Here is a 55,984-nt window from a genome sequence, read left to right on the forward strand (position 1 = left end):
AGGGCGCCCCGGCCTAACCAACCGAACCCCTGACCACCCGAACACCCGAACGGAGAACCCCATGACCAGCATCCGTGACCTCGTCGACCAGACCGGCCTGCCCCACGACACGCGCATCCTGCGCGCACTCACCGGCCTGACTTGGCACGTGCTCAACCCGTTGGCTGACGCCGAGATCGCGACCTTGGGTCGTCTCGCGCAGCAGACGGACGACGACCTGCTGGCCCTTCCCGGGCTTGGCAAGCGCCGCCTCGAGGCGCTCCGCACCGAGCTGCAGCGCGTCGCCCGCGAGAGGTGACCCATGATCCCCACCAAGCGTGAGCTCCGCGCCTGCGCCGAGTGCGGCCGGCCGATCCTGTGGACCGTGACCCGGGCGGGTGCGCGCATGGCCGTGGACCCACGGCCGGACGAGCGCGGCAACCAGGCGTGCTACCGGATCGCGCCCCGCACCTGGCAGTCCCGCTCTCTCGACGGCACCGACGCGCTGCCGCCGGCACCCCACGAGCACCGGTTTGTGCCGCACGTCGCCACCTGCAAGGGCCGGAAGGCCGCCCCGCCGGCCACGCTCCCGGAGAACGTGATCCGCCTCGACCCGAGGCGCCGGAGCGCACGGCGACGGTGACCCTCAGATGCCACTGGAGGCCCTCCAGCATCGCCAGACGCAGCCGTACAGCCCCACTCCGCCACCGACCTACCCCAGACCCCGCCCAGGCCATCTCAGAGCCCCACAGTCGATAGGAGACCCGCCCTCATGCCCGAGACCGTCTACCGCAGCACCCACCCCGACGTCCTGACCGTCTGGCGCGCCGCTGAAGAACAGGCGGACAAGGTCATCAGCCAGCGCTCCGCCCTCCTGGAAGAGCTGGGCCTGGCCGGCCACCGGTCGCTCACCCAGGGGCCCCGCATCCTCGGCATCGAGTACCCGCGCGACGTCGACCCCCCGGCCGGGTGGCGGCGCGACCGTGAGATCCCCACCGCGATCGTCCCTCACCGCCGCACCAAGACCGGCGCCGACATCGGCCGGCGCCTCGACCAGCTCACCCTGCCCGACCCCCGCCGCAATCTGCCCGGCGGCATGCCCCACATGGTGTGGCCCGACAACGTCGGCCGCACCTACTGGCCCGGCGTGCGTCTGCTCGGCGACGCGCTGTTCGTCACCTGGGGCTGCGACCCCGAAACCGACGACCACACCGTGACGATCGACCTGGCCGTCTGGGAGCGCGTACGGCTGTCGGCCTACTACCTCGCCATCGAGGCCGCCGAGGACGCGCAGGAGGCGCGGTCGTGACGCCCGACGAGGGCGCGTGGGTCCGCGAGAACGCCTGGACCGGCGCCATGCGCAAGACCCACGCCGACGTGCCCGGCTTCTACACGAAGTGCGCCTGCGAGTGGTCCGGCCCGTGCCTCAACGACCCCCGCCCCGGCGTGCACGAGACGTGCCACATGGGCGTCCCCATGGCCTATTACGAGACGGTCATCGAGGTCCGCGGAGGCCGGACCGTCGCGTCGTTCCCGACGCCGTACCGGCACCCCACCGCGAGCGCGACCGGCTGGCACCCCTCACATCTGGCGATGGTGTGGATCGCCGATCGCCGGTGCCGCTGGCAGTGCACCTGCCCCTGCGGCCACCCGCGGACCGACATCGCCCACGCCCCCGGCCGCAACCCGATGCGGCCCGTCCGCTACGAGCTCATCACCCTGCCCGGCCTCGACCTCCTGCCCGCCTGACCCGTCCAGCACTACCGGAGCGCCCGTGTCCCTGCCCTGCCCCGTCCCGCACTGCACCCGCGTCATGCCCGGCCACGCCACCGTGTGCCGGGCCTGCTCCTCCGGTCTCCTGCGGGACCTGGCCGACGTGCCGTCGCTGGACCTGCACCTGGACATCACCCTGACCCGGCAGGCCCGGCTCGGCACGCGGGGCGCTGGCGGGCAGGACGACGGCGCGCTGCCCTGGGACCAGCGCGCCCGGGAGGCCCGCGACGTGCTGCGGTCCGCCCTTGTCGGCTGGGTGCGGGTGCTCCTGGCCGACGAGGAGCGCCCCGGCCCGGCCTGCCCACGGTGCGAGCATGCGAGCTGCCTGTGGATCGCCGCCGCCCACGCCCCGGCTGACACGCTGCCCGCTCTCGCCCGATGGCTCATCCGGCAGCGCCGCGCGCTCCTCGCGCACCCCGCCGTCGAGGAGGCCGTCGACGAGCTGGTCGCCGCCGTACGGCAGGCCCGCCGCGCGATCGACCGCCCGGCCGGCACCTGGTACGCCGGACCCTGCGGAGTCGAGGACTGTACCGCGGACCTGTACGCCCGCCATGGCGCCCGCACCATCCGCTGCCACACCTGCCAGGCCACCCACGACGCCGACGACCGGGAGACATGGCTGCTCGACCAGGTCGCCGACGTCCTCGGCACCGCCGCCGAGATCGCCCGCGCCCTCAGCGGGTTCACTCCTGGCCTCACATCGGCCAAGGTGCGTGGCCTGGCCCACCGTGGGCGCATCCTGGCGCGCGGGGAGACCGAGCTCGGCCGCCCGCTCTACCGGGTCGGTGACGTGCTGGACATCGTGTCCGCTTCCGCTTGACACTGACCTGCGCGAACGCCATCCTGTGCTCAGCTGATCGCAGAAGGCCCGCCGAGTGCGGGCCTTTCGCATGTCCGGGGTCGGCCACCCCGGGCCAGCAGCTTCCGGGTGGGACCGGAGGGTCGGGAATCGGGTGAAGGGCGGCGGGTCGTTGAGGGATGCCCCGCCGCCCGGCCGAACGCAGTAGGCGGGAGGTGCCATGCCGAGCACCCGCGGAGGAGACGGCCGCTACACCCGCAGCCGACGCACCGCCGCCCGCGACGCCGAAGCCTGCCGCCTCCGCGCTCGTGGCCTCACCTACGAGCAGATCGCCGTCGACCTCGGCATGTCCAGCAAGTCCTCCGCCTACGAGGCCGTCCAGCGCGCTCTGGCTGCCACCGTGCGCGAGCCGGCCGATGAGGTGCGGCAGATGGAGCTGATGCGGCTCGACGAGCTGCACCGCTCCGCCCTGGCCGTGCTGGAGGCCACGCACTACGTGGTGGACAAGGGCGCCGTCGTCCTGTGGGAGGGTGCGCCGCTCGTTGACGACGGCCCGGTCCTGGCCGCCGTGGACCGGCTTCTGAAGGTCCAGGAGCGCCGGGCCCGACTGCTCGGCCTGGACTCCCCGCAACGGGTCAGCATCGACGCCCAGAACCTGGGTGAGGACCTCAAGAGCCTGATCGGCGCGCTGATGGGCGAGGACGACGATGACGACCTCGACGACGAAGACCCCGAAGAGCTCGACGACGACGTCTGACGTCGAGGCGATCCAGGCCAGCATCGACGAGCTCGTGCGCGCCGGGGACACGCGCCGTCTGCGTGCCGCACACCGGCTGCTGAAGTCCGCGGTCGACCGGAAGCGGGTCGCGGCCCGGACCGCGAGGTACCAGCACAACCCGATCGGCTGGGTTCGCCGACGCCTGCGCCAGGTCGTCTGGTCCAAGCAGCAGGAGATCCTCGAGGCGGTCCGCGACCACCGCCGGGTCGCGGTGCGCTCCGGGCACGGCGTCGGCAAGTCCCACACCGCGAGTCTGATCGCGGCCTGGTGGCTGGACACCCACCCGCCCGGCAGCGCGTTCGTTGTGAGCACCGCCCCGACATTCCCCCAGGTGCGAGCGATCCTGTGGCGCTACATCCGCCGCCTGCACAAGGCTGCAGCCCTGCCAGGCCGGGTCAACCAGACCGAATGGCTGATCGACGACGAGCTGGTGGGGTACGGCCGCAAGCCTGCTGATCACGACGAGTCGGCGTTCCAGGGCATCCACGCTGAGTTCGTCTTGGTGGTGATCGACGAGGCGTGCGGGATTCCCGAGCAGCTGTGGATCGCGGCTGATGCGCTGGCCACTGGCCCGGAGTGCCGGATCGTGGCGATCGGCAACCCGGACAACCCGGCGAGCCACTTCAAGCGGGTGTGCACGCCGGGCAGTGGCTGGCACGTGATCGGCATCTCGGCCTTCGACTCGCCGAACCTCACCGGGGAGCCGGTGCCCGAGCCGGTCGCCAAGGCGCTGGTGTCCCGCGAGTGGGTCGAGGAGAAACGCGCCGAGTGGGGCGAGGACAACCCGCTGTACCGCAGCAAGGTCCTCGGGGAGTTCTCGGAGGATTCGCAGTGGCAGGTCGTCCGCACGTCCGATGTGGCCGCGTGCCGCCTGGACCTGGAGACGCCTTACGCCGCCTCCGAGCTATGCCCGGTCGAGCTCGGGGTCGACGTCGGCGGCGGTGGAGACGAGACCGTGGTCCGCGAGCGCCGCGGCCCGGTCGCCGGCCGGGAGTGGCGCGAGCACACCGACCGGCCCGAGCGGATCGCGCCGATGGTGCTGCAGGCGATCCGGGAGACCGGCGCCACCAGCGTCAAGGTCGACTCGAACGGGGTCGGGTTCGGCGTCGTCGGCGAGCTGCGCAACATGGCTGCCCGGGGCCTGCACTCGGCGCGGATCTACGGCGTGAACGTCAGCTCGGCCCCACGCGATCAGACCCGGTTCCTGAACCTGCGCGCCGAGATCTGGTGGTGCATCGGCCGAGAGCTGTCCGAGGCGCGCGAGTGGGACCTGTCGACCATGGACAACGCCGACGCGACCGTCGCCCAGCTCCTCGAGCCGCAGTGGGAGCTGGACCCGAAGGGCCGCATCAAGGTGGAGCCGAAGGAGGACATCATCGAGCGCCTCGGCCGGTCCCCGGACAACGCTGACGCCCTGCTGCTGGCCTACTTCGTGCCGACCGATGCGGCCACCGAGTACATGGAACACCTGATGAGGAGGGCGTAGTGGGTCGTCGTCGGCGCAAGAACGCCCAGATCACCAAGGCTCCGTCTGGGGCGCTGCAGGGCCGTGTCGTGACGTTCACGCCCGAGCAGGTCGCCGCCCTTGTGCAGCAGGGCGCCAGCCGTACGGCCGCACCGCTCGCCCGGCCAGAGGAGTGGTTCCAGACGCCGTTCGGGCCCGGAACACCGCTGATCCCTGCGGCGATCAACGCCCCACGGCCGGACACCGGCCGACCGGAGCCTCGGCTGTGGGATTACCCGGTCTCGTGGAACCTGCAGACCGGCGGCCAGCGCCTGGTCCCGTGGGCAACGCTCCGGAGTGCGGCCGACGCCCCGCTGATCCGCCAGTGCATCCAGGTGAGGAAGCGCGGCATCACCGACCTCGGGTGGGACATCACCATCAGCCAGGGCGCCATCGAGGGCGCCCAGGCCGACGGCACCAGCCGGGCCGACGCCGAGAAGACGCTGCGCGAGCGCCTGGGCTCGCAGATCGACCGCCTCGTGACGTTCTGGAGTTGCCCCGACCCGGGCAACGGGCTGGAGCTCGCCGACTGGCTGTCCTCCTTGCTGGAGGAGCACCTGGTGCTGGACGCGGTGGCCATCTACCCGCGGCTGACATACGGCGGCGACCTGTACTCCGTGGAACTGCTCGACGGGTCCACCATCAAGCCGTTGCTCGACGAACGGGGTGGCCGGCCTCTTCCGCCGTACCCGGCGTTCCAGCAGGTGATCCACGGGTTCCCGCGTGGGGAGTGGATGGCAGACGGGGACGAGGACGGCGAAGTGCCAGGCTTCCCCGCCGACCAGCTCGTCTACCGGCGGTACAACGTGCGCACCTGGACGCCGTACGGCTACAGCCCGGTCGAGCAGGCCCTGGTGGACCTGGACCTGTACCTCAAGCGGCTCGGCTGGATGCGGGATGAGTACACCCCGGGCGTGCAGGAGGAGTCCTTCCTAAAGGTCCCGGAGAACGCACAGTGGAGCGCCACCCAGCTGCGGGAGTACGAGCGGTCGTACAACGACGACGTCAGCACCAACCGGGCGCGGTTCCGGATGCTGCCGCCCGGCGTCGAGCCGATCTTGGGCGGTGACCGCAACGAGCGCTACAAGCCGGACTACGACCTGCACATCATCAAGCTGGTCGCGTCGCACTTCGGAGTGACGCTCCCCGAGCTGGGCTTCTCTGAGGCCAAGGGCCTCGGCTCGAGCGGGTGGAGCGAGGGCCAGGAGGCCGTCCAGCACCGCCAGTCCGTACTGCCGACCGCGCGCTGGCTGGAGGCGCTGCTGACCGGTATCTCGCGCCGTCACCTCGCGATGCCGCCCGAGCTGGAGTTCCGCTTCCTTGGCCTGGAAGACCAGGACGAGGAGGTCGCGGACAAGATCAGCGAGGCACGGGTGAAGTCGGGCCGCATGACCCTCAACGAGGACCGCGACCGGCAAGGCCTGCCCCGCTACGCCCTCCCAGAGGCCGATAAGCCCGCCCTGCACACCGGGACGGGCCTGGTCTTCCTGGAGGGCGCCCTGGCGACGCAGGAGGCGGGACGTCTGGCGGCCGAGCGGATGGCCCGCGAGGGGGGACAACCGGGCGGCCCGTTCGGGCAGAAACCGGGGACTGACCAGGGCGGTCGCGAGGACAAGAAGCAGGACGGCGAGGCGGCCGGCGAGGTCGCGAAGTTCCGCCGCTGGGCTCGCAAGCGCGTCGAGCCGGGCCGGACGTTCGAGTTCGAGGCGCCGCGCGACGTCGTGCTCTCCCTGGCGCCCGACCTGGCCGACGACGACCGGGTGACGTGGAAGGCGGCGGGCCCTGGCCCAAAAGCGCAGGCGTGGGCGGGGTGGGAGCGTGACGAGGCCCTGGCCGCGCACTACGCCCCGCTGATCGCCCAGGCGCTCGGCGAGGCGGTCGACGCCGACCAACTCGCCGCGGCCTGGCTGCAGGCCCGCGGCGCGCTCAAGGCCGCCCGCCGGTGGCTGGATAGCCTCGGCATCGTCGGGCGGCTCGTGAAGGCCCTAGGGCGCTTCCTGCGCCGTCTGTGGACGGAGGCCTGGCACATCGGTACCGTCGCCGCCCAGGCCGCGCTCCAGCGGGCCGAGGCGGTCAGCAGCCCCGTGGACTGGGGGGCGTGGACGCCGGGCGACCCTGAGGCCGCCGCCCGCCTGTACTCCGGCCATCGGGGTCTGCAGGACCTGCTCGACCGCGACGGGATCGACACCATCCGCTCGATCGCCACGACGCGGATGAACGACCTGGCCGCGCTGCTCGCCGACGCGGTCGCCGAGGGTTGGCCGGCCGCTGACCTCGCCGACCGGATCCGCGGACTGCTTCGGCGGCCGGATCGCGCCGAGATGATCGCGACCACCGAGATCGCCCGTGTCGTATCGGCCGCCTCACTGGATCGCTACCGGGACGCGGGCCTGGAGTGGATCGAGTGGGACACCGCCTACGACGAGCGGGTCTGCCCCATCTGCCGGGGCAACGAGGACGCGGGCCCGACGAGGCTCGGCCAGCCGTTCCCTGGTGGCGTGTTCGCCCCGCCTCAACATCCGTGGTGCCGGTGCGCACCGCAGCCTGTCCTTGACCCGCCACTGGCGCTGACCTGAGGAGCATCATGACCATCACGCACGCCTACGCGGCGACCGTCACGAAGGCCGAGCGCGATGCCGCCGGCAGCCTCATCGTGTACGGCAAGGCCACCGGGCCCGATGTCGACCTGGACGCGCAGATCTGCGACCCGGCGTGGCTGAAGACCGCCATGCCGAAGTGGATGACGTGGGGCAACCTGCGGGAGATGCACCAGCCGATCGCGGCCGGGATCGGCATCGAGCTGGCCGCCGAGGGCGACGACTGGATGCTGAAGTCCAAGGTGGTCGACGAGGGCACCGCGAAGAAGATCGAGGCCGGGGCCCTGAAGGGCTACAGCGTGGGGATCAAGAACGCGCAGGTCGTCAAGGACACGGCGGCGCCGGGCGGGCGGATCGTCGGCGGCGAGATCGTCGAGGTGTCCTACGTGGACCGGCCGTGCAACCCCACCGCCACCCTCGCGCTGACGAAGGCCGCCACCTCCGGGGAGCTCGCCCCGGTCGACGCCGAGGGACACGTCCTCGACGTCGAGAAGCGCGAGCAGGAGACCGTCACCATCGCGGACCTGGCCAAGGTCGTCGGTGAGCTGGTGACGGTCGTCAAGAGCTCTCTGCCCGCCCCTGGGCGGGACGGAGGGGTCGAGGGGTCCGGTGAGGGTGGCGGAGCTGGTGCTGGTTCCGCCACCCGACCGGAGGTCGACACGACGGCCGCCCCTGACCTGAGCAAGTCCGAGATCGCTGATCTCGTGAAGGCCGCTGTGGCAGAGGCCACGAAGCCGCTGGAGGAGCGCGCGAAGACGCTCGAGGCGGAGCTGGCGAAGGTCAAGCAGCAGCCCGTCCCGGGCGGACCGGTCATCCGACCGACCACGCCCACCACCGCGCAGCAGGGCGAGCAGAACAAGGGCGCCTACTACCGGGCGATGGCCAACGAAGTGCAGGACCCCGAGGCACGCAGGGGCTACCTGCAGTTGGCCGCCGATGCCGAGCGCGGCAAGTAGACCTTCCACCAGCAGAGGAGCATGACCATGGGGTACGCACCCCCGCAGCCGTCGGAGATGTTCTCCGACGCCGCCTCCGGCGCCGAGGTGGCGCAGCGGTTCGAGACTTACAAGGGCGCCCTGTCCGCCTCGCACTCGAAGGCGGCCGAGGGCACCACGGCGTTCGTGCCTGGTCAGGGCATCGTCGTGGACGGCTCACGTCGGCAGCAGGCTGTCGCCGAGCGGGTCGAGGCCATCACCAAGGGCCTGTCCCCGGATCAGCTCACCGCTGTGCAGGCCGACCTGGACGCGCTCAAGGCCGTCATGGGCGACATCGGCAAGGACCTGACGCTGACCTCGCCGCTGGCGTCCGGCCTGGTGCCCTACGACCTGGAGGCGCCGGCCAAGCTTCTGGTGCCGCGGATGACGCCGCTGCGCAACAGCATCCCGCGGGGCAAGGGGCAGGGCACCGCCCGCCAGTTCAAGCGGATCCTCGGCTGGTCGAACTCGGGGACCGGCGGGGTGGCCGACCAGATGGCGTTCATGGACTCGCAGTCCATCTCCACGGCGTTCGGCCCGATCAGCCTGCGGCGCGGCGCGAAGATCAGCTACGCGGCGGACGAGAAGTCCGTGAAGTACGTCGAGCAGGGTCTGTCGGACATGGTGACCTGGAAGGCGCAGTTCGCTGGTCAGGGCTTCCAGGACATTCGCTCGCTGTCGCAGACGGCGCTGCTGTGGGCCACCATGGGCGCCGAGGAGCGCGCCATGCTGTACGGCCGCGGCGGCTCTGGCTATGCGGGCGCGGTGGCTGCCCCCACCGTCACCGCTGCCGCCTCCGGCACGGGCGCCACGATTCCGTCCGCCACCTACGGCGTGAAGGTCACCAGCGTGGCCGGCGGAGGTGAGTCCCTGCCCGCGGTCGCGTCGGGCGGCCTGGCGGTGACGCTCGGCCAGAACATCGTCATCACGTTCACGGGCGGTGCGGAGCCGACCGGCGCCCTGGCCTACAACGTGTACGTGGGCCCGGCGGGCAGCGAGACCTTCCAGGGGACGTTTTCGCCGATCACCTCGGGCGGCACGGTCACCATCACCCTGTCGTCGTACGCGACGGGCGGCGCAGCGTTCCCGGCCGCGGACACCACCAGCAACAGCCAGGGCTACGACGGCTTCCTGGCGGTGCTCACCGACCCGGCGCAGACCGGCTACCTGAAGAGGGTCAACGGGAAGATCTTCGACTCGGCCACACCCGCCAACTCGCTCGGCGACAAACCATTCCAGGACGCGTTCGTCCGCCTGTACGGCGCGGACGCGGTCGGCACGATGGACAAGCGCCTCGCGGACCCGGACGAGATCTGGCTGGACGGCAACGCGAGACGGGCGCTGGGTGACTACCTGAAGCTCAACGCCACCAGCTCGGCCTACCGGATCGCGCTGACCGAGGGCGACGCGCTGAGCGGCGCCCGCGTCGGCGCCGTGGTCAACGGGGTGGCCAACCAGGTCACGGGCAAGATGGTGGACCTCGGGGTGCACCCGTACATGCCCAAGGGCGCCAGCGTGATCCGGTCCCGGAACCTGCCGGTGCCCGAGTCGGAGGTGTCGGCTACCTCCGAGGTCATCAACGTGCAGGACTACATGGCGGTCGACTGGCCGGTGATCCAGTTCACCTACGACGCCTCGACCTACATGTTCGGCACGCTGGTGCACTACGCGCCCGGCTGGTCCGGCGCCCTGCTCGGCCTCCAGTAAGCCCCTGTCTCCCGCTCGTGAGGCCCCGAGTCGCCCCCGTGCTCGGGGCCTCACCCATCCCTGGAGGTCCGATGAAGGTCGTCGCGCCCGCGCGGGCCGTGACCGAGGTAGACGGCCTATCCGGTCGCCGCTACCGCGCGAAGGACGGCATCTACGAGATGAGCCCCCGCGACGGCCGCGCTCTCGTCCAGGCGGGCGGGTTCCTGCCGTCCCTGGCCGGCGCGACCTCCCGCGCGACCGGCTACCGCTGCACCAGGTGCGGCTTCGGTGCGTTCTTCACCACCTGCGGTCGCTGCGGCGGCCCCTGCGACAAGGAGTAACCATGCCCCCAGCCAAGCGAAAGGCACCGCTGCCGCCCGTCCCCGGCGGCGAAGAGCCGCGCGCCGAGCTCTGCGCGACCTGCTTCCCCGAGGGGCTCGCGGGCACCCCGGAGGGGGCCACCGTCGTCTCCTGCGCGCACGGCGCCTGGCGAGTCAGCGACCTGACCGACGAGACGGACGATCCCACACCTACCGAGGGAGAGGGCGGCGAGCAGCCGCCCGAGGACCCCGGCGACGGTAAGGGCGACGGCAGCAAGTGAGGCTGCTCACCCGGCCGTACGTGACCCCGGCGGAGTTCCGCGCGTCGCCGACATGGCTGGACACGGAGAACCTCGTGGTCGGCGGGGCCGAGTCCGCGCAGGACGCCGAGCTGGCCAATGTGCTGCTCCGCGCGTCCGTGTGGGCCGACTCCCTGGTGGACCAGCCGCTCGGCGCGCACGCCCATACCGAGCAGCTGCGCGTCACCATCGGCCGCGACGGCCAAGTGTCCATCCACGCCGCTCACTCCCCCGTCCGGGCGGTCACGGCCCTGTCGTACGGCTCACTGCCGGACCTCACCCCGCTGACAGACCTGACCGGTGTGTGGGTCGAGGACCAGGTGCAGATCATCGCCGCCCTGGGCGGACTCGGCGGGTGGGCCGGGTTCCTGGAGTTCGGATCACCGCGCGTCGGCTACGAGCTCTACGTGCGCCTCAGCTACGTGGCCGGGGCCACCTCCACCGTCCTCTCAGCGGACGCGACCGCCGCGGTGACCTCTCTCACGGTGGCGGATCCCGTCGGCATCTATCCGGGCGACGTGCTGCGCCTGTGGGACCCGGGCGCGGAGGAGGCGGTCACGGTCGCCGCCGGCTACGTACCCGGGTCCTCCTCTGTCGGCCTGGTGGGCGCCACCCGGGCGGCGCACAGCTCCGGCGCGGGGGTGTCCGCGCTGCCCGCCGACGTCCACCAGGCGGTCATCTGCCGGGCCACGGCGCTGCTGCTGCGCGAGCCGACCGCAGGCGGCGACGACTACGCGGACGCACCGTTCGGCCCGGTCGCGCGGCGGCCGTCGCGCCGGACCCGGGCGGCCGATCTGATCGGCGAGGCCACGGCCCTGCTCGCGCGGTATCGGAGGGTGCGGTGAGCCGGGCGGCGGTGCGCGACGGCATCGCCCGATGGATCGGCGGCACCTACGACCAGGCCGAGCGGTGCTACCGGGGCGGGCCGCTGCAGGCGGACGGCCTGGCCACCGTGCGCAGCTTCTTCGCCAAGCGGGTGCCGGACACCGACTACACCGCGGGCCTGGAACCGGGCCGGGCGATGGGCACGGTCGGCGTGGTCCACCTGGGCGACAGCGTGGAGCGGCGGGTGGCGCTCGGTGGCGCGACCAGCGGGTGGAAGTCGCGCATCTACACGGTGACGCTGCACCTGTACCACCTGGCCACCACCCCGGCCGCCGAGGACGCCCAGGCCGACCTCGACGCGCTCCTGGAGGCCGTCGCCGACCTGATCCACGCCGACCGAACACTCGGCGGCACCGTACTGCAGGCCGGTGAGAGCAGCAGCGGGATCCGGTTCTTCCTCGGCCAGCCGGAGTACACACCGCCTCCGGAGTACATCCGCACCTACGCGAGCGTCACCTTCGACGCCGACACCTACATCCAGGCATAGGAGAGCGCCGTGAGCTGGCGATACACGGGCGATATGCCCGCGACCTACCCCGCCTACATCGACCAGGCGACCGGTCAGACGCTGGTCGCCGAGCCAGGCGGGGTCTACGACATCGCCCGCGCCGAGGGCGTCGAGGGCATCCCGTCGCGCCCTGACGGGCCATGGGAGCGCGTGAAGGCCACCGGCAGCAGCGACAAGGGCAAGGAGTAGATCATGGGAGTCTTCCCCAGCGCACGGCGATGGGTCGGGATCGCCAAGGAGGTCACGCCGGGTACGGCGGTCGCGCCCGCGCTGACGATCCCGGTCGACAAGTTCGACCCGTCCGACGATGTAACGCAGCTGGATGACCAGGCGCTGCGCGGGTCGATGGCCAAGCAGTACGGCCAGTACTCCGGGCCGATCATGAGCTCGTGGGACCTGGGCGGGCCGATGTTCGGCGACGCCCTGGGCTACCTGCTACACAACATCCTGGGCGGGTACGCCGTCACCGGCGCGTCCGCGCCCTACTCACACACGTATTCGCTGCTGAACAGCGGCGACGGGCAGCCGGTCACCCACACCCTGACCGACGCAACCGGAGTGCCGACGACCTCCGGCGCCCGCCAGTACCCCTACAGCTGCCTGTCGGAGCTGACCCTGACGTGGAACGCCGAGCAGCTGTGCACGTGGGAGGCGAAGGCGGTCGGCTGGCCCAGCGTGGTGCCCGGGGTGGCGCCAACCAACACGTTGTCGACGGTGCCGCCGATCCCCTCCTGGCGCGGCGCGGTGGGCATCGGCGGCCCGGCCTCCGCCGGCACGCTGGTGACGGACGTGACCGAGTTCTCCATCACGCTCAGCCGTGAGGTGACGCCGTACCACACGGCCGACGGCAGCCAGAGCGCGTTCGTCATCGCCCGCGGCCCACTGGACGTGACGGGCAAGTTCACGCAGATCGCGCAGTCGGAGCAGCGGATCCTGGACCTGCTGGCGAACACCCAGCCGCAGCTGCAGTTCGTGCTGTCGAACGGCGGCACGCTGGGCGCCCTGGTGAGCGTGCAGTTCGACATGCAGAAGGTCGGCTACCGGACGACGAAGATCAACCAGGGGACCATCTTCGTCTACGACGTCGAGTTTCAGGCCATCGCCAACTCCACGAACGCTGGCCCGTCCGCCGGTCTGGCCCCGGCCAAGGTCGTCCTGCAGAACGCCGTCACCACCTACTGACCCTCGAGGAGCACATCCTGATGCGCGTAGACCTGCCCGGCGGCCAGTGGGCCGACCTGCTGGCCCCATCCGACCTGCGGGCCGGCGACATGAAGGCCATGCGCCGCGACCAGGCGCTGACCGGCGTCGTCGCGACGATGGGGTGGTGGGACGCAGCCCGCGACGTCCTGCTGCGCCGCATCATCACCGCCTGGTCGCTGCCCCTGCCGCTGCCGCGCGACCTGCCCGGCACCGAGGAGGAGGCGGGCAGCCTGGATCGGGTGACCATCCCGGTCTACCAGGCCCTGCTCGACACGCTGGAGCCGTACATCGCGCTGATCAACGGCGAGGCGCCGGAGGACCCAAAACCCTCGCCCGGATCCGCTGGTACCTCGACGGTCAGCCCGTCGACCTCGGCGACGAACTGACCGACGTCGTCCGGTACGCGCTGTATGCCGAGCGGTACGGCTGGACGCCCGCCCAGGTCGACGACCTTCCCGCCACGGTCGAATCGTGGCTGCTGCCCATCGGTTCCGTGCTGGACGAGATGAGGAGGGGCCGTGGGTGATGTGGACGCCGGGGCGCTGATCGTCGCACTGCAGGGGTTCGGCGATCGGGCCTCCGACGGCGCCCGGGCGGCGGCCGAGGTGATGGCACTGGCCGGAGAGCGGGAGATCAAACAGGCTCTGCGGACCTACAGCCACCCGCCGGGCACCCCGACGCCATCGCCTCCCGGGTCGCCGCCCGCGCTGGTCTCCGGAGCGCTCAGACGGTCCGTGAAGGCCCGTAAGCCCCGGCAGACGGGCGCGGCCCGGTGGGAGGCCCACACGGCGCCCACTGTCGTCTACAGCCGCATCCACGAACTCGGCGGCTGGGCGGGGCGAGGGCACGCCTCCTACCTGCCGCCGCGGCCGTACGTCGCGCCCTCCCACACCCGGCTCATCGCCTCGGGCGAGCTCGAGCGGCTGGCACACAAGGCGTTCGCCGAGAAAGTGGGGCTGAGCTGAGATGACGGAGCTGCCTCCCGCAATCGCCAAGTACATCGCCGACGCCGACCCGTTCGTCCGTGGCACGGACAAGGCCGTCGATGCGGCCAAGAAGTTCGACCGCGACGCCAGCAAGGCGGCCCTGTCCGCGCGCCGGATGGGCCTGGCGGCGAAGGAGGCCGGGGAGCGGGCCGCGGTCGCCGGGCGGGTGGCGGCCGAGGCGGCGGAGAAGGCCGCCAAGGGCTTCATGAAGGAGGACGAGGCGGCCAAGCTGGCGGCCCGTGCGGTCAAGGAGCTGGAGCGTGCCGAGCTCGCCCAGGCCGCCGCCGCCATCGCCGCGGCCGAAGCCTCGGAGAAGGCCGCCAGGGCTCACCGCAAGCAGGCCACCGGCAGCGCGCAGGCGACCAAGAGCGCGGCCTTGATGCGCAACGAGCTCGTCACGCTGGGCGCCGCGGGTGCCGCCATCGCGCCGGCGTTCGTCGTCGCGAGCGCCGGGGTCAGCGCGTTCGGCGCGCTCGCCTTCCCGACGATCAAGAAGGTCGTCGAGTCGCAGGAGAAGATGGCCGAGAAGTGGGACTCGCTCTCGCGGGCCCAGAAGGTCTCCTCGGCCTCCACGCGGATGCTGGTCGACCAGTACCAGGACCTGGCCAAGGCCGTCGAGCCGGACGTGCTGCGCGTCTACAACAACGCGCTCGCGGTCACCGCGGGCATCATGCCGCGCCTGACCCCGCTCACGAAGGCCGCCTCCGGCGCGCTGCTCGAGTTCGAGAACAAGGCCGAGTCCGCGCTCAACAGCGACCGAGCGACCCAGTTCTTCAAGTTCGTCGAGGCTCAGGCCGCCCCTGCGATGGACATGCTGGGCGACACACTCGGTTCGGCCTCGCACCTGGCGGTGTCGCTGACCGAGTCGCTCGCCCCGCTCGCCGGGGCCGGTCTCGGTGTGGTCGGCATGGTGGCCGACCTGACCGCCGGACTGTCGGACCTGTCGCCGGAGCTGGCCCAGCTCGCCGTCCTCGGCATCGGGCTACGTGGCCCGCTGGGCAGCGCCGCCGAAGGACTGGGAAAGATCGGCCAGAAGTACAAGACAGCGACCGCCGCCGCCGCGGGGACGAGCAAAGCCACCAAGCTCCTCAACCTCGCCACGGCCGCCGGACCGAACCTCTACATTGCCGCCGGAGTGGCCATCGCCTACTTCGGCCTGAAGGCGCTGACCGCGCAGACCGCCACCGACAAGCTGGTCGCCTCCCTCGCTGTGGCCAACCGGGCGGCGGGCAACAACGTGGCCGGCTACCAGGCGCTGCACGACGCGCTGCAGAACAAGCTCAACGCCTCGCTCGCCCAGAGCAACACCTATATGGCCAAGCACGGCGCGGCCATCACCGGTGTGGTCAGCAAGTACCCGCAAGCGACGGCGGAATTGCAGCGTATGGGCCGTGAGCAGGGCCAGCTGCGGGCGGCCCTGGCCGAGTCGAGCACGCAGATCACCAACACCGTCCAGGGGGCCGACGCCCTGGCCGCCCGGTATGGCCTGACCCGGGAGCAGGCCATCTCCCTGGCGGACGCGGTCGGCGTGAACCTGTCCAAGGGCATTCTGGACAGCGGGCAGATCACCGCGAGCGTCGCGGGGAAGTTCGACAGGTACCGGCAGGCCGTCGAGATGGCCCGCAACCCGACCGCGGTGGTCGCCCAGGCGTGGGCCGATGCGGGAAACAAGGCGCTCACCCTGAAGGACCAGGTCAACGCCGTCACCGCAGCGCTGGACGCGTTCTTCAACCCGGCCCTCAACGTCCTGGGCGCCACCAACCGGATGAAGGACGCGCTCGCGGCCAGCAACAAGGTGCTGAGGGACTCCAAGGCCAGCACGCTGGATCGCAGCAAGGCGTTGGAGGCGCAGCTCGGGCCGATCGGTCAGTGGATCAGCGCGCAGGTGGCGGCGAAGCGGTCGGTGTCCCTGACCGATCGGGCGCTGCGCGAGCAGCTGCCGTCCCTGGTGCGGCTGGCTTCGGGCAGCCGGACGGGGCAGGCCGCGCTGAACGGGCTGATCGCGTCGATGGGCGGCACGATCAGCCGGACGAAGAACGCGACCACGATCGTCGACCGCCTCGGCAACCGGGTCCGGGTCCTGCCGAACGGCAAGACGATCGTGATCCGGGCCAACACCTCGCAGGCGACCTCGGCGATCCAGACGCTGGTGTCGACCTGGAACGGGCGCACGATCACGGTGAACGTGGCCACGTCCGGCCCGAACCTGGGGCGCTTCTACGTGCAGCCGCACGCCGACGGCGGCCTGATCCGTGGCCCGGGGACCGGTACGTCGGACTCGATCCCGGCGTGGTTGTCCGATGGCGAGTACGTGGTGAACGCCAGGTCCACGGCGAAGCATCGGGCCGCGCTGGAGGCGATCAACGCCGACCAGTACGCCGCTGGCGGGCTGGTCGGCTACGCCCGCGGCGGCCAGGTCCACGTCGGCGGTGTCAATGTCTCCACCTCGCAGTGGCGCAGCCTCGGCCTGATGCTGGGCAAGGACTTCATGAAGGCCATGACCGGCAGCAAGTCGGAGATCGCCTCCATGGACCGGCGCCTGGAGAAGGCCGTCGCGAAGCTCTTCGCCGGGAAGCGGACCACGCTGGACAACAAGGTGATCGCCTACCTGGACCGCAACAGCTCCCGCCTGGAAGCGCTGTCGGTCCGGCGGGACGCGGCCACGAAGGCGCTCGCCGAAGGCAAGCAGTACGCCACCGAGATGACCTCCAACGCCCGGAGCTTCGCCGGGCTGTCGAGTCTGGACGGGCCGACCTCGGGCGCGCAGATCCGCCAGGGCCTGCAGATGAAGCTGTCCGGCCTGACTCAGTACGCCAACGTCCTGAAGGCCTTGGGCAAGCGGGGCCTGTCCAAAAGCCTGTTGCGACAGGTCATGGACATGGGTCCGGAGGACGGTCTGAAGTACGGCCAGATGCTGCTGTCCGCGGACTCGGGGGTCTTCAAGGACATCAACGCCGTCCAGGCGCAGATCGATAAGACCTCCCGCTCGCTGGGCCGGTCTGGCGCGGACATGCTCTACGACGCCGGGAAGCTGGCCGGCCGCGGCTTCCTGACCGGGCTCGAGGGCGAGATCAAGTCTCTGGACAAGAGCATGGACAAGCTGGCCAAGCACATGGCGAAGTCGATCAAGAAGGCCCTGCACATCAAGTCCCCCAGCCAGCTTCCGGCGATCCGGCAGGCGGGCGCCATGACCGTGGCCGGTGTCGCCGCGGGCATGACCGGCAACCTCGGGGTCATCGATCTGGCCGCCGAGCGGATGGCCCGCCGCCTGGCCGGTCCGCGTGTCCGGCCCGTCAGCGTCCCCGCCGCGGGGCGCACCGCACGGCCGACCGGAGCGGGGGCAGCGGCGTCGCAGGTCATTCAGCTGCGCGTCTACCTGGACGGGCGGGAGATCCGCGCCAGCGTGCAGCAGGAAACGCTGCGCTACAACCGGCGCAACACCAGCAACGGCCTATCGCTGACCGGGACCGGCCGATGACCCTGGTCAACCAGTGGACCGACGCCAGCGCCCTGCCCGCGACCTTCTCCACGCCCCGCAGCACGATCGCGACCCGGCAGGTCACCATCGGATCAGCCGCCGGGAACTGGCTGATCGTCAGCGTCTCCTGGCACACCGGGGCCGGGGCGCAGACCACGCCTACGGTGCACGTCGCCGACGACGCCCACAACTTCTGGGTGCCGCTGGTGCGTGCCTCCGGTGCGGGCGGCGGGGTGGCGATCTGGGCGGCGCCGAACGCCCGCGCTGCGGCCCGGATCTACGTCGCGCCGACCGACTACGTCACCGGCCTGTCGATCCACGTGGCCGAGCACTCGGGCCTGGGCAACTACCTGCAGGTGGCCGACCGTAAGACGGCGACGGCGGCGGGCACCAGCGCCTCTCTCACCCTGGCCGCGCCACCCGCCCAGGCCCTGGCGCTGGTGGCCGGCGGCTCGGACGACGCCACCGCGACCCTGACCTCGGCGACGGCCGGGTGGACCTCAGCCACTGCGGTGAGCGGCACGAACGGCTCCGACGCCACCTCGGACACGCGGCTGCTGCCGCGCTACCAGACCACCACCGGCAGCGTCTCGGTCACCTACACCACCTCCTCGACGGCGAACATCGCCGCGGTGGGCGTGACCGTGCTCACCGCCGCGGCGGCGCCCGCCCAGCCCCGCCCGAACTGGCCGACCATGGCGTTCGAGGTCGGGTTCGGGTCCGGGGCGCAGACGCCGCGCGACCAGATCAGCTGGACCACCCTGGCCGGCCGCCTGCTTGGCCTGGACTGCTCGCGCGGCCGGAACTACCAGCTCGGCACCGTCGAGGCCGCCGACATCGACCTGCGGCTACGCAACGACGACGCTGCCCTGAACCCGGCCAACACCGGTTCGCCGTACTACCCGAACGTCGTCGACATGACGCCGTTCCGGGTGACCGCGACCTGGGCGGGCCGCGTCTACGGCGTCTGTGCCGGGTTCCTCGACTCGCTGCCGCAGTCCTGGCGTGACCCGCACTGGGGGGAGGTCAACGCGAGTGCCTACGACGTGTGGGGAACCCTGTCGGCGGAGCTGCCCGACGTGGTGGAGGGGGAGATCCTCCTGGATGCCCCCTACGGCTACTGGCCCATGTCGGACCCCGACGAGGCCACGGTCGGCTCCAACCTGGCGCCGAACAACAGTGAGCCGTTCCGGCAGGTGACGAGCAAGTACGGGCCCGGGAGCGCGCATGCGGCGTTCGGTGTCGATCAGGGCATGCTCGTCGGTGCGCCGGGCAACACCTCGTGGGAACAGCGGGGCCTGACCTCGCTGCAGACGGCCAACGGCATCTCGTTGCAGTGTGGGCCTGGGCCCGTCTTCCCTCCGGTCGCCCCGGGGTGGACGGTGGAGTTCTGGGCCCGCCTGGATGTGAGCGCCTCGCAGCCCGCCAGCAACCTGACCCTGTTCAGCGTGAAGAACGGCTCCGGCACGCTGATGTCCGTCTACGTCGACCAGGCCAGTCAGTGCGTCACGATCGCCGACTACGACCCGACCACGCACGTGCGGACCAATACCGTCTCCGCCAAGGCCGTGCTGGACGGCGCCTACCACCACCACTGCCTGACCTTCGACACGACGGGGTGGCGGCTGTATGTGGACGCTCAGCTGACCATCCAGCGGACCACGCCGCTGGACAGCACGGTCACCTGGCTGACCGCGTGCGGCGCGGCCGATGAGACCTTCCACGGCCGCATGATCAACGGGAGTTTCGCGCACTTCGCGGTGTTCCCGCGGCGGCTGCCGTACGGCCGGGTCGTCGCCCACTACTGGGCCGGCGCCCAGGGCAACCTGAACGACGCCACCGACTGGCGGATCAACAAGCTGCTCGCCATGGGCGGCTACGGCGTGCCGCGCGCCCTGTCCTACACCGGATCGCCCGGCACGGACCTGGTGCCCGCCACCGACATCGAGGGGCAGCCGGTCTCCGCCAGCGTGGAGGTCGTCGCGGCCAGCGACGGCGGAGGGCTGTTCGTCGACAGCCACGACGACCTGTGCTTCACCAGCAAGGTCTACCGCTACAACCGGCCGCCACAGTACGTCTTCGGCGACCGGCCCGACCTGGGCGAGACGCCTTACCTCGGCGACGTCGTCTTCGAACGCGATCCCGCCCAGGTGACCAACATGGTCACGGTGACGCAGGCCTACTACGGTCGCACGGTCACCGCCTCCGACACCGCCAGCATCCGCCAGCGCGGCAAACGCCCCCTGGCCCGCACCACCTACCTGATCGACGCCCTGCAGGTCGCCGACACCGCCAACTACCTGCTGCTCAAGAACCGGGTTCCGGGCCTGCGGGTGTCGACCATCACGATCGACCCGGCCGCCAACCCGGCCCTGTGGCCAATCGCGCTCGGTGTCGAGACCGGCGACGTCGTCACCGTCAACCGGCGCCCCGTCGGCGGGGTGCTCTTGACCGGCCTGTTCGAGGTCATCCGGGTCGCCCACCATGTCGAGCCCGAGCAGGGCGTGTGGCGGACCACGTTCAACCTGGCGCCGGCGGATCCGCCTTTCTTCGTACTGGACGACCCCGTCTACGGGGTCCTGGATGGACCGGGGGTCCTGGGGTGGTGACGATGCCGACGCCCGCACGGCGCTCGACGATTCAGTACGCCGACGACATGTTCGGCGTGAGCTCGCTGGAGGCCTACCTGGACTGGCTGGATGCCAACCGTGACCGGCTCGGCGTGCCGTTCGTGCCCCGCCCGGAGGGCGATGCTCTGGAGTCGGGGACAGCGTGGGCGCGGGTGGACTGCGCGCGGTGGATCGCCGACTGCCCGTGGCGGTGCGGGGCCAGCCACGCCGTACCGCGCGCCGAGACCCGGTTCTGGTGCACCAGCTGCGCGAACGGCGGCACCGGGCAGACCTGCGCCCTGGTGTGGCCGACCGCCCGCCAGCGCGTCGAGACCAACCTGACCAGCCTGCCGAGCACGTTGGCGACCTGGCCATGCGCGATCGACATCCCGCTGTACGAGGGCGGACAGACGGCCGCGATGTGTGAACCGTGCCGCACGATCGGAGCCCTGTAGATGACCACCGTCCCGTCCCCGCGGACGTGGATCGTCGGCGAGGTCGTCACCGCCGCCAAGCTCAACACGGACCTCCGCGACGGCCTCAACTTCCTGCTCAGCCCGCCGTTGTTCGAGCTCACCCACTCGGGGATCATCTCCCCGGCCACCAGCACGCAGGCCGTGATGCCGTTCGACACCGAGATCGTCGACCGCGACAACGGCCACAGCACCAGCAGCAACAACAGCCGGTACACCTCGCAGACCGTGGGCTACTACCTGGTGCAGGGCGCGGTCGGGTTCGTGGCCAACGCCACCGGCAAACGCGAGCTGACGATCCTGCTCAACGGCGCCACCGAGACCTACCCCTCCAGCATCCCGGGCTTGGCCGCCGGGTTCACCGGCCTGACCACCGGCGGCCGGGTCTACCTGGCCGTGGGCGACTACGTCGAGCTGTACGTCTGGCAGAACAGCGGCGGCGCGCTGAACACCAACACCACGAAAGGCGGCCCCCGGTTCGGCGGACACTGGATCTCGAAGTGATCCGGCGGCGGCTGCGCGCCCTCGAGCGCCTGGTCGGCTTCCGCGGATCGGTGCTGCTGTTCCTGGCGCTGTGGTCCGGCGGGCAGGCTGTCCGCCTCGCCTGGCCTGACCCAGCCGTGATCAGCACGCCCTCCTACCTCTACCTGGCCTCCCTGGCGCCGCTCTGGGTCCTGTCGATCCCCTGGAGTGTCTGCGCGGTCCTGTGCGGCGTCCAGGCGTTCACCGTGACCGACTGGGTGGCGTTCGCGCTGACCTCGGGCGTGTTGGTGGCCTGGGCCGTGATCTACCTGATCGGCGGCATCCAGGGAGCGATCCCGCAGGCGTACTGGAGCTGCATCGTGCAGGTCACCGTGGCGGGGCTCATCCTGCGCCTGTCGCGCTGGCCGGACCCGCCTCGGGACACCTGATGGATCCGGCCGTCCTGGTCGGTCTGATCGGTGGGACCTTCGGGTTCGCCTCGACGATCTACACCGCGCGTCAGGCCCGGCTCGCCAGCCGCGACAAGGCCGACGCCGACGAGCGCGCCACCCGGGCCGCCGCCGAGGCCGACGCCTACCAGCGAGCCAGCGCGTTCGACGTGTCCACCCAGACCCGTATGCAGGCCGAGATCACCCGGCTGCAGGGCCAGGTCGCGCGCCTGCAGCGGCAAGTCGCTCACCTGACCCAGCAGGTCACCGACGCCGGTCTGGTGCCGGTCAGAGTTCCCGAGGAGGATCCGTGACGACCGTGACCGGCATCATCACCACGGCGGCCGGAGGCCACCCGCGCGGCGCGTCCGTGACGTTCACCCTCGTCGACCAGGCCGGGCGGCCGACGGCCGGGTTCGCGGGCACCGTGGAGGTGCTCGGCATCGTCACCGCGCCGGTCGCCGTCGATGGTTCGTGGAGCGTCTCGCTGACCCCGACCTCCGACATCACCAGCCCGCACGGGCCGACGCTGTATCAGGTTCTCGAGCGCGTCCAGAGTGGCGTGTCGGCCAGCTACTACATCAGCGTGCCCAGCTCGGGCCCGGCGTGGGTCGGCGACCTGCGCGTCACGCTGCCGGGCACGGCCCCCGAGCAGCTGGCCGGCTACCTGCCGCTGACCGGCGGTACCGTCACCGGGCCGATCGTCCTGCCCGACGCCTCTCCGGCCGCGAGCGAGGCGTACGTGGCCGCGCATGGCGCCAGCGGTGGCGGATCAGGACACACCCCGCAGCTGTACAGCGGCAGCGCGGCGCCGAGCGCCCTGCAGATCGATGGCGACCTGTACCTGCGCACCGGTATCGGGGACCTGTACCAGCAGCAGTCGGGCGCCTGGGTACCGAAGGGGAACCTGCAGGGCCCTGCAGGGCCGCCCGGGGCGTCTGGAGCCACCGGCCCGCAGGGACCCCAGGGGCTTCCCGGCCGCCCCATGTTCCCAGCGGCCGGCTACGGACTGGTGGCCCTGTCGGGGGATCCCGAGAACTTCATGCTGGGCTCCGGCGCCTCCAACAACACCGTCTACGGCGCCCTGCTGGCCCTGGAACCCGGCCTACCGGCCTCGGGACTGTATGCGGCCGTACGTACTGCCGGAACCTACGTCGGATCCGGCACACCGAACCAGATCGGCCTGTACACCGAGGCAGGGCAGCCGATCACGCAGATACCGAACGATCCGGCTCTCTGGACGGGTGACGGGTGGCGCGGCGCGCAGTTCGCCTCAGCCGTCCCGGCCCAGGACACGCTGCGCTGGCTGTATGTGCTGATCGTCGTCGGCGGCATGTCGGGGCTGTCGCTGCCCTACCCGACGAACGCCAACGACGGCAATGCCAGCTGGTTCTGCACCGGGGTCGGCGTCACCCGGCGCCGGGGGTTCTACGCCGCTGGCACGTCCCTGCCTGCCAGCTTCAATCCGTCCAGCTACGGCACACCCACGACCTACATACCTCTCGTCGGCATCTCCTAGGGAGGCCTCATGGCCCTGATCAGCCGCCGCGACTGGGGAGCCCGAGCCCCACGCGGCCCGTACACCTCCCTCACCCACACGAAGGGGGTGAAGGTTCACTACATCGGCGACCACGTGGATCCGCGTCTGCTCACCGATCACGACCGGTGCCTGGCCGTGATGCGGCAGATCCAGAACCACCACATGGACGGCAACGGCTGGACGGACTTCGCTTACAACCTGGCGGTCTGCCCGCACGGCGACCTGCTCATGGGGCGCGGCGCCGGGCACATGAGCGCCGCGAACGGTCCCGGCCGCAACCACGACCACTACGCGGTGCTCGGCATGCTCGGCTCGACCGGCCTGACCGATCCCACCGACGCGATGCTCAACGGCATCCGGGACGCGATCGACTACCTGCGCGAGCACGGCGGCGCGGGCAAGGAGATCAAGGGCCACCGGGACGGCTACTCCACCAGCTGCCCCGGGGCGGCGCTGTACGCCTGGGTGAAGGCAGGCGCACCGCGACCCGACGGCGGTTCCTCATCCCCCTCGACGACCTGGACGGAGACCCTCGTGGACCAGCTGCCCCTGCTCAGTCCTGGCGCAACCGGGCGCCACGTGAAGACCTGCTTCTACCTCCTGCGCGCCCGCGGCTACGGCAAGGAGCTCGACGAGCATGTCATCGACCCGACTGTGTACGGGCCTGCGGTCGTGGCCGAGGTGAAGCGCTTCCAGGCCGAGAAGGGGCTCGACGACGACGGCCTGGTCGGCAAAGCCACCTGGCCCAGGTTGTTGGGCCTGTGATCGAAGGCGCGCTCCTGGCTTACCTGCTCCAGCGCGCTGATCTTCCTGATTTCCCTCCTCAAATGAGGGAGGAAATCTCCCCGAACGGCGTTCGAAAACCGCCTGTAGTTCTACTGACCAGCCCTTCCGTGACCTCTCGGTCCTCTCCGTGGCTGGCGGTTTCAAAAATCCGACCTCAGATGAGGGAGATCACGATGACACGACGACTGCTGACGGGCCTGTTCTGGATGGACACTGGTGAACGGATGATCCGCGCGGCGGCAGCATCCGCCCTGGGCACGCTCGGCGCCGATCAGCTTGGCCTGCTCGACGTTACCTGGGGGCCCGTGGCCTCAGTCGCCGGTATGGCGGCGGTGGTCAGTCTGCTGGCCTCGGTCGTGGCGGGCACGACCGGCGATCCGACGACGGCGGGGTTCTCCACCGACACCCGATTTTGATCTTGCTCTTATAGAAACGGGCCCCGAGGTGAGGGGCTCGCATGGAAGCGCCCGTCCTTCGCGTGAAGGACGGGCGCTTTTCGGCGTGTCAGTAAAGATTGACTTATGTGCGTCGTTTGTGGTCCATTGCACCATGTACGTGTATCGCCTCGGTGACTACTGCATCATCCTGATTCGTACTACTCCCGCGCAGGTCAACGGCGCCTGGGCGACGATGGATCACTACGTCGTGGTGCATATCATCGAGGATCAGCCTCCGATGGAAGTGCTTGTCCCGGAGGGGGAAGACCCGACCAGGAGGACGCTCGAACTCCTGATGCGCCGAGCCGAGGAGGAAGAGCAGGAGCATCCGGGCGAGGATGTTCCGTAGCCGCGGCTCGCCCGGCCCCACCCTCGCGGAGGCCGGGTTTTGAGCGTGCAGGCGCGAGTATCGGACGCATTTAACGTATTACGGGTATCCCGTATTGAATAGGCACGAAAAAGCCCTCGCCCGCACTGGGCGAGGGCTCTTCGTGTTGTGCGGCTACTCGTCGGGCTCGGCCTCGGCCGCCGGGGTTGGGGTGAGCGCTACTCGGCGCTGAGGACGGCCGCCAGGCGTGCGCCGAATCGCGCTTCCGCCTGATCGCGCTCGTGTGGTTCGAGGCGGGCGTCTACCCCTACCGCGCCGTCCACCTGGAGCGCCGTGCTGAGCGCCGCGTCCGCAGCCCACAGGCGTGCGATCAGGTCGGACTCCTCCTGCGCCGGTTCGTCGGCCAGAGCACGCAGATCAGCGGCGACCGCCTGCGCGCTGTCCACGTCCCACTCATAACCGCTGGTCCCCGGCCGTACGACCTGCTCCAGGATGTCGGCGGCCAGGCGCAGCAGCTCCGGCTCCGGTCGTCCGCCGCGGCGATATAGCTGGACCACCTGATTCTGCACGTCCCGGGTGACTCCCTGGCGATGGTCGTGCACCATGACCCGGTCGCCCAGGGGCGCGGTGGCGTCGTCAGCGGTGTGCTCGACCAGGGCCATGGCCCGCCGCCAGCGCCGAGTTAGGCGGGCGTGCATCGGCTCGACCGGGTCGGCCAGGCGCGGCGGCACCTCCTCCAGCACCTCCACGATTTCCACCGCGTCGGCCGGGATGAAGCTCATCAGGTCCACGTCCAGGCTCGTGGTCCACGGGGTCGTGTCGATCGGCCGGTCCTTGTAGCCGGTCTGCCACAGGGTCAGTATGTGGCCTGCGCGGTGGTGGGTCGGCCGATCGACGTACGGGCTGCCCGTGGTCACGTCCCGGGTCAGGCGCACCATGGCGTGCCGCCGCCAATCGCGCTCGGCGATCTCCGGACTGTTCTTGGTCATGGGGCTGTCCTCTCAGAGGTAGAGGTGTGGGGTGAGCGTACGGCGGGCCGGTGACAGCCCGCCGTATTCGGTCATGAGTCGGCCAGGGTGTACAGGCCACGCTCCAGGCGGTCGACATCGCCGCGGTCGGCGAGCAGGCCGAGGGTGTTACAGACCGAGCCGCGCTTGACCTCCTTGCCGCCATCGGCGAGAACGGCCTCCAGGACCCCGTCGGCGGTCAGCGCGCCCTCAGAGGCCTCCAGGGCGGCCAGGACGCGGTCCTCCAGGCGGGCTTTCTTCCCGCCGCTGGTCGATCCGGCGCCCGTCGCCTGTGCCTGCTGTTCCTGCTCGGCCTGTAGGGCCCGGCACAGCGCGGCCATGGCGTCCGGGTCGTGGCGGGCGGCGTACGCCGGGCCGGCCGCTTCCCACGAGGCCTGTTCCAGCTGTGCGGGGTCGCCGTCGCCGTACAGCGACAGGATCTCCGGGTCCAGGCCCGGCGTGGGGGCGATGGACCCGATCCTGAAGTGCCTCATCAGCGACGTCGGATGAGGGCTGGACAGCAGGTAGGCCATCCCCTGGGTGTCGCAGAAGTCGTCATCGTCACCGGCATCCTCGGCGAACTGCGAGCGCAGGACGCGGGGCTGGATGGACTTGGGGATGGGCATGAGCTGCTCTCCGGCGGGAAGCAAGCCGTCCGCGACGAGCTGGCGCATCATGCTGCTGCTCCACCGAAGAAGGGTGACTTCCCCTTCCTTCAACATCGCGCGCAAGGTGTCGCTACCGCCAAGCTCCTCCAGGTGGGAGGCCTGCGCGTCGAGTTCCACGCCGACGCCGACGGAGCGGCCCGTGCGGCCGAGTTCCTTGATGAGGAAGGTGGCTTCCTCCCGGTACGGCGCCCCGCGTTCGAGAAGCCTGTTGGCCTCGTCGATCCGCACCGAGATCAGCGGGTCCGGAATCCCGATCAGGAAGGCGGTACGGCCCAGGCGGGAGTATCGGAGCTGGCGCTCCTTGGCGACGGCGACGGCCACCCTGAGCATCAAGATGGCCTCTTCTTGGGAGGTGGCGCGCCAGTCGACCTGCCCGGCCGCCTCCGGGGCGCTCTGGCCGCCTTTCAGGTCAGCGAACAGGCTGACGACGCGGTTGCGCTTCTCGCACGCCAGCAGGTACTGGACGGTGCGGGATTTGCCCGCGCCCGTCGTGCCGAAGACGAGCGCCCGCTGAGCGGAACCGGTGCGCGGGTCGAACAGCCGCCTGCGGGCGGGCCGACCGTTGTGGTAGCGGCCCATCACGATCCGGCCGTGCCGGTCCATGAGCATGTCCGCCGGGCTCGGCGGCGGCATGATCGCCAGAGGGTTGCTCGGGTAGATCGTGACGAGCGCGTGCCGTCCCCCGTCGGTTTCGACGGCGATCCGGCCGGGATCGGCGATGTTGAGAGCGCTGGCCAGGGCGGCCAGGTCGTAGCGGACGACCTGGCCGGGCGGGACCTCCAGCATCAGTTCCACGATCCGGTTGTCCGGGATGGTGGTGGTCATGCGTCGATTCCGGTCGTCGTGGGGCCGAAGTTGATTTCAGTGATCACCGAGCCGGGCATCGCCAGCGGGGCGATGCGCTCGGCCCAGATGGTGCGGGCGTCCAGGACCTCGTCGGCCTGGCCGACGGTGAGGAGCCGTACGGCGGCGCCCCGGCCGGGGACAGGGCCGACAGCGATTCGGTCCTCGGGGATGTCCATGAGCGCGGACAGGCTCTTGATGGAGATGTCCGGGACCGCGCGGCCAGGGGCCGCTGAGCGGATCACGGCCCGCATCGACGACTCCCCGGTCCGCTCGACGTCCTCCAGGACGGTGCCGGGCGCGGCGCCGCCCTCGACCGCCACGTGCACCGCCCACCAGCGGGCGGCAGGGGGACCGGGAACCTCCTCAGGCATGGGGTCGAGGTCGGCACTCGGCGCGAGCGGCGGGGGCGGTGCGAGCATCCTGCGGGCGAGCCGGGCAGGGCGTACCGCCCATGTCCCGACGGTCCAGATGGTCAGCGCGAGCGCCTCGGTCCAGTGTGGGCCTGAGATGAGCCGTTCGCCGACCAGCACGGCGGCCAAGGCCACACCGGGCATCAGATACAGCACGCTGGCGGTGGCCCGCTGGTGGCCGACGGGACGCCAGGCCCGCAGGGTCACCAGGCCCGCCAGAGTCGCTGCGGCGGTCGCGACCAGACCCGGGCCGGTGACGGCCTGGTCGACCAGCAGCCCGGCTCCGGCCAGCGCGGCGCCGGCTACGGTCGCGACCCGGCCGGTGAAGTCCTGCACGGCGGCCAGACGCCAGCGGGCCCGATCCACCGCGGACCAGTGCGGGATCTCGATGTCCACCTTCAGCAGGGGCGGGGAAGTCATCGTCATCTCCTTCGTCAGCGGTTGCCGTAGAAGCGGGCATCGGCCATCGGGACCGGCATCGCGCGGGCGGCCTCGGCGACGGGCCCGTACTCGGCCTCGTGCGTGGCGGAGGCGTTGGCGAAGCCAAGCGCGAGGTCCTCAGCTACGGCGGCCATCCGTTCCGCCTCGGCGAGGGCACGCCGCATAACGGCGGCGGCCTCCCGATGCTCGCTGACGGTGTCGGGGTCGACGTCCAGCGCGGCCATCGCGTCGGCCAGCCGGTCGACGGAGGCCGAACAGCCCTCCACGTACGAATACGCGGAGCGCACCTGCTCACCCAGGCGCCGCAGCTTGGCGCCGGCCAGCGCCAGCTGCAGCACGACGATGCCGTAGGCCACCACGTCCAGCACGCCGACCGCCGCGGCGGTCTCGCTTCGCTCCAGCTCTCCCATGTCTCCTGCTCCTACTCGTCGTGGTATTCGCGCTCGGCCGGACGGGCGTGGCCCATGTCGCGGGTCACGTCGGCCAGGCCCTGGTGGCGGGCAGCTGCGTTCGCCCCTGCGACGGAGATCGCCTCCGCCGCGGTGGGAAGGGTGGACGCGATGGACTGCGCGGCGATTCGGATCGTGTCGACCAGCTCCATGAGCCCCAGCACGTCGCTTTCCAGGCTTCCGGGCACCTTCAGGTCGAGGATCTTCGCGCGGATGACCTCCAGGCGGGTCCTGAGCCGCTCGCAGCCGTCCGCGGCGGCCAGGGCCTCGGCGACGCCATCAGTGATCTCCGCGGCGGCATCCTCATCAGCCTCGATGACGTCGTAGATGCTCAGATCCACGTCGGCGTACTGCGTCGTGGTGCTGGCGAGTGTGCTCACGGGCGGTGGTCCTTCCTGTGGTGCGGGCGGCGGTGCGGGGTCGTCTACGGCGACCGGAGGCCCTGCGCCCAGCGCGGGCCGTCCCGTCGCGGGCGCCCCGGCGACCGCCTCCGGGTTCCGCGGCGGCGGTGGGTCCGGCCAGACCTGTTCGGCCGTCCACGTTGTCTCCTGGGTCGCCGCCCCGGGGGGCGGTCTCATGCCGCCGGGCCCTGGAGGAGGTGGGGGTGGAGGGGGCGGGGGCGGGGAGGTCTCCGTCTCTTCCTCCTCCGGCGCCTTTGGCTGCTCCTCCTGTTGCTGCTCCTGGTCGTCCTCGCCGGCGGCTGGCTGCGTCGCCTCGGCGGCCGGGTCAGCGGCGCGGTTCTTCCAGCGCTTCCACCAGCCGCCGAGGCGCTTCTTAACCTTCGAACCGCTCTTGCCACCGCTGCCGTCGTCGTCCTTGCCGGTGCGCTTCCAGCGCTTACGACTGCCGCCCTCGGCGGACCCCTTCTTGGGAGCCTTCCAGGTCAGCCGACGGCGGTCAGGCCGCTTGGCCGCCTCGGGCTTGGCAGCGTTGTCCTTGCCGGGCTGCTTGGGCTTCGGCGCCTGGCCGTTGCCCTTCTTACGGCGGAGCTTCTTCGCCGCCTCCCAGGCCGTCTTGCCGCCCTTGGCAGCCTTGGGGAGCGCCTTGCCGCCCGGGGCTTTCTTGTTGCCCTCCGGCCCCTTACGGGACCCGCCTCCCGGACCGCCGAGGCCCTTCCCGGACCGGGGCTTGGTGCCCGCGCCGCGGCCGGATGGACCGCCAGAGCGTGAGGACTTCGGGGAGCTTCCCTTCGGCGAGCTGCCCAAGGACTTCAGGCCCGAGGGGCTCTTGGGCCCCCCGCTCCGCGAACTCCGGCTACCACCAGCACCGGAGCCAGAGCCAGAGCCGCCGGACGACTTGCCCGCGCGGTCATGGCCCCGGTCCTTGCGGTCCTGTGCCCGCTGCCAGATCGCCCGCGCGGCGGCCACTCCGAGGGCCGTCAGCAGGGCGACCGCGACGGCGAGTGTCTCCCGCATGGTCGGGGCCTCGGGGTCCTCCGGGGCTGGCAGAACGAGCTCGCCGTCTCCGTCTCCCTGACCCTCGTCGTCGACGGGCACGGGCAGCGGCCCGCTGGGCGCGGGCAGCTCGGGCAGCGGGGGCCTCATGCCGGTGGGCGCCGGCAGGCTCAGCAGGGCGGTGGTGACCTCGTCGGCGGCGGGAGCGGGCGGGGCCGGGGGGAGCTCGGCCGGGGGCTGGGGGCGAGGGGCGGGGGGTAACGGCGGGGGCGGCGGAGGCGGTACGGTGCCCGCCGTCCGGGGCCGGAAGCTCACGACGGTGGCGTCGTCGTCGCTCATGACGCTCCTTCCGGTGTTGACGGATAGTGACGGCGGGCCGTACCCTCGCGCGCGCGTGCGCTCGCGCGCTCGCGAGCGCGCATAATGCGCGCGCGAAGGCCCCACGGCATGGTGATGATGATGAACATGGCGTCGGGCATGACTACTCGCTGTGGCGCTGGCAGTAGTTGCTGAGCGTCCGGGCAAGGTCGGCCCATGCCTCCTCGCCGCGGTCTCGGGCCACCTTCCGAGCCTGGTCCCACCAGAGCTCGGCGATCCCCTGCGGGCCACGGTCGGCCACCATCGCCTGGCGCTGCTCGGCGTGCCGCCTCTGGTTGTAGGCACGCCGCTCAGCAGAGTTCATCGGTCGCTGGCTCACAGGGCTCCTCTCACGCTGTCCGGTCGCGGCGCTCGTGAACGAGCTCCATAAAGTCCTTCTCGGCCGGGGCCGGGGCCGGGGCCGGTGCGCGGGGTTCGGCCCTCGGCACCGGCCGCCGAGCGGGAGCCGAGCCGCGGGTGAGGGCCGCCTGCTGCTGGGCGGCGGCGGCCTGCCTGGCCTCGGCGCGGGCGGCGGGAATCTCGTGGCGCTGTCTGCGGTGCTGGGCGGCGAGCTGGAAGGTCAGCTTCACCGCCTCCTCCAGGTGCTCCTGGAGCTTGGCGAACGGAGCGGTGACCCTGTAGTGCCGCCACCACGCCTCGAACGAGCCGTACCCGGCCGGCGGGTTCGCCCTCCACATCGCTTCGGCATCCCTACGGATCCGGGACACGTAGTCCACGTACTCCGTCAGGCCTGCCCGGAGCTGACCGGAGAACGCTTCCACCATCTCCGGGCGGTCCAGCATCTCCCCGGACCACCCGGGCGACGAAGATTCACTCATCAAAGGGTTCCTTTCAGCAGGGAGGCCAGGACAGCGGCGACCATCGCCACAGCCAGGGCGACCAGCAGCAGGTCCACCGCGCGCCGGATGAGCCGGTACTTGGTGCTGGTGAGCTGCGACAGGTGGACGAGCTCGGCGTACTGGGCGCGGGCGTGGTCGACGGCCTTGGTCGTGGCCAGCACCGTGGGGCTGCTGTCGGCGTGGGCGGCCCACCCGACGCCTGCCCCGGGGCGGGCCAGGGCGGGCCGGATGGCCAGCAGCAGCATGACCAGCGCGGCGGCCAGCAGGACGATGGTGATCCAGGTCGCCGCCTGCACCGGGGCGGCCAGGCGGCCAGCGCCGACGGCGGCCAGGCCGACGGCCACGCTCACCGCGGTGCCGACGAGTCCGGCCAGAGTCGCGGCCTTGCCGTCGGCGCGGCCGAGCTCGGCGCGCACGTTCGCGATCTCGGAGGTGGTGTCCATCACGCACCGCCCGCCGGGCCGTGACCGTTGACCGACACCGGCAGGCCGGTGCGGAGAAGCGTCTCCCGGTCGATGGGGTACTGGGCGAGCACCGGCGGGAACGCGTCGTACTCGTCCTCGTCGGCAGGATCCGCGGGGGGCTCGGCGTGCCGCTCGACGTCGGACCGGCTGGCGCCGTCCGCGGACGGTACCGAGGTCGGCTCGGCCACCGGCGCGGCGGCCTTGTGCTCCTGGCTTTCGGAGTCCGGCCCGTCGCCGTCGCGTGCCGCCTCCTTCAGGATGGACTCCACCCGGCTGCGCGGGATGTCGAACGCCCGCGCCAGGCCGCGGATCGACTCGCCCTCGGCACGGGCCGCGAGGATCGCCGCCTCGAGCGTGCGGGCGATCGGCGCCGGGGCGGCGGCCGGTTCGGCCACTTCCTCGACGGCCGGTTCGGGGTGGCTGACGGGCACCTCGTCGACCGTCTCGGTCACCGCTTCGGGCGCCGGGGTGTTCAACAGGGCGGCCATGCGGATCTGCCGCATCAGCAACTCGTATGAGCCGAGCACGGCCAGCGGCGGAATGGCGCTGACCAGGCGAGACAGTATGCCGCCGTTCCAGCCGTGCGCCACGTTGACCGCGAGGGTGACCAGGGCTCCGGCGAACAGCGCCACCCAGGCCAGCCATGGCGCGGGCAGGCGCCGACGCGAGCACATCAGGATGACCATCGACGCCATGAAGATCACGCCGTCGATCAGCAGCGGGTATCCGGCAGCCACCAGCCAGGGCTCGCCGGAGCCGCGGACGAGTTCGAAGGCGTGCCAGGAGGAGATGGCTGTACCGACGACGGCGACCATCACGATCGTCGCGATCGACCAGCCCCGGATGTGCCGGTCGCCGGCCGCCCGGCTGGAGGTGGTTCGGGGTGGCTCGCGGTCGGTGCTCAGCGCGGCCTTAGAGTTCTTCTTCACGGTCCTTCTCCTGCTGTTCGGTGGGGCGTGGATCGAGGTCCCGGGCCGCGGTGACGCGCGGCCCGGGACCGGCTCACTGGGCGGCCCGGTTGAGGGCGACCTTGGCGCGGGCGATCAGCCGCATGGCCTCCCGCCGCGCAAGGGCCTGGGCGTGGGTGGGCTCGGAGCCGGGCGCCCAGTCCGACCGAAGCTCGTCCTCGGCGTCGCCGAGCAGCCGGTAGGCGTTGCGGCGCATCTCCTCGAAGGTGGGCAGGCTCATCGAGTGCTCCTGTCGGTGGAGTCGTCCTGGTCGTCGTCCTGCGCGGTGGAGGGCTGGACCATCGCGGAGTCCAGGGCGTTGAGTGCGGTGAGGGTGACGGCGAGCCGCTCGGCGGGCGTCACCGCTTCTCCTCCGTCACCAGATGCAGGGCGGCGGCCCGCGCGGCGCGCTCCCGGCGGATCCGCTCGACCTGCTCGGCGGTGTACGGCTCGCTGCCGGACCCGGCCGGGTCGGGGTGGTAGAGCAGAGCCTCGAGCTGGGTACGGGCGGTCTGCTCGTCGAGGGCCACCACTGTGCGGCGGCCGCAGTCGGTGTCGAACGTGAAGCGCGCCATCACGCCTCCCCGAGCAACGCGGCGGCGGCAACGAGGGCCTGGCCGAGTTCGGGGTCGAGGCCACGGCTGATCAGTATCTGGCCGAACTGTTTGGCCTCTTCGGCTTCCAGGAACGCGGCGCCGGCCCCTGGGGAGGAGATGGCGACGCGGGGACCTTTCAGGGTGGAAGCGATGAGAACCCGTACGGTGGTGGGGATGCTGCCGTTGTCGAGTTCGGCGACGGTGTGGGCGTGACGGTTACTGGTGTCGGTGTGGCCCTCGCACCAGGCCGGGCAGCGGGCGGTCACTTCGCACCTCTGGCCCGACACTTGGCGCACGGGGTCTTAGCGTTGGTGCGGACGCCGTGCTCGCAGTGGGAGTCCTCGTCGAGGATCCGGTCGTAGGCCTTCCAGACGCTCTTCGGCTCGCCCGACGGCGTGCGCTGGACCTTGCCGGTGCCGTGGTACCGGCCGAAGAAGGCGCTCATGCCGCCACCGCCGTCCTGGCCGCAGCGACCAGCTCCAGTCCCGCACGGAAACGGGCCTCCGCCTGGTCGAGGGTCAGCTCGTCGAGGGTGACCACCGAGCCGTGGGCGAAGAGCCTGGGGCCGTCGTCGGTGTCACTCAGGTAAACGTCGGCGAAGGGGACGGCCGCCCGGCGGCGACAGAAGCCGTCTTCGGGATGGGCGGCGTGCTGGTGATCGGTGCACCACGGCTGACAAGCCGGGGTGAGAGTAGGGTGGAGCACGATTCCTCCTGTTAGGGCAGAGCAGGGATCAGGGCTCGTCCGGTGTGGCTGCACCGGCGGGCCCGTTCTCGTTCTGGGCGGGAATGGTCGGCAGACCCAGCAGGGTGTACACGTCGGCTCGGCGGAAGATGAGCACTCGCCCGCCCGGGTTCCGGCGGGCCGCGAGCTTCCCCTCACGCACCCAGACCCTGACGGTCTCCTCGTCGACCTCGCACAGTTCGGCGACCTCAGGGACCCGCATCAGCGGGGACTGGGCGACGGGGTAAGCGCGCACAAAACACCTCCAAATCGGAATCGGACATAGGGCGGGCAAGGACTAGGCGGCCCAGCAGATGGCGTTTGACCACCCCCCAGGACCGCTCTAGTGCAGACGGTACATGCGCACTAGAGCGCCGTCTAGCGGGTCACCCCGATTTCCCGTACGAATGCTTCAGCGTCTAACCTGGATGTGTACTAGTGCGCTGTCCGATTTAGATAGGAGGGCCGGGAATGTCGCCCGAGGTCACCCGCTCTGACCCGCCGTACATTCAGATCGTCCGACACATTCGAAGCCAGATCATTTCCGGCGAGCTCAAGGGGGGAGACTCGGTTCCCTCCACCCGCCAGATCATGAAGGACTGGAATGTGGCCATGGCCACCGCCAGCAAGGTAATTACTTCACTTCGAGCAGAGGGCTTGGTCGTCGCCGTCCCCGGGCGGGGAACGGTCGTCAGCGAGGCTGAGTCCATCCAGACTCCCCGCGACCGCGTCATGTCCATACGGCGCACCGGTCGCATCTACCCGCCCACCGAGCACGCCCGCATCACCGCCGCCGAACTCGCCCCCGCCCCAGCACAAGTCGCTGACGCGCTCGGCATCGAGGCTGGCGTACCCGCGATCCGACGGCACCGGGTGACATACCGAGGGGACACGCCTATCTCGGCGAGCACGTCATGGTTCGATGGCGCGCTGGCGGAGGTCGCTCCGAGCCTGCTGGAGACTGGCCGACTCGTGCAGGGCACACCGGCGTACATCGAGGAAACGACCGGGCGCACGCTGGCATCGGGCCGCGATCAGCTGCGTGCAGCGGCAGCCACCGAGCAGGAAGCAGCAGATCTGGACATCGAAGTCGGGGCTCCAGTGCTGAAGGGCCGGAATTGGATCTATGACTCGGACGGAAATGTCGTCGAGTACGGCGAGTACGTCGCTTCCGAGACGCGATGGAAGTCCTACGACTACACGATCACCTGAAGGCCCCCGCTCACTGCAGGGCTTTCTCTGAAGGCCCCGGCTTCGGCCGGGGCCTTTCGCATGACGGCCGCCGCCTCCCGACGTACGGTCAGGCCATGACTGAGGACGAGAAACCGATCTGCGACACCTGCATGGGGGCGCAGGGCGAATGGGTCGATCGCAACGGCACCGGCCCGAAGCAGTCGGTATGGGTGCCCTGCGGGGCCTGTCAGGGGACGGGTCGGTCATGACCGACCCCATCGCCTGCCCGGAGTGCGAAGGCCGCCGCGGGCAGCAGCTCGGCGGCCTGTTCCTGGCGTGCCGATTCTGCGGCGGTCGCGGCCAGGTCGGGGGCGAGCACGAGCCCGCCGAACGCGGCGGCGACCGGGAGCCGCCGCCCCGGCCGGCCGCATGGGAGCACCGGGTGTGGAGTGATCCGGCGGTGGCGGCCGTGCTGCCGTGCCGGTACTGCCTCGGCGCGCGGACCGTATCGCACATCGACCAGGAGTCCCGCCGGATGACGGCGACGGCCTGCCCCGCCTGCGCGTGATGGGTCAGGCGCGCATCCAGTTACCGCACCCCTCGCTGGTGAACCCCTCTCCCCTCCCCAGCGTCACCGTCACCCCTCGAGGCGCGTTCTTCACGAAGTCGTTGGCGATGGTCGCGCCGCCGCCTGTCGAGCGCTCCCAGTAGCAGTCGGTCACTCGGCCCGGCGTGGTCCGGTAGGTGCCGGGCTTGATGTCCTTGCCGACTTCGTAGGTGCCGTCTGCGAATCCTCCCTTCGCTTTCTGCAGGAGGGGCAGGTACTTCGGGCACAGATGCTTGATGGCTGCCCCGTAGTCCTCGTCGTCGTCCAGGTCGTTCTCGATGATCGCGTCCAGGGTCGGCGGCCCAGTGAAGTCGTAGCTGGAGCTGTAGTCGCCTTCGGTCTCGTCGTCCTGACCGCAGGCCACACGCCCTTCCTGAAGGAGCGACGGGTCGAAGGTGATCGTCCCGTTCACGTCGGGCTTGTTTCCGAGGGCCTTGAGGTAGTCGATCTCTTGCGGAGTCAGAACCGTCTCGCTCGGCGTCGGCGTCGGCGAGCTGGCCGAGGTGGGCTGCTCGAGGGGGACGGTGGGCGAGGTGGCTGACGCGACGGCCGGCGCTCTGGAGCATCCGGCAAGCAGAGCGATCAGGACGAGGGGGGCGGTTCTCCGCATAGTGACTCCTGGTGAGAATCTGAGGGCGGAGAGTGGACCCTTGACGTCGTGTGCCGGTTGTCGCAGACCGAGCGAAACCCGATCAGGACGGCAACCTGTCTATACACCTGTCTAGGGCACGCTGTAGACCGGTATGCATAGGTAGGGGCAACTCGACTCCCCCATACGGTCGCCCCGTGCGCGAGATCGATCATCAATCCGAGGTCCCGGTCTACCGCCAGGTGGCCGCCGCCATCCGGGACGACATCCAGGCGGGCCGGTTCCGGCCGCGGCGCCCTTTGCCGTCCGAGGTGCATCTGCAGCAGGAGTTCGGGGTGGCACGGGATACGATCCGGCGGGCGATCGGCCACCTCGCCGAGCTCGGCCTGGTGCGCACGGTCCCCGGCCGGGGGACGTTTGTCCGGGCGCTGGAGGTGAGCGTGGTGGAGATGGAGCCGGGGATGCGGATCACCGCGCGGCCGGCGAGCGAGGCGGAGCAGGCGACGCTGGAGCTCGCCGAGGGTGTGTGGGTTCTGGTGGTGGAGCGGCCCGGCCGGGAGCCCGAGGTGCTCCCCGGGGATGCGGCGGAGATCCGGGTGGAGTAGGGCAAGGGCCCCTGCTCTGGAATAGAGCAGGGGCCCTTGCTTGGCTGTGAGGCGAGGGCGACTCCCCGTCACAGCCGGATGTCGCGACTTTACGTGATGCCCGATATGCGGTCTACCCCTTGGTGGATATCGGTCTGGCCATCTGTCTACCCGGCGCGGTGATCCACCGTTTCATGATCGTGCGCATCTCGTGCGCAACGATCTTGAAAAACGCTGGTTCACGGTGACTCACGCTGACAGATGACGTGTTGCATAACTGCTGGTCAGAGGCTAGATCGAACCTCTGACCAGCGCGCTCTCAAAATTGACGTGCTCTGGGGCTACGAGCACGTCAAGCTGCGCAACGTGGCCGGGTACCGCGAGTCCGCCCAGCTCCTCCTCGCCCGGCTGGCCAAGTCCTGACCCGGGTCCAGGGCGGGGCGGGGAGAGCGGCCACCGCGTTCCCCGCCCCCGGCTCCCGGACCCACCGGTTCCCGGCCCGCCCCGCGCCCCGGCGTGAGAGGGGAGGGCCCGGCGGGACGCGACAGGGGCCGCCGCACCGGATCGGGTGCGGCGGCCCCTGCCTCTTGTCGTGCCGGTTCCGCCGGGTGGCGGCTTCCGTCAGGCGATGGTGAAGTCGTCGGCGTAGACGTTGCCCTGGCCGTACCAGCCGTGGACGGCGATCTTCACCGTTCCGGAGGATCCGGTGGTGAAGGTCAGCGACACCTGGCTCCAGCCGTTGGAGGAGGTCCAGGTGCTGCCGGTGGCACCGCCGGAGACGTTGAGGAAGGCGAAGTTGCCCTGGACCCAGGCCTTCAGCGTGTAGCTGCGGTTGGGGGCCAGGGTCACCGACTGGCTGCACTCACCCGTCTGGCTGCCCGTCGCGGCGACCTGCAGCGAGTGGGTGCCGGAGTGGGCCGGCGTACCGGTCACCGCGCTGCCCGACTGGCAGGTCCAGGGGCTGAGGCCGCCGGACTCGAAGCCCGGGTTGGCCACCGTGCCGCCGGGGGTGCCGTTGATCGTGAGGTTGTAGGTCGCGGTGTGGGTGCCCGAGGGCGCCGTGCCCGTCACGGTGACGGCGTAGGTGCCCGGCGCCGCGGCCGAGGTCGTTGCCAGCTGCAGCGTCGAGTTACCGCCCGCAGTGACCGAGGCGGGGTTGAACGTCGCCGTCACACCCGACGGCAGACCCGTCGCGGTGAGGTTGACCGTCTGCGCCGAACCGCTGACGACCGCGGTGTTCACCGTCGTCGTCGCCGTCGCACCCGCGTCCACCGAACCCGACGACGGAGACAGCGCCAGCGAGAAGTCACTGCCCGGCGTGCCGTTGATCTTGAGGTTGTAGGTCGCGGTGTGGGTGCCCGAGGCCGCCGTGCCCGTCACGGTGACGGCGTAGGTGCCCGGCGCCGCGGCCGAGGTCGTGGCCAGCTGCAGCGTCGAGTTACCGCCCGCGGTGACCGAGGCGGGGTTGAACGTCGCCGTCACACCCGACGGCAGACCCGTCGCGGTGAGGTTGACCGTCTGCGCCGAACCACTGACGACCGCGGTGTTCACCGTCGTCGTCGCCGTCGCGCCCGGGTCCACCGAACCCGACGACGGGGAGACCGCCACCGAGAAGTCGTTGGCCGGGGTCTGGCCGCTGGTGAACGGGGCGAACGCCTGGCTGAAGTACCAGGTGCTCTGCTCGATGCCCGAGCAGTCGTCCCGACCGCCGGTTCCGGGGCAGCCGCCGTTGTCGCGCTGGAGCGCCCAGAACGACAGGAAGGCGAGACCCTTGCTCGTCGCCCAGTTCAGGACCGGGGCGGCGTCGGCGGTCTTGAACGTCTCGGCGGGACCGAAGTCGTCGATGCCGATCATCTCGGTGACGCCGATCATGTTCCACAGCTGGGTCGACGTCTTGCTCGGGTAGAGCTGCGCCAGCTGGTCGTGCAGGCCGGTCGCCGCGGTCTGCGTGTCGGTGGCCATGTTGTGGCTGGCGTTGTCGTAGTAGTCGAACGTCATGAGGTTGACGACGTCGATCTTGGCGTTGTTGGAGACCGCGTTCCGCAGCACGGCCAGGCCGCTGTCGGCGAGGCCGCTGGTCGTCGTCGGCAGCGTGTAGGAGAACTGGACGGTCTTGCCGTTGGCCGCGGCCCAGTCCTGGACCTGCTTGATCGCCTTGTTGCGGCGGTCGATCCCGGCGCTGTTGTTCAGCGAGTTGTCCTCGATGTCGAGGTCGATCCGGGTGACGCCGTAGGTGTTGATGACGTTCTCGAAGACGGTGGCGATCGAGTTGACGTTGGTGCAGCTGTCGGCGATCTCGGTGCCGGTGTTGTCGGCCGTGTAGCCGCCGAAGGACGGGATGACGTCGCCGCCCGCGGCCCGGATCTTGTTGATGGACGCGCCGAACGTCGAGGAGGAGATCGGCATGCTGGTGTCGCCGTTCCAGTAGGCGGTGCACGACCCCTTGGTCGCGGCCTGGAGGAACGCCATGGTCAGGTACTTCGCACCGGACTGCTGGGAGAGCGTCGCCGGGTCGTCACCGGTCCACGCCTCGAAGTAGGGGGCGAAGACGCGGCTGGGCAGGGGTGCCGCCTGCGCGGCGGTGCTGTTCACCACGGTGAAGCCGAACGCCGTGGCGGCGGTGACGAGCGTCGCCAGACCGGCGCGCAACGTCGTGCGTAGTCGCATGAAGACTCCCGTAACAGAAGTCAGGCGGGGATCACTCGGGTCCCGGCCGGAGGGGGGGTGGCACATCGGCCGGACGGTCGCCACTGCCGATGCGTGCTTCAACGGAGAGCTGTACGAACTGGATGAAACAGGGTGCGGATCCGCGTGTGACCAATGGTTGGATCAGCGCTTCCTTTTGTCAAGTTTCTTAACAATTCCCGCTGGAAAGATTCTTAACAGTTTCGGCGACCCCGCCCCCGGCCCGCCTCGCGCGGTCCGTCTCCGGGCTTGAGAGCCGAGGGACGCGAGGGGACGCCGGGGGACGCGAGGGGACGTGAGCACCGGGAACACGGTGAAAACGGCGGAGCTAGGCCGCCTTGACCGCCGACAGCGGCGGGGCGACGTCCTCCAGCGAGGTGCGCTCGGCCCTGACCCCCAGGAAGATCGTGACGATCCCCGCGGCCACCATCATGGCGGCGGCGAACAGGTAGCCGTAGAACAGCCTCGTCGGGTCCGGGTGCCGCTGGTCGCCGATCAGGGCGCCGAAGAGAACCGGGCCCAGCGCGCCGAAGGTCTGGGCGATCGCGAAGAACACCGCGATCGCCAGGGCCCGGATCTCCAGCGGGAACAGCTCACTGACGGTGAGGTAGCCGGAACTGGCCGCCGCGGAGGCGATGAAGAAGATGACCGCCCACAGCAGCGTCTGGGTGGTCGCGGTCAGCACGCCCTCCTTGAACAGCCAGCCGGTCACCGCCAGCAGGAGACCGGAGACGACGTACGTGGAGGAGATCATCGGCTTGCGGCCGACGGTGTCGAAGAGGTGGCCGAGCACGAACGGGCCGAGCAGGTTGCCCAGGGCGAACAGGAACAGGTACTTCGAGGCGTCCGAGGCGCTCACGCCGTAGAACTGCGAGAGCACCAGCACGTAGGTGAAGAAGATCGCGTTGTAGAGGAAGGACTGGCTGATCATCAGGGTGGCGCCGAGGACGGAGCGCTTCGGGTAGTCCCTGACGATCACTCGCAGCACGTCGCGGTAGGAGACCGTCCCGTGCGGCCGGATCTCGATGGCCCTGGCCGGGTCGATCGGCGGCGGCTCGTGTCCCGAGGCGAGCACGTGCTCCTCGATCACCGCGACCGCCTCCTCCGCCTCCCTCTCCCTGCCGTGCATGACCAGCCAGCGCGGGCTCTCCGGCAGGTGCCGCCGCAGCCCCCAGATCGCCAGGCCGAGCAGCGGGCCGATGATCAGGCCCAGCCGCCAGCCCAGGTTCACCGGCAGCAGCCGGGGGTCGAGCAGGATGTAGGTGGACGCGGTGCCGATCATCGCGCCGAGCCAGTAGGTTCCGCTGACCGCCAGGTCGACCCGGCCCCGGTATCTCGCCGGGATCAGCTCGTCGATGGCCGAGTGGATCGCGGCGTACTCCCCGCCGATGCCGGTCCCGGCGACGAACCGGAACAGCAGCAGCCACCAGTAGCTGAAGGAGAGCGCGGTCAGGCCGTTGGCGACGAGATAGACGCCGAGCGTGAAGATGAAGAGCCTGCGCCGCCCCAGCCTGTCGGACAGCCGCCCGAACACCAGCGCGCCGGCGACCTCTCCGAGCAGGTAGACGGTCGCGGCCAGCCCCACCTGCGCCGAGGTCAGCCCCAGGGTCCGGGTCTCCCGCAGGACGTCGCCGACGGCGCTGGAGATCGTGATCTCCATTCCGTCCAGCACCCAGGCCACGCCGAGCGCGACCACCATCTTGGTGTGGAACCGCGACCACGGCAGCCGGTCGATCCGCGCGGGAACGAGGCTTGTGATGTTCCCCTGCTCCGATGCCCCCATGACAACCCAGGGTAATCGAGCGACTACACCGATCCCGGCCGGGGCGCTAACGGTTCACGAGCGGGCCCGAGCCGGTCGAGCGGCGCACGACCAGCTCGGGCTGGAACATCAGCTCGACGTGCCTGCCCCCGGTCCCGTTGATCTCCTCCAGCAGGGTGGCCACGGCGGCCGAGGCCATCGCCCCGATGGGCTTGCGGACGGTGGTCAGCGGCGGATCGGTGAAGGCGATCAGCGGTGAGTCGTCGAACCCCACGACCGAGACGTCGGCCGGCACGGAGAGACCCCGGTCCCGGCAGGCCCTGATCGCCCCCAGCGCCATCAGGTCCGAGGCGCACACGATCCCCGTGCACCCCCGCTCCAGCAGCCGCGCCGCGGCCGCCTGGCCGCCCTCGACCGAGAACAGCGAGTGCGAGAGCAGCTCGTCGATCTCCGTGGCCCCCAGCAGCTGCGCCATCGCCTGCCGGTAACCCTCGATCTTGCGGATCACCGGCACGAACCGGCGCGGCCCGAGGGCCATGCCGATCCGCTCGTGCCCGAGATCCACCAGGTGCTGCACCGCCAGCCGCGCCGCCGCCCGGTCGTCCGGCGAGATGAACGGCGCGTCGATCCGGTCGCTGTAGCCGTCGAGCAGGACGATCGGCAGCCCCCGGTCGACCAGGCGGGTGTAACGCTCCACGTTCGCCGTGGTGTCGGCGTGCAGCCCGGAGACGAAGACGATGCCGCTGACCCCCCTGTCCATCAGCAGCTCGGTGAACTCGTCCTCCCGCGCGCCGCCGGGCAGCTGGGTGCACAGCACCGGGGTGTAGCCGTGCTGGGTCAGCGCCTTCTCGATCGCCTGGGCGAAGGCGGGGAAGATCGGGTTGTCCAGCTCGGGGGTCACCAGCGCGACCAGCCCGTTGCTGCGCTGGCGCGAACGCTGCGGGCGCTCGTAGCCCAGCACGTCCAGCGCCGCCAGCACCGCCTGCCTGGTGACCACGGACACGCCCGGCCTGCCGTTCAGCACCCGGCTGACGGTGGCCTCGCTCACCCCCGCCTGCGCGGCGATGTCGGTCAGCCTGATGCCCGCGCCGTCGGGGCGAGGCCGGGAGATCCGCGTCAGTTCACCGTCCATCAAATGCACCCCACCACGTGGCCGGGCGGGGCGCAAGGCAGAGCACGCCGGGCCCCGGAGTGAAAGTCACTCCCGAAACTTTTCGCAAACTGTAACACCCTGGGCCCACTGTCACGATCAGCACCTGAACCCTGTCATCTTGTTGTTCAGCTGCTCACGGATGGTGGAGAAGTGATCAGTAGATGCGCGATTTCTGATGACATCTATGGACACACAGGCAAGTGTCACGATGTACTACCTCATCAATCACACGGCTGGATCCGGGCGGCGGAGTCCGGGAGGAACGAGCGCGCATGAGTACCGTCGTCCTCGACAATGTGACAAAGGTCTACCCCGGGGGGTACCTGGCGGTCGACCGCATCAGCCTGCGCGCCGAAAACGGGGAGTTCCTCGTCCTGCTCGGACCTTCCGGATGCGGAAAGTCCACGTTGCTCCGGATGGTCGCGGGACTGGAGGAGATCACCTCGGGGGACCTGTGGCTGGGCGGCAGCCTCGCCAACGACCTGCCGCCCCGTGACCGCGACGTCGCCATGGTCTTCCAGAACGGCGCGCTCTATCCGCACCGCACGGTACGCGGCAACATGGCCTTTCCGCTCGAGATCGCCAAGGCCGACCCCTCACTTGTCAGGGAACGGGTGACCGAGCTTTCGAAGGCGCTGCACATCGACGACACCCTCGAACGCCGTCCTGGAACGCTCTCCGGCGGTCAGCGCCAGCGCGTCGCGATGGGCCGGGCGATCGTCCGCCAGCCCTCCCTCTTCCTGATGGACGAACCGCTGTCCAACCTCGACGCGGGCATGCGCACCGAGATGCGCATGGAGATCTCCTCACTGGTCCGGTCGCTCGGCGTGACCACGATCTACGTCACCCACGACCAGGTGGAGGCCCTGACCCTGGCCGACCGCATCGCCATCATGAACCGCGGCGTGCTCCAGGACCTCGGCACCCCGGGCCAGGTCTACAACGACCCGGCCACCGCGTTCACCGCCGCCTTCCTCAGCTCCCAGCAGCTCAACCTGCTGGCCGCGACCGTGCGCACCCCGCAGAACCAGTTCATCCTGCTGGACTTCGGCCCGCACCAGATCACCGTTCCTTGGACCGATCCCAGGGCCTACGCGATCTCCCAGCACGTCGGTCGCCAGATCATCATCGGCCTGCGGCCCGACTGTCTCGCCCCGGTGCCCGAGACCTTCGAGGGACCCGTCTTCTTCGGCCGCGTCCGGGCGCTGGAGTATCACGGCCACGAATGGCTGGCCTACGTCGAGAGCGGCGTCCAGTCCGTGGCCGTCCCCGAGCCCCCGGACCCCCGCCACAACGCGCACAACCTGGCGGCCTCCGGTGGCGGCCGGGCCATGGCCGCTCTCCGCCGCCTGCTGCCGGGCGGCTCCTCACGGGCCGAGCCGGAGCAGCAGCAGGAGCAGGTCGGCGGCACCCACCGCCGGGCCGATCTCATCGTCCGCCTCGGCGCGCGGCCCGTCTGGCGGGCCGGTGAGGCCGCCCGCGTGGGAGTCGACACCAGCCGTCTGATGCTCTTCGCCCTCGACGGCTCCCGGATCGACCCGCCGCACCGCTGAGACCGCCGGTCCGCCGAGTTCACCGCGCCGCCGAGAGCCCCGTACCGCCGGCGCCGCCGGACCTCCGGAGACGCCCTCCGGAACGGCCCCCGGCGGGGCCACGACGGTTGTGGGACGCCCCGCCTCGCAGGGGGCCCGGCATGCGGCCCGGGACCGCAGAAGGAACCTCGGATCGCTTCGGCGTGCCTGCGCGCGAAAGCTCCGGCGCGCCCCCGCACGCCACCGCACGCCACCGTGCGGGACGCGTGCCACCTGCGGGACGCGTGCCGGCCCGCGCGGCTCTCAGCGGCCGAGGATGGAGACGATCTCCACGACCCGGATCGCGCGGTCCAGCTCGGCCCGGTGGAACGACGGCCCCTCCGTGCGGGCGAGGACCAGGTGGAGACTCGCGCCGGGGACCGGAAGGCTCATGAAGCGGTGGCGGCCCGCGCTGAGGGCCGCGGGACGCAGGGACGTGAGGTCCGCCGCCCGCACCCCGGACAGGCCCCCGTCCTCGTCGAGGGAGTGCGGAGCCTGCCAGCTGCGGTGGACGAGTTCGCCGCTCTCGGTGGAGACGGCGACCGCCCACTCGGCGCTCACCAGGTCGGGTATGGCGTCGACCAGGGTGGCCAGGGCCCGTCCCGGATCCGAGACGACATGCCTGAGCAGGTCGTAGTCGGGAGCGGCCCCGGGGATCTCACGGGTGGGCCAGACGGCCTCGACGCGGATGCCGGGGACCGCCGACAGACGGTCCCGGAAACCCTCGGCGTCGAATGTCCCGGGCCAGGAGAGGGTGAAGTCGTCCACGACCCGCCCCGCCTCGCGTTCCAGCACCGTCAATTGGAGAATGTCGGCGCCCAGCGTGCCGAGCACCCGGGCCACCTGGCCCAGGGCGCCGGGTCTGTCGGGGAAGGACACTCTCAGCCGCAGCATCATCGTCGATCACCTCTCTCTGGACACAGGGTGTCTTAGACAGGTTTCACGAAGGTTCCGGGGAGATGTCCAGGATAAGACCTTAAGTGCGGAAAGCTTAGCTCTGGTAGGCGCCCGCGTCCGGGGTCACGGGCATCGGATTGCCCGCCAGATCGCGGATCGGGGTGCCGCCGTACCACTCCGAGCCGAGCCGAAGGCCCCGGCCCAGCGCCGGGGAGCCGGGGCGCAGGCGCAGGTCGTCGTCGCTGCGGAAGAGGGGGTCGGCCACCACGGACTTCGGGCCGAGCCGGAACCTCCGGGACCTGCCCTGGTAGACGCTGCCGCCCTCGTCGGCGCCCTTGCCGTCCTCGAACCCCATCTCGCCGCCGACCACGATGACGTTGTTGCGCAGCTTGAGGATGGCGGGCGAGCAGCCGTCGTGGCAGGACCAGCCGATGGTGTCGCGGGCGGGCAGGTAGACGGAGTTCTGCACCGCGACGGTGCCGAGCACCGGGCCGACCGCGTGGCGGGCGCCACGGGTGACCAGGAAGGAGCCCCGCTTGCGGGAGGAGGTCACCACGTTGCCGGCGAACACGTTCCCGGTGGCGGTCTTGCCCTTCTCCGCCCCCAGCTCGACGAAGGTCTCGTTGTCGCGGGCGATGTTCCGGGTGACCCGGTTGCGATCGCCGTTGAACACCTCGACGGCCGCGCCGTCGGTGACGTAGTCGTGGCTGGCCGCGTAGCTGCCGGTGATCACGTTGCCGGTGACGAGGTTGTCGTCCCCGTTGAGCAGCACGCCGAAGGCGCCGGAGTCGTTGTCGCCGCCCTCGTCGTTGACGCTCATCCGGTCGTTGCGGGTCAGCACGCTGTTCTTGACGACGTTGTGGGCGCCCATGACGTGCACGCCGCTGACGTTGCGGTCGGCCAGCACTCCGTCCAGCTCGTTGCGGTCGCCCGCCACCGCGAACCCGGCCCACTGGCAGTTGCTCGCGCGCACCCCGGTGACCCGCACGTAGGAGCCGCTGATCACCACGCAGTCCGCCTCGGTGCCGCCGATCTTCGGGGCGGGGCCCTTGCCGTACGGCTCGACGGAGACCGGCCGGGAGGCGGTGCCCTTGGTGTCGAGGGTCAGCGGCCCGTTCCAGCTGCCGCCCCGTTTGAGCCGCACGACGTCGCCGGGGCGCAGCCTGGTGGTGTTGACGTTGTCCAGCGAGCGCCACGCCTTCGCCTCCGAGGTGCCCGGCGCCGAGTCGTCCCCCGCCTTGGAGTCGACGTAGTAGACGGCACCGGCCCTGTTCCCGGTGCCCCCGGCGGCCCCGGCGGGCGCCGGGACCGCGACGAGCAGCCCGCCCGCCGCGAACACCGCCAGGGAGGGAACGGTCCATCGCGGGCGGGTCGGCTCCATGGGGGTACGCTCCATCGCTGGGAAGATCAGCTGGTCAGCGCAGATCCTGGCACACCGGGCTTCCGCCGGGCCATCCGGGTGACCATTCCACGGCGAACCGTTACAACTCTTTCACCGGTTCAGAGGATTGCCTTCACCCGCGTTCCCACCAGACCGCGGAGTCGGGAGCGAGCCGTACGGTGCCGCCCTCGACGACCGGCTCGGCGCTGGCCAGCAGGATCCGTCCCGGGCTGGGCATCTCGACCGGCTCCCCGGTCAGGTTGAGGGTGCAGGCGAACCCCTCGCCCCGGGTGAAGGTCAGCGTGCCCGCGGGAGAGTCCAGCCAGGCCAGCGGGGCGTCGCCGAAGGAGCCGCGGTCGCGCCTGATCCGCAGCGCCCGCCGGTACAGGTTCAGCGTGGAGCGCGGATCGGGCAGCTGCTCCTGGACGCTGAGCGGGCCCCACGAGGACGGCATGGGCAGCCAGGACTCCTCGATGCCCGGCAGGCTGAAACCGAAGTGCGGCTCGACGTCGGTCCAGGGAACAGGCACCCGGCAGCCGTCCCGGCCCGCGTCGGGGTCGCGCAGCCGCTGGGGGTCGCGCAGGAACTCCTCCGGCAGGTCGAGGACCTCGGGCAGGCCCAGTTCCTCGCCCTGGTAGAGGTAGGCCGAGCCGGGCAGCGAGAGCGTCAGCAGCGCCGCGGCGCGGGCCCTGCGCAGACCGGTCTCGCCGCCGCCGTAGCGGGTGACGTGCCGTTTGACGTCGTGGTTGGACAGCACCCAGGTGCTGGGCGCGCCGACCAGCCCGGCCGTGGCCAGCGACTCCTCGATCACCTGGCGGAACAGGGCCGCGTCCCAGGGGGTGCCGAGGAAGTGGAAGTTGAAGGCCTGGTGCAGCTCGTCGGGACGGACGTAGTCGGCCAGCCGCCGGGGGGACGGCGCCCACGCCTCGGCGACGCCGATCCGCTCGCCGGGGTAGGAGTCGAGCAGCCTGCGCCAGGCCCGGTGGATCTCGTGGACGCCGTCCTGGTCGAAGAAGGGGACCACGTCGGTGCCGATCATCCGGACGTGGTCGGCGTGGCCGACGTCGGGCAGCCCCTCCGCCTTGACCATGCCGTGCGCCACGTCGATCCGGAAGCCGTCGACGCCCAGGTCGAGCCAGAACCGCAGGATCGACTCGAACTCCGCGTGGACCTCGGGGTTGTCCCAGTTCAGGTCGGGCTGCTCGGGGGCGAACAGGTGCAGGTACCACTCGCCGTCCGGCACCCGGGTCCAGGCGCGCCCGCCGAAGATCGACTCCCAGTCGTTCGGCGGCAGCGACCCGTCCTCGCCCTTGCCCGGCCGGAAGATGTAGCGTTCCCGCTCGGGAGCGCCCGGGCCTGCGGCCAGCGCCTGCCGGAACCAGGCGTGGCGGTCGGAGGTGTGGTTGGGCACGACGTCGACGATCACCCGGAGGCCGTGCCGGTGCGCGTCGTCGATGAGGGCGCGGGCGTCGGCCAGCGAGCCGAAGATCGGGTCGACGTCCCGGTAGTCCGCCACGTCGTAGCCGAAGTCGGCCATCGGCGAGGTGTAGAACGGGGTCAGCCAGAGCGCGTCGACCCCCAGGTCCGCCAGGTAGCTCAGCCTGCTGCGCACGCCCAGCAGGTCGCCGATCCCGTCGCCGTTGCCGTCGGCGAAGCTGCGCACGTAGACCTGGTAGATCACCGCCTCGCGCCACCATCGGGTGGCGGTCTGGCGGGGCTGGTCCGTACGGACGAGCTCGGTCATATCGGTCCCCCGATCGAGTGATGTGTCAGGACGTGACAGCAGGGCGGCGAACGCCCGGCACACGCCGCCCTCCCGCCGGAGGAGAGCGGCGAGAGGGTACGAAGTACGCCGGACGTTACGCGGACGCGAACCGCGGTGGAAGAACTTGCTGCAAGAGTCTGCAAATTTGTTACAAGAAAAGTCAATGAAGCACCCCCTCGTGCCCCCAGGTCAGCCGGGCGGCGCCGCGAAGGCGCCGGGCAGACGCCGCGGAAGTGCCGCGAAGGTGCCGGGGAGGTGCTGTGGAGGTGCCGGGGAGGTGCCGGGGAGGTGCTGTGGAGGTGCCGCCCGCCTGGAGCGCGCGAGGGCGCCGTCCGTCGCGCCGGGACGACGGACGGCGCGCTCCGTCAGCAGGTGCTCGCCGGCGTCCTTCCGGCGCGCAGGGCGTTGACGAACTCCAGGGCGTCACCGAAGGAGGCCGCGACCGCGGCCCGGTGGTCGGCCCCCTGGTAGACCCGGTAGTCGACCTTCTTGGCCTTGGCGCACATGGTGCCGACCAGGTGGTCGGTCGACTGCTTCGACACCAGGGCGTCGTCGGTTCCCTGGGCGACGAGGGTGGGCACCCGTACCGCGATGCCGGCCGGTTCCTGCGTCTGCAGGTACCGCGTGAGCGGCCCCAGGTCCGCGCCCTGCGCGAAGACGTTGTTCACCGGGATCGTCGCGGCCACCTCCCGGATCTGGGCCAGGCAGCCCGTCCTGCCCGCCGTGAGCAGGGGCTTGGCCTCGGGCGTCAGCAGCGCGTCGGGGACGACGGCCGGGTCGGCGGCGGAGGCGCCGATGAGAAGGGTGGGCAGGAAGGCCAGCGCGGCCTGGGCGCCCGGGCCACCGGCCTGGATGTACGGCGCGGTCTGGCTCAGCCCCATCCCGCCGGGCGCGATGGCCACCGCGCCCAGCAGTCTCACGTCGCGGCGCGTGTTCTCCGTCGCGGCCGAGAACAGCGCCGCGTGACCGCCCTGGCTGTGCCCGATCGCGAACCAGTCTCGGCCGACCCCGTGGTCCAGCCCGCGCGCGGCGCGCACCATGTCCAGCACCGTGTTGGCGGCGCTGCGGCCGTTCATGTACGGATGCTCGCCCGGCGTGCCGAGTCCCTCGTAGTCGGTCTGCACCACGGCGAAGCCGCGCGCCACCCAGGCGTCGAGCGTCCGGTCCATGAGCGACAGGTAGTCGTGGACGGGTCCGGCCGGGGTGTCCGCCGACGGCGCGCACACGTCCGCGGTGCCGGTCGTGCCGTGCGCCCAGCTGATCACCGGCCATCCTCCGGCGGGCGGCCGTGTCCTGGGCAGCGACACCGTCCCCGAGACCGCGATGGGCCTGCCCCTGGCGTCCTCGGAGACGTAGGTCACGAGCCGGTTGCGGGCCGCGCTGGGAAGGGCGGCGGCGCCGGTCAGCGGGCGGACGGACAGGAGACTGCCGCGCGGGCCGTGGACGGCGGTCTTCGCCGCGGGTGCGGGCACGGGCGCCGCCGAGGGCCCGGCGTCCGCGCTCGCGGCGCCGGCCGTACCCGTGGTGGCCGTCACCGTGACGGCGGCGAGGGCGGCCAGTGCCAGCGCGACCGCGCGCCTGCGGCGTGGGGGGTTCGTGGGGGGATGCATGGGCGCTCCTTAGATCACGAGTTGTCGTCGTCAACCGTGTGCCGGGCGGCCTTCCCGTGTCCAGCCTGCCATCGCGCCCGCCCCGGCCGGGACGCCGGGACCGGTGGAGACGACGGGCACCGGGGGACGGGCGCCCCGGCCTGGGGGTGATGGCGGCACGGGCCGCTCCGTCCCGGGCCCGCCGCCGGAAAGTTCACGATCTCTCAGGCGGGGAACGACGAGGACAGGGGACCGTACCTGCGGGGATGACGTGGCCGCTCCCACCGGGCGGGCCGCCCCGCTCCAGTCCGAGCGCCAGGATGGAGGCGAAAGCCCGCTTCCACGGCCCCTTGACCGAGGGGGACCAGGAACGTGAGCCGCATCACCCAGGCAGACGACGCCAAGGACAGACCGGACGGCCGGGCGCCGGATCCGGCCGCCACCGCCCGCGGCCGCCGCAGGGCGGCCACCGGAGGCGGTGCCGTGGACGGTGCCCCGCCGCGGCCGGACGCCCCGCCGCGCCCGCACCGCCGCGCCGGGAGCGGGCCGGCCGAGGCGGCAGCGCACTGGATCGACCGGAACACCGTCGCCTGGCGGAGCGAGCCGGCCGAGGGCCTCGACCACTGCCTGGCCTTCTCCGAGACGGGCGAGGCCACCGGCCCGGACGGGGAGCTGAGCGGCGGCGCCCGGATCATCCGCCTGGTCCCCGGCGCGCTCACCGACGCGCAGCGGGCCAGATGGCCTCACCTGGCCGGGCACGCGGCCTTCACCCTCGACCCCCGCGACACCGGCCTCGTCGGCGGGGCGCTGCGCGGCCAGGTGGTCGCCGTACGGCGGGACGCCTCGGGCGCGACCCGGGCCGTGACCGGCGTGCAGCTTCCCGGCGTGCTCGACGACGTCCACGCCGGGGCGGTGGAGGCCGAGCTCGGCCCGGTCTGGCACGGGAGGACGCCGCGGCTGTCGGTCTGGGCGCCGACCGCGCGGAAGGTCGAGCTGGCGCTGTACCCGAGCCCCAGGGGCGGGGACCGTACCGTCCACGGGATGCGGCGCGACGACAGGACGGGCGTCTGGTCGGCGCGGGGCCTGCCCTCGTGGAAGGGGCGCTACTACACCTTCCTGGTCACGGTGTACTCCCCGGCCGCCGGGACGGTCGTCGTCAACGAGGTCACCGACCCTTACGGTCTCTCGCTGGCCGCCGGCTCCGCCCGCAGCCAGCTGGTGGACCTCTCCGATCCGGCGCTGCGGCCCGACGGCTGGTCCTCGCTGTCCAAGCCCCCGGCCGTCTCCCAGGCCCGGGCGTCGATCCACGAGCTGCACGTGCGCGACTTCTCCGCCTCCGACCTCTCCGTCCCGCCCGGCCTGCGCGGCACCTACGCCGCCTTCACCCTCGACTCGGCGGGGATGAGGGAGCTGCGCGGGCTCGCCGAGGACGGCCTGACCCACGTGCACCTGCTGCCCGTCTTCGACTTCGCCACCGTCCCCGATGTCGGGGCCGACCGCGCGGAGCCGGACCCGGACCTGGCCTCGATGCCCCCCGACTCCGAGCTGCAGCAGGACAGCGTCGCCCGGGTCGCGGCCGGGGACTCCTTCAACTGGGGCTACGACCCGCTGCACCACACCGTGCCCGAGGGCTCCTACGCCTCCGCCCCCGACGGGCCCGCCAGGATCAGGGAGTTCAGGCAGATGGTGGCCGGGCTGAACGGGGCCGGGCTGCGGGTGGTCATGGACGTGGTCTACAACCACACCTACGCGGGCGGGCAGGACCCCCTCTCGGTGCTCGACCGCATCGTGCCCGGCTACTACCACCGGCTGCTCGACGACGGCACGGTGGCCGACTCGACCTGCTGCGCCAACACCGCGCCCGAGCACGCCATGATGGGCAGGCTGGTGGTCGACTCCGTCGTCACCTGGGCCCGCGAGTACAAGGTGGACGGTTTCCGCTTCGACCTGATGGGCCACCACCCGAAGGCCGGCATGCTCGCGGTCCGCGCGGCCCTGGACGGGCTCACGCTCGCGGAGGACGGCGTGGACGGCCCGTCGATCATCCTGTACGGCGAGGGCTGGAACTTCGGCGAGGTCGCGAACGGCGCCCGTTTCGAGCAGGCGACCCAGTTCGCCATGGCGGGCACCGGGATCGGCACGTTCAGCGACCGGCTGCGCGACGCGGTGCGCGGCGGCAGCCCGTTCGACGCCGACCCCGGGGTACAGGGCTTCGGCTCCGGCCTGGCGGGCGCGCCCAACGGGTCGACGGCCAACGGCACGGCCGAACAGCAGCTGGCCAGGCTCCTGCACTACCAGGACCTGATCAAGGTGGGTCTCTCCGGCAGCCTGCGCGACTACACCTTCATCGCCTCGGACGGCAGGTGGGTCACGGGCTCGGAGGTGGACTACAACGGCTCCCCCGCCGGATACACCGCCGCCCCCGGCGAGGCCGTCAACTACGTGGACGCCCACGACAACGAGACGCTGTTCGACGCCCTGGCCTACAAGCTGCCGCGTTCGACGACGATGGCCGCCCGGGTGCGGATGCAGACGCTGTCGCTGGCCACGGTCGTCCTGGGCCAGGGCACCTCGTTCGTGCTGGCCGGCAGCGAGCGGCTGCGCTCGAAGTCGTTCGACCGCAACTCCTACGACTCCGGAGACTGGTTCAACCGCCTGCTGTGGGACTGCTCGCAGGGCAACGGCTTCGGCGCCGGTCTGCCGCCCCGGGCCGACAACGAGGGCAAGTGGCCCTACGCCAGGCCGCTGCTGGCCGATCCCGCCCTGCGGCCCGGCTGCGCGGCGATCCGCTCGGCGCGGGCCCGGTACGGCGAGCTGCTGAGGATCCGCTCCTCCTCCCCGGTCTTCTGGCTCGGCTCCCTGACCGAGGTGCAGAGGCGGCTGAGCTTTCCCACCTCCGGCACCGGCGAGCTCCCGGGGGTGGTGACCATGCACCTGGACGCCTCGGGCGCCGATCCGCGCTGGAGGTCGGTGACCGTCGTCTTCAACGCGACCCCCGGCACGCGGACCCAGACGGTGGCGGAGCTGGAGGGCGCCGAGGTGGAGCTCCACCCGGTCCAGGCGGCCTGTGGCGACCGTGTCGTGAAGCGGTCGGGCTTCGACCCGGCCACCGGGACGCTGAGCGTCCCGGGGCGCACGGTGGCGGTCTTCGTGTGCCCTTGACCGGGCGGCCGTCGCGAAGACCGCCGGTCACCGCGCGGGCGAGGACGGGCGGTCGCCGGTCATCAGCCTGGCCAGCCCCGGATAGTCGGTGACGATCCCGTCTTCGTCGAGGGCGAGGTCGGCGCTGAGATCCTCGCTCTCGAAGCGCACGCTGCCCGCGGCGAGGTGGGTGTAGCGCCGGGGGTGGCGGACCACGTGCAGGTGCGGCACCCGGACCAGGGCCGTGACGAGGTCCATCCGCCCCTCGCAGACGGCCAGCCCGTGGCGGAGCACCGGCATGCTGTTCGTCAGCGGCGACAGCCCGAGGTCGCAGTCGAGCGCGCCGTTCAGGATGTTCATGTCCCCGCCGGGCGACGGCCCCTCCAGGCGCCCCTCCTCCTTGGTCTCGCACGACCAGGCGCCGTGGGCGGAGCGGCGCAGATCGAGCGCCCGGTGCCAGCCTGCGCCGTGAACCCGTACGGACAGCAGCTCGGTCACGTAGCCGGGGAGGGTGCGCAGGGTGTACTCCAGCCGGTAGGGCACGGGGTCGGTGCCGATGGCCACTCCGACCGCGGTCAGCTCCGCCCCGAGGTTCACCTCGGCGTACTCGGCGCCGCCCTCCTTCATCCACACGAGCCCACGCATCGCCGCCCCCTTCGCCCGCTTCCGCTCCCGCCCCCGCGAGACGGCCCGGCGGCACCGATCTACCCAGGCAGGCCCGCGCGAACCGTCGCGCCGGCCGGGAACACCCGCCGCCGGGCCGTACGGAAAGGCGGGCCGGACGGACGGGAAAGGCGGCCCGATCCGGCCCGCCACGCGGGTCCGGCGCTTCCGGTGGTCGCCAAGACCCGACAGGATTGACCGTGTGAACCGCACAGCCACACGTCTCGGGATCCTCCTGGCCGCCGGAGCAGCGGTGGTGGCCGTACTCCTGGCCCTGCTGATGCCTTTCTCCTCCGGGCAGACGCCACGCGATCCCGGGGGCCCCGGCGACGACCTCACGCGGAACGTCCAGGTCAACCGGCTGAGCGAGCGCGATCACGTGCTCACGGTCGACTCCCCCGCGCTGGGGCACGAGGGCATGGTGCGGGTGCTGCTGCCCCGGGACTGGCGGCCCGGCTCGGGCCCGTGGCCGGTGCTGTACCTGCTCAACGGGTGCTGCCACGCCGAATACGACGCGTGGGCCACCCAGGGGGAGGCCGCCAGGCTCACCTCGCCCTACCCGGCGATCGTGGTCATCCCCGAGGTGGGCGAGGTCGGTTTCTACTCCGACTGGCGGGACGGGCCCGGCTGGGAGACCTTCCACCTCACCGAGGTCCGCCGGATCCTCGAGCGCGACTACGGCGCCGGGGACCGGCGGGCCGTGGCGGGGCTGTCCATGGGCGGGCTGGGCGCGATGTCCTACGCGGCCCGCCACCCGGGGATGTTCCAGGCGGCCGCCTCCTTCTCCGGCGTGCTCAACACCCTCGACGGCAACGGCGGTGTCGACTGGCTGCTCGGCCAGTACGACGAGGACTCCACCGACCTGTGGGGCCCGGCCGGCGACCCCGCGTGGACCGCGCACAACCCCGCCGACCTCACCGGGAAGCTGCGCGGGATACGGCTCTTCGTCTCCTGCGGGGACGGCTCCCCCGGGCCGCTCGACCCCGCGGGCGCCGCGCAGGACAGGGGCGAGGCCTCCCTGCTCCGCCAGGCCGAAACCTTCGCGGACCGGGTCCGGGTGAACGGCGGGCAGGTCGTGACCGACTTCTACGGGCCGGGCACGCACAGCTGGCCGTACTGGCGGCGCGGGCTGGAGCGCGCGCTTCCCATGCTCATGGAGTCCATCGGCGCCAGGGTCTGACGTCTCCGCGGCCGAAAGCGTCAGGCGCTCCGCGACCCTCCCCATGTTGGAGCTCCCGGTGATCCGGAAAGTTAAGACGGCCGACTTTGGACGTTCAACTCAGTCACCCCTATCCGGTCACCCCCGTGGCTAGCGTTCTAAAACGCCCCAGCTCAGGGGCATTTGCCGCATGTCACGAGGAGCCACCTTGCGAGTCCTGGCCGTTGTCCCTGCCCGTGGAGGTTCGGCGGGCGTCCCGCTGAAGAACCTGGCCGCGGTGGGCGGCATCCCCCTGGTCGCCCGTGCGGTGAAGGCCTGCCTGCGGGCCGAGCTGATCGACGAGGTGGTGGTCAGCACCGACCACGCGGGGATCGCCGAAGCGGCTCGCGACGCCGGGGCGACCGTCATCGAGCGGCCCGAGGAACTCAGCGGCGCGAAGGCCTCCAGCGAGTCGGCCGTGCTGCACGTGCTCGACCACCTGTCCGACATCCCCGACGTGGTCCTCCTGGTGCAGTGCACCAGCGCCTTCATCGACCCGTCCGATCTGGACAGCGCGATCGTCAAGGTCCTCGACGGCACCGCCGACGTGGTGTTCTCCGGGCTGGAGACCCACGAGTTCCTCTGGAGCGCCGCCGGGACGGGCATCAACCACGACCCGGCCTCCCGGCCGCGCCGCCAGGACCGCGAGGCCGACTTCCGCGAGACCGGCGCGTTCTACGTGATGCGCACCGAGGGCCTGCGCGAGCACGGTCACCGCTTCTTCGGCGCCGTCGCCGTCCAGCCGGTCCCGTCGCGGCACGCCATCGAGGTCGACACCCCCGAGGACCTGGAGATCGTCAGGGCGCTGGCGCCGTTCGTGGACCGGCCGGAGCCGATCGACGTGGACGCGGTGATCACCGACTTCGACGGCGTGCACACCGACGACCGCGCCTACGTCGACCAGGAGGGCCGCGAGACGGTCGCGGTCAGCCGCTCGGACGGCATGGGCATCTCGCTGCTGCGCCGGTCCGGCGTCAAGCTGATGATCATGTCCACCGAGCACAACCCCGTGGTCGCCGCCCGCGCCCGCAAGCTCGGGGTGCCGGTCCTGCAGGGCCTGACCGACAAGCGGACCGTGCTGCGCGACTGGCTCGCCATCGAGGGAATCGACCCGGCCCGCGTCGCCTACGTCGGCAACGACGTCAACGACCTCGGCCCCATGGGCGAGGTCGGCTGGCCCGTCGCGGTTCCCGACGCCCACCCCAAGGTGC

General features: G+C 71.2%; 61 protein-coding genes (2 of these 61 running past the window's edge). 36 read left to right on the forward strand and 25 right to left on the reverse strand.

What is annotated here, in order from left to right; all coding sequences use genetic code 11:
- The 29 genes from AB0N02_RS09940 to AB0N02_RS10080 form a co-directional block, all read left to right on the forward strand.
- On the forward strand, positions 1–17 hold the 3' end of the coding sequence (locus tag AB0N02_RS09940) for a hypothetical protein (protein WP_363944486.1). 226 nt of this gene lie to the left of the window's left edge; only the last 17 of its 243 coding nucleotides appear in the window; the start codon falls outside the window, past its left edge; it ends in the stop codon at positions 15–17.
- Between the two features lie 44 nt (positions 18–61).
- On the forward strand, positions 62–298 hold the full coding sequence (locus AB0N02_RS09945) for a DNA-directed RNA polymerase subunit alpha C-terminal domain-containing protein (protein WP_363944488.1): 237 nt from the start codon (positions 62–64) through the stop codon (positions 296–298).
- 3 nt (positions 299–301) lie between these two features.
- Entirely contained in the window at positions 302–622 is a 321-nt protein-coding gene (locus tag AB0N02_RS09950) for a hypothetical protein (protein ID WP_363944490.1), read from the forward strand.
- A 129-nt stretch (positions 623–751) separates the two neighbouring features.
- A complete protein-coding gene (locus tag AB0N02_RS09955; protein ID WP_363944492.1) occupies positions 752–1,288 on the forward strand; it encodes a hypothetical protein in 537 nt (178 codons plus the stop codon).
- Positions 1,285–1,728: a DUF6248 family natural product biosynthesis protein gene (locus AB0N02_RS09960; RefSeq protein WP_363944494.1), complete on the forward strand. Its 444-nt coding sequence runs from the start codon at positions 1,285–1,287 to the stop codon at positions 1,726–1,728. Before AB0N02_RS09955 ends, AB0N02_RS09960 begins: the two co-directional genes overlap by 4 nt.
- A 25-nt stretch (positions 1,729–1,753) precedes the next feature.
- Positions 1,754–2,572: a hypothetical protein gene (locus AB0N02_RS09965; protein ID WP_363944496.1), complete on the forward strand. Its 819-nt coding sequence runs from the start codon at positions 1,754–1,756 to the stop codon at positions 2,570–2,572.
- 199 nt (positions 2,573–2,771) lie between these two features.
- On the forward strand, positions 2,772–3,308 hold the full coding sequence (locus AB0N02_RS09970; protein WP_363944497.1) for a hypothetical protein: 537 nt from the start codon (positions 2,772–2,774) through the stop codon (positions 3,306–3,308).
- Positions 3,259–4,815, forward strand: coding sequence for a hypothetical protein (locus AB0N02_RS09975; RefSeq protein ID WP_363944499.1), 1,557 nt, complete (start codon positions 3,259–3,261; stop codon positions 4,813–4,815). The genes AB0N02_RS09970 and AB0N02_RS09975 overlap by 50 nt, the downstream gene beginning before the upstream one ends.
- A complete protein-coding gene (locus AB0N02_RS09980) occupies positions 4,815–7,409 on the forward strand; it encodes a phage minor head protein (protein ID WP_363944501.1) in 2,595 nt (864 codons plus the stop codon). The genes AB0N02_RS09975 and AB0N02_RS09980 overlap by 1 nt, the downstream gene beginning before the upstream one ends.
- Positions 7,410–7,417: 8 nt before the next feature.
- A complete protein-coding gene (locus tag AB0N02_RS09985; protein ID WP_363944503.1) occupies positions 7,418–8,386 on the forward strand; it encodes a hypothetical protein in 969 nt (322 codons plus the stop codon).
- A gap of 27 nt (positions 8,387–8,413) precedes the next feature.
- Entirely contained in the window at positions 8,414–10,111 is a 1,698-nt protein-coding gene (locus AB0N02_RS09990) for a hypothetical protein (RefSeq protein WP_363944505.1), read from the forward strand.
- A gap of 71 nt (positions 10,112–10,182) precedes the next feature.
- Positions 10,183–10,431 (forward strand): hypothetical protein, encoded by a 249-nt coding sequence (locus AB0N02_RS09995; RefSeq protein WP_363944507.1) that lies wholly within the window; start codon positions 10,183–10,185, stop codon positions 10,429–10,431.
- Between the two features lie 2 nt (positions 10,432–10,433).
- Positions 10,434–10,691: a hypothetical protein gene (locus AB0N02_RS10000; protein WP_363944509.1), complete on the forward strand. Its 258-nt coding sequence runs from the start codon at positions 10,434–10,436 to the stop codon at positions 10,689–10,691.
- A complete protein-coding gene (locus AB0N02_RS10005; RefSeq protein ID WP_363944510.1) occupies positions 10,688–11,554 on the forward strand; it encodes a hypothetical protein in 867 nt (288 codons plus the stop codon). Before AB0N02_RS10000 ends, AB0N02_RS10005 begins: the two co-directional genes overlap by 4 nt.
- Positions 11,551–12,081 (forward strand): hypothetical protein, encoded by a 531-nt coding sequence (locus tag AB0N02_RS10010; protein WP_363944512.1) that lies wholly within the window; start codon positions 11,551–11,553, stop codon positions 12,079–12,081. Before AB0N02_RS10005 ends, AB0N02_RS10010 begins: the two co-directional genes overlap by 4 nt.
- A 9-nt stretch (positions 12,082–12,090) precedes the next feature.
- Positions 12,091–12,291, forward strand: a complete 201-nt coding sequence (locus AB0N02_RS10015) for a hypothetical protein (RefSeq protein ID WP_363944514.1) — start codon at positions 12,091–12,093, stop codon at positions 12,289–12,291.
- A gap of 3 nt (positions 12,292–12,294) precedes the next feature.
- Complete coding sequence (locus AB0N02_RS10020; protein ID WP_363944516.1) at positions 12,295–13,284, forward strand: phage tail tube protein; 990 nt, start codon at positions 12,295–12,297, stop codon at positions 13,282–13,284.
- A 20-nt stretch (positions 13,285–13,304) separates the two neighbouring features.
- Entirely contained in the window at positions 13,305–13,691 is a 387-nt protein-coding gene (locus AB0N02_RS10025; RefSeq protein WP_363944518.1) for a hypothetical protein, read from the forward strand.
- Positions 13,692–13,823: 132 nt separating this feature from the next.
- Positions 13,824–14,270 (forward strand): hypothetical protein, encoded by a 447-nt coding sequence (locus AB0N02_RS10030; RefSeq protein ID WP_363944520.1) that lies wholly within the window; start codon positions 13,824–13,826, stop codon positions 14,268–14,270.
- 1 nt (position 14,271) lies between these two features.
- Positions 14,272–17,769: a hypothetical protein gene (locus tag AB0N02_RS10035; RefSeq protein ID WP_363944521.1), complete on the forward strand. Its 3,498-nt coding sequence runs from the start codon at positions 14,272–14,274 to the stop codon at positions 17,767–17,769.
- Positions 17,766–20,378 (forward strand): LamG-like jellyroll fold domain-containing protein, encoded by a 2,613-nt coding sequence (locus AB0N02_RS10040; protein WP_363944523.1) that lies wholly within the window; start codon positions 17,766–17,768, stop codon positions 20,376–20,378. Before AB0N02_RS10035 ends, AB0N02_RS10040 begins: the two co-directional genes overlap by 4 nt.
- Positions 20,379–20,380: 2 nt before the next feature.
- Positions 20,381–20,833, forward strand: a complete 453-nt coding sequence (locus tag AB0N02_RS10045) for a hypothetical protein (protein WP_363944524.1) — start codon at positions 20,381–20,383, stop codon at positions 20,831–20,833.
- Positions 20,834–21,355, forward strand: a complete 522-nt coding sequence (locus AB0N02_RS10050; protein ID WP_363944526.1) for a hypothetical protein — start codon at positions 20,834–20,836, stop codon at positions 21,353–21,355.
- Positions 21,352–21,762 carry a hypothetical protein gene (locus AB0N02_RS10055; protein ID WP_363944527.1) on the forward strand — a complete coding sequence of 137 codons (411 nt, stop codon included), beginning with the start codon at positions 21,352–21,354 and terminating at the stop codon, positions 21,760–21,762. The genes AB0N02_RS10050 and AB0N02_RS10055 overlap by 4 nt, the downstream gene beginning before the upstream one ends.
- Positions 21,762–22,076: a hypothetical protein gene (locus AB0N02_RS10060; RefSeq protein WP_363944529.1), complete on the forward strand. Its 315-nt coding sequence runs from the start codon at positions 21,762–21,764 to the stop codon at positions 22,074–22,076. The genes AB0N02_RS10055 and AB0N02_RS10060 overlap by 1 nt, the downstream gene beginning before the upstream one ends.
- The gene (locus tag AB0N02_RS10065) at positions 22,073–23,281 is read left to right on the forward strand and encodes a hypothetical protein (protein WP_363944531.1); all 1,209 of its coding nucleotides are present in this window, start codon (positions 22,073–22,075) and stop codon (positions 23,279–23,281) included. The genes AB0N02_RS10060 and AB0N02_RS10065 overlap by 4 nt, the downstream gene beginning before the upstream one ends.
- 9 nt (positions 23,282–23,290) lie before the next feature.
- Positions 23,291–24,067 carry a peptidoglycan-binding protein gene (locus tag AB0N02_RS10070; RefSeq protein ID WP_363944533.1) on the forward strand — a complete coding sequence of 259 codons (777 nt, stop codon included), beginning with the start codon at positions 23,291–23,293 and terminating at the stop codon, positions 24,065–24,067.
- Between the two features lie 194 nt (positions 24,068–24,261).
- Complete coding sequence (locus AB0N02_RS10075; RefSeq protein WP_363944535.1) at positions 24,262–24,504, forward strand: holin; 243 nt, start codon at positions 24,262–24,264, stop codon at positions 24,502–24,504.
- Positions 24,505–24,637: 133 nt separating this feature from the next.
- The gene (locus AB0N02_RS10080) at positions 24,638–24,874 is read left to right on the forward strand and encodes a hypothetical protein (RefSeq protein ID WP_363944536.1); all 237 of its coding nucleotides are present in this window, start codon (positions 24,638–24,640) and stop codon (positions 24,872–24,874) included.
- A gap of 197 nt (positions 24,875–25,071) precedes the next feature.
- On the opposite strand, the gene AB0N02_RS10085 is transcribed toward AB0N02_RS10080, so the two are convergent.
- The 16 genes from AB0N02_RS10085 to AB0N02_RS10160 form a co-directional block, all read right to left on the reverse strand.
- Positions 25,072–25,842: a hypothetical protein gene (locus AB0N02_RS10085; RefSeq protein ID WP_363944538.1), complete on the reverse strand. Its 771-nt coding sequence runs from the start codon at positions 25,840–25,842 to the stop codon at positions 25,072–25,074.
- 71 nt (positions 25,843–25,913) lie between these two features.
- Positions 25,914–27,353, reverse strand: a complete 1,440-nt coding sequence (locus tag AB0N02_RS10090) for a hypothetical protein (protein ID WP_363944540.1) — start codon at positions 27,351–27,353, stop codon at positions 25,914–25,916.
- Positions 27,350–28,204 (reverse strand): hypothetical protein, encoded by an 855-nt coding sequence (locus tag AB0N02_RS10095; protein WP_363944541.1) that lies wholly within the window; start codon positions 28,202–28,204, stop codon positions 27,350–27,352. The genes AB0N02_RS10090 and AB0N02_RS10095 overlap by 4 nt, the downstream gene beginning before the upstream one ends.
- A 14-nt stretch (positions 28,205–28,218) precedes the next feature.
- Positions 28,219–28,635: a hypothetical protein gene (locus AB0N02_RS10100; protein WP_363944543.1), complete on the reverse strand. Its 417-nt coding sequence runs from the start codon at positions 28,633–28,635 to the stop codon at positions 28,219–28,221.
- Between the two features lie 11 nt (positions 28,636–28,646).
- Positions 28,647–30,407, reverse strand: a complete 1,761-nt coding sequence (locus tag AB0N02_RS10105; protein WP_363944545.1) for a hypothetical protein — start codon at positions 30,405–30,407, stop codon at positions 28,647–28,649.
- A gap of 142 nt (positions 30,408–30,549) precedes the next feature.
- The gene (locus tag AB0N02_RS10110; RefSeq protein ID WP_363944547.1) at positions 30,550–30,765 is read right to left on the reverse strand and encodes a hypothetical protein; all 216 of its coding nucleotides are present in this window, start codon (positions 30,763–30,765) and stop codon (positions 30,550–30,552) included.
- 10 nt (positions 30,766–30,775) lie between these two features.
- On the reverse strand, positions 30,776–31,264 hold the full coding sequence (locus AB0N02_RS10115; protein ID WP_363944549.1) for a hypothetical protein: 489 nt from the start codon (positions 31,262–31,264) through the stop codon (positions 30,776–30,778).
- Positions 31,264–31,728, reverse strand: a complete 465-nt coding sequence (locus AB0N02_RS10120) for a Pycsar system effector family protein (RefSeq protein ID WP_363944550.1) — start codon at positions 31,726–31,728, stop codon at positions 31,264–31,266. The genes AB0N02_RS10115 and AB0N02_RS10120 overlap by 1 nt, the downstream gene beginning before the upstream one ends.
- Positions 31,728–32,678 carry a DUF2637 domain-containing protein gene (locus AB0N02_RS10125; RefSeq protein WP_363944552.1) on the reverse strand — a complete coding sequence of 317 codons (951 nt, stop codon included), beginning with the start codon at positions 32,676–32,678 and terminating at the stop codon, positions 31,728–31,730. Before AB0N02_RS10125 ends, AB0N02_RS10120 begins: the two co-directional genes overlap by 1 nt.
- Before the next feature lie 73 nt (positions 32,679–32,751).
- Positions 32,752–32,937 (reverse strand): hypothetical protein, encoded by a 186-nt coding sequence (locus AB0N02_RS10130; protein ID WP_363944554.1) that lies wholly within the window; start codon positions 32,935–32,937, stop codon positions 32,752–32,754.
- The gene (locus tag AB0N02_RS10135) at positions 32,934–33,059 is read right to left on the reverse strand and encodes a hypothetical protein (RefSeq protein ID WP_363944556.1); all 126 of its coding nucleotides are present in this window, start codon (positions 33,057–33,059) and stop codon (positions 32,934–32,936) included. Before AB0N02_RS10135 ends, AB0N02_RS10130 begins: the two co-directional genes overlap by 4 nt.
- A complete protein-coding gene (locus tag AB0N02_RS10140; protein WP_363944558.1) occupies positions 33,056–33,271 on the reverse strand; it encodes a hypothetical protein in 216 nt (71 codons plus the stop codon). Before AB0N02_RS10140 ends, AB0N02_RS10135 begins: the two co-directional genes overlap by 4 nt.
- The gene (locus AB0N02_RS10145; RefSeq protein WP_363944560.1) at positions 33,271–33,558 is read right to left on the reverse strand and encodes a hypothetical protein; all 288 of its coding nucleotides are present in this window, start codon (positions 33,556–33,558) and stop codon (positions 33,271–33,273) included. The genes AB0N02_RS10140 and AB0N02_RS10145 overlap by 1 nt, the downstream gene beginning before the upstream one ends.
- The gene (locus AB0N02_RS10150) at positions 33,555–33,737 is read right to left on the reverse strand and encodes a hypothetical protein (protein ID WP_363944562.1); all 183 of its coding nucleotides are present in this window, start codon (positions 33,735–33,737) and stop codon (positions 33,555–33,557) included. The genes AB0N02_RS10145 and AB0N02_RS10150 overlap by 4 nt, the downstream gene beginning before the upstream one ends.
- Positions 33,734–33,997, reverse strand: a complete 264-nt coding sequence (locus tag AB0N02_RS10155; protein ID WP_363944564.1) for a hypothetical protein — start codon at positions 33,995–33,997, stop codon at positions 33,734–33,736. The genes AB0N02_RS10150 and AB0N02_RS10155 overlap by 4 nt, the downstream gene beginning before the upstream one ends.
- A 28-nt stretch (positions 33,998–34,025) precedes the next feature.
- The gene (locus tag AB0N02_RS10160; protein WP_363944565.1) at positions 34,026–34,271 is read right to left on the reverse strand and encodes a helix-turn-helix domain-containing protein; all 246 of its coding nucleotides are present in this window, start codon (positions 34,269–34,271) and stop codon (positions 34,026–34,028) included.
- Positions 34,272–34,486: 215 nt separating this feature from the next.
- Between AB0N02_RS10160 and AB0N02_RS10165 the strand changes: the two genes are divergently transcribed.
- Entirely contained in the window at positions 34,487–35,227 is a 741-nt protein-coding gene (locus tag AB0N02_RS10165) for a GntR family transcriptional regulator (RefSeq protein WP_363944567.1), read from the forward strand.
- Between the two features lie 187 nt (positions 35,228–35,414).
- Entirely contained in the window at positions 35,415–35,756 is a 342-nt protein-coding gene (locus AB0N02_RS10170) for a hypothetical protein (protein WP_363944569.1), read from the forward strand.
- A gap of 4 nt (positions 35,757–35,760) precedes the next feature.
- Here the strand turns inward: AB0N02_RS10170 and AB0N02_RS10175 are convergent, their stop codons facing one another.
- Entirely contained in the window at positions 35,761–36,405 is a 645-nt protein-coding gene (locus AB0N02_RS10175) for a hypothetical protein (RefSeq protein WP_363944571.1), read from the reverse strand.
- A 176-nt stretch (positions 36,406–36,581) separates the two neighbouring features.
- Here AB0N02_RS10175 and AB0N02_RS10180 point away from each other — a divergent pair, with 176 nt between their 5' ends.
- Positions 36,582–36,989 carry a GntR family transcriptional regulator gene (locus AB0N02_RS10180; RefSeq protein ID WP_363944572.1) on the forward strand — a complete coding sequence of 136 codons (408 nt, stop codon included), beginning with the start codon at positions 36,582–36,584 and terminating at the stop codon, positions 36,987–36,989.
- 600 nt (positions 36,990–37,589) lie between these two features.
- Here AB0N02_RS10180 and AB0N02_RS10185 read toward each other — a convergent pair.
- The 3 genes from AB0N02_RS10185 to AB0N02_RS10195 all read right to left on the reverse strand — a co-directional run bounded on the left by AB0N02_RS10185 (position 37,590) and on the right by AB0N02_RS10195 (position 42,547).
- Positions 37,590–39,635 carry a glycosyl hydrolase family 18 protein gene (locus tag AB0N02_RS10185; RefSeq protein WP_363944574.1) on the reverse strand — a complete coding sequence of 682 codons (2,046 nt, stop codon included), beginning with the start codon at positions 39,633–39,635 and terminating at the stop codon, positions 37,590–37,592.
- A 346-nt stretch (positions 39,636–39,981) separates the two neighbouring features.
- Positions 39,982–41,436, reverse strand: coding sequence for an MFS transporter (locus AB0N02_RS10190; protein ID WP_363944576.1), 1,455 nt, complete (start codon positions 41,434–41,436; stop codon positions 39,982–39,984).
- Between the two features lie 46 nt (positions 41,437–41,482).
- Entirely contained in the window at positions 41,483–42,547 is a 1,065-nt protein-coding gene (locus tag AB0N02_RS10195) for a LacI family DNA-binding transcriptional regulator (RefSeq protein WP_363944578.1), read from the reverse strand.
- Positions 42,548–42,840: 293 nt separating this feature from the next.
- On the opposite strand from AB0N02_RS10195, the gene AB0N02_RS10200 reads away from it, so the two are divergent.
- Entirely contained in the window at positions 42,841–44,121 is a 1,281-nt protein-coding gene (locus tag AB0N02_RS10200) for an ATP-binding cassette domain-containing protein (RefSeq protein WP_363944580.1), read from the forward strand.
- A gap of 282 nt (positions 44,122–44,403) precedes the next feature.
- Here AB0N02_RS10200 and AB0N02_RS10205 read toward each other — a convergent pair whose 3' ends face one another.
- The 4 genes from AB0N02_RS10205 to AB0N02_RS10220 form a co-directional block, all read right to left on the reverse strand.
- Positions 44,404–45,036 (reverse strand): amino acid-binding protein, encoded by a 633-nt coding sequence (locus tag AB0N02_RS10205; protein WP_363944582.1) that lies wholly within the window; start codon positions 45,034–45,036, stop codon positions 44,404–44,406.
- A 94-nt stretch (positions 45,037–45,130) separates the two neighbouring features.
- The gene (locus AB0N02_RS10210; protein WP_363944584.1) at positions 45,131–46,432 is read right to left on the reverse strand and encodes a NosD domain-containing protein; all 1,302 of its coding nucleotides are present in this window, start codon (positions 46,430–46,432) and stop codon (positions 45,131–45,133) included.
- Positions 46,433–46,550: 118 nt separating this feature from the next.
- A complete protein-coding gene (locus tag AB0N02_RS10215) occupies positions 46,551–48,161 on the reverse strand; it encodes a glycoside hydrolase family 13 protein (RefSeq protein WP_363944586.1) in 1,611 nt (536 codons plus the stop codon).
- A gap of 386 nt (positions 48,162–48,547) precedes the next feature.
- Positions 48,548–49,792 carry a lipase family protein gene (locus AB0N02_RS10220; RefSeq protein ID WP_363944587.1) on the reverse strand — a complete coding sequence of 415 codons (1,245 nt, stop codon included), beginning with the start codon at positions 49,790–49,792 and terminating at the stop codon, positions 48,548–48,550.
- 351 nt (positions 49,793–50,143) lie between these two features.
- Between AB0N02_RS10220 and pulA the strand changes: the two genes are divergently transcribed.
- The gene (gene pulA, locus AB0N02_RS10225) at positions 50,144–52,933 is read left to right on the forward strand and encodes a pullulanase-type alpha-1,6-glucosidase (RefSeq protein ID WP_363944588.1); all 2,790 of its coding nucleotides are present in this window, start codon (positions 50,144–50,146) and stop codon (positions 52,931–52,933) included.
- Positions 52,934–52,960: 27 nt separating this feature from the next.
- On the opposite strand, the gene AB0N02_RS10230 is transcribed toward pulA, so the two are convergent.
- On the reverse strand, positions 52,961–53,557 hold the full coding sequence (locus AB0N02_RS10230) for a putative glycolipid-binding domain-containing protein (RefSeq protein ID WP_363944590.1): 597 nt from the start codon (positions 53,555–53,557) through the stop codon (positions 52,961–52,963).
- A gap of 220 nt (positions 53,558–53,777) precedes the next feature.
- Between AB0N02_RS10230 and AB0N02_RS10235 the strand changes: the two genes are divergently transcribed.
- Together AB0N02_RS10235 and AB0N02_RS10240 are read left to right on the forward strand one after the other, a co-directional pair.
- Positions 53,778–54,755, forward strand: a complete 978-nt coding sequence (locus tag AB0N02_RS10235) for an alpha/beta hydrolase family protein (protein WP_363944592.1) — start codon at positions 53,778–53,780, stop codon at positions 54,753–54,755.
- Positions 54,756–54,942: 187 nt separating this feature from the next.
- Positions 54,943–55,984, forward strand: partial view of an N-acetylneuraminate synthase family protein gene (locus AB0N02_RS10240; RefSeq protein WP_363944594.1) — the 5' portion only. Its footprint extends 1,016 nt past the window's final position; 1,042 of the gene's 2,058 nt are visible here — the first part of the coding sequence; it begins with the start codon at positions 54,943–54,945; its stop codon lies beyond the right edge, outside the window.

The sequence above is a fragment of the Streptosporangium sp. NPDC051022 genome, assembly GCF_040683035.1.
Classification (GTDB): domain Bacteria; phylum Actinomycetota; class Actinomycetes; order Streptosporangiales; family Streptosporangiaceae; genus Streptosporangium.

Coding starts and splice junctions, on each gene's coding strand:
- AB0N02_RS09945 (WP_363944488.1), top strand. CDS start 62: ATGACCAGCATCCGTGACCTCGTCGACCAGACCGGCCTGCCCCACGAC.
- AB0N02_RS09950 (WP_363944490.1), top strand. CDS start 302: ATGATCCCCACCAAGCGTGAGCTCCGCGCCTGCGCCGAGTGCGGCCGG.
- AB0N02_RS09955 (WP_363944492.1), top strand. CDS start 752: ATGCCCGAGACCGTCTACCGCAGCACCCACCCCGACGTCCTGACCGTC.
- AB0N02_RS09970 (WP_363944497.1), top strand. CDS start 2,772: ATGCCGAGCACCCGCGGAGGAGACGGCCGCTACACCCGCAGCCGACGC.
- AB0N02_RS09975 (WP_363944499.1), top strand. CDS start 3,259: ATGACGACCTCGACGACGAAGACCCCGAAGAGCTCGACGACGACGTCT.
- AB0N02_RS09985 (WP_363944503.1), top strand. CDS start 7,418: ATGACCATCACGCACGCCTACGCGGCGACCGTCACGAAGGCCGAGCGC.
- AB0N02_RS09990 (WP_363944505.1), top strand. CDS start 8,414: ATGGGGTACGCACCCCCGCAGCCGTCGGAGATGTTCTCCGACGCCGCC.
- AB0N02_RS09995 (WP_363944507.1), top strand. CDS start 10,183: ATGAAGGTCGTCGCGCCCGCGCGGGCCGTGACCGAGGTAGACGGCCTA.
- AB0N02_RS10000 (WP_363944509.1), top strand. CDS start 10,434: ATGCCCCCAGCCAAGCGAAAGGCACCGCTGCCGCCCGTCCCCGGCGGC.
- AB0N02_RS10020 (WP_363944516.1), top strand. CDS start 12,295: ATGGGAGTCTTCCCCAGCGCACGGCGATGGGTCGGGATCGCCAAGGAG.
- AB0N02_RS10025 (WP_363944518.1), top strand. CDS start 13,305: ATGCGCGTAGACCTGCCCGGCGGCCAGTGGGCCGACCTGCTGGCCCCA.
- AB0N02_RS10035 (WP_363944521.1), top strand. CDS start 14,272: ATGACGGAGCTGCCTCCCGCAATCGCCAAGTACATCGCCGACGCCGAC.
- AB0N02_RS10040 (WP_363944523.1), top strand. CDS start 17,766: ATGACCCTGGTCAACCAGTGGACCGACGCCAGCGCCCTGCCCGCGACC.
- AB0N02_RS10045 (WP_363944524.1), top strand. CDS start 20,381: ATGCCGACGCCCGCACGGCGCTCGACGATTCAGTACGCCGACGACATG.
- AB0N02_RS10050 (WP_363944526.1), top strand. CDS start 20,834: ATGACCACCGTCCCGTCCCCGCGGACGTGGATCGTCGGCGAGGTCGTC.
- AB0N02_RS10060 (WP_363944529.1), top strand. CDS start 21,762: ATGGATCCGGCCGTCCTGGTCGGTCTGATCGGTGGGACCTTCGGGTTC.
- AB0N02_RS10070 (WP_363944533.1), top strand. CDS start 23,291: ATGGCCCTGATCAGCCGCCGCGACTGGGGAGCCCGAGCCCCACGCGGC.
- AB0N02_RS10075 (WP_363944535.1), top strand. CDS start 24,262: ATGACACGACGACTGCTGACGGGCCTGTTCTGGATGGACACTGGTGAA.
- AB0N02_RS10080 (WP_363944536.1), top strand. CDS start 24,638: ATGTACGTGTATCGCCTCGGTGACTACTGCATCATCCTGATTCGTACT.
- AB0N02_RS10085 (WP_363944538.1), bottom strand. CDS start 25,842: ATGACCAAGAACAGTCCGGAGATCGCCGAGCGCGATTGGCGGCGGCAC.
- AB0N02_RS10090 (WP_363944540.1), bottom strand. CDS start 27,353: ATGACCACCACCATCCCGGACAACCGGATCGTGGAACTGATGCTGGAG.
- AB0N02_RS10095 (WP_363944541.1), bottom strand. CDS start 28,204: ATGACTTCCCCGCCCCTGCTGAAGGTGGACATCGAGATCCCGCACTGG.
- AB0N02_RS10100 (WP_363944543.1), bottom strand. CDS start 28,635: ATGGGAGAGCTGGAGCGAAGCGAGACCGCCGCGGCGGTCGGCGTGCTG.
- AB0N02_RS10105 (WP_363944545.1), bottom strand. CDS start 30,407: ATGAGCGACGACGACGCCACCGTCGTGAGCTTCCGGCCCCGGACGGCG.
- AB0N02_RS10115 (WP_363944549.1), bottom strand. CDS start 31,264: ATGAGTGAATCTTCGTCGCCCGGGTGGTCCGGGGAGATGCTGGACCGC.
- AB0N02_RS10120 (WP_363944550.1), bottom strand. CDS start 31,728: ATGGACACCACCTCCGAGATCGCGAACGTGCGCGCCGAGCTCGGCCGC.
- AB0N02_RS10130 (WP_363944554.1), bottom strand. CDS start 32,937: ATGAGCCTGCCCACCTTCGAGGAGATGCGCCGCAACGCCTACCGGCTG.
- AB0N02_RS10140 (WP_363944558.1), bottom strand. CDS start 33,271: ATGGCGCGCTTCACGTTCGACACCGACTGCGGCCGCCGCACAGTGGTG.
- AB0N02_RS10150 (WP_363944562.1), bottom strand. CDS start 33,737: ATGAGCGCCTTCTTCGGCCGGTACCACGGCACCGGCAAGGTCCAGCGC.
- AB0N02_RS10165 (WP_363944567.1), top strand. CDS start 34,487: ATGTCGCCCGAGGTCACCCGCTCTGACCCGCCGTACATTCAGATCGTC.
- AB0N02_RS10170 (WP_363944569.1), top strand. CDS start 35,415: ATGGGTGCCCTGCGGGGCCTGTCAGGGGACGGGTCGGTCATGACCGAC.
- AB0N02_RS10175 (WP_363944571.1), bottom strand. CDS start 36,405: ATGCGGAGAACCGCCCCCCTCGTCCTGATCGCTCTGCTTGCCGGATGC.
- AB0N02_RS10185 (WP_363944574.1), bottom strand. CDS start 39,635: ATGCGACTACGCACGACGTTGCGCGCCGGTCTGGCGACGCTCGTCACC.
- AB0N02_RS10190 (WP_363944576.1), bottom strand. CDS start 41,436: ATGGGGGCATCGGAGCAGGGGAACATCACAAGCCTCGTTCCCGCGCGG.
- AB0N02_RS10195 (WP_363944578.1), bottom strand. CDS start 42,547: ATGGACGGTGAACTGACGCGGATCTCCCGGCCTCGCCCCGACGGCGCG.
- AB0N02_RS10200 (WP_363944580.1), top strand. CDS start 42,841: ATGAGTACCGTCGTCCTCGACAATGTGACAAAGGTCTACCCCGGGGGG.
- AB0N02_RS10205 (WP_363944582.1), bottom strand. CDS start 45,036: ATGATGCTGCGGCTGAGAGTGTCCTTCCCCGACAGACCCGGCGCCCTG.
- AB0N02_RS10210 (WP_363944584.1), bottom strand. CDS start 46,432: ATGGAGCGTACCCCCATGGAGCCGACCCGCCCGCGATGGACCGTTCCC.
- AB0N02_RS10215 (WP_363944586.1), bottom strand. CDS start 48,161: ATGACCGAGCTCGTCCGTACGGACCAGCCCCGCCAGACCGCCACCCGA.
- AB0N02_RS10220 (WP_363944587.1), bottom strand. CDS start 49,792: ATGCATCCCCCCACGAACCCCCCACGCCGCAGGCGCGCGGTCGCGCTG.
- AB0N02_RS10230 (WP_363944590.1), bottom strand. CDS start 53,557: ATGCGTGGGCTCGTGTGGATGAAGGAGGGCGGCGCCGAGTACGCCGAG.